This is a genomic window from Cypionkella sinensis (genome assembly GCF_042646385.1).
In the GTDB taxonomy this organism is placed as follows: Bacteria; Pseudomonadota; Alphaproteobacteria; order Rhodobacterales; family Rhodobacteraceae; genus Cypionkella; species Cypionkella sinensis.
In genome coordinates this window covers 1,679,063-1,734,140 of record NZ_JBHRTO010000001.1, presented here as the reverse complement: position 1 = coordinate 1,734,140, position 55,078 = coordinate 1,679,063, and the positions used below count along the sequence as shown (strand labels likewise).

General features: G+C 61.6%; 53 protein-coding genes (2 of these 53 cut by a window edge). 31 read left to right on the top strand and 22 right to left on the bottom strand.

The genetic code is table 11. The annotated features are described in order from the left end of the window. Positions 1 to 885, top strand: the 3' portion of a protein-coding gene (gene murA / locus ACFOGH_RS08675) for a UDP-N-acetylglucosamine 1-carboxyvinyltransferase (RefSeq protein ID WP_380072674.1). The gene continues 384 nt to the left of window position 1, outside the view; the window shows 885 of its 1,269 coding nt (coding positions 385–1,269); its start codon lies off the left edge, out of view; its stop codon occupies positions 883 to 885. Continuing rightward, complete coding sequence (locus ACFOGH_RS08670; RefSeq protein ID WP_380072673.1) at positions 882 to 1,358, top strand: DUF2948 family protein; 477 nt, start codon at positions 882 to 884, stop codon at positions 1,356 to 1,358. Before murA ends, ACFOGH_RS08670 begins: the two co-directional genes overlap by 4 nt. A 127-nt stretch (positions 1,359 to 1,485) precedes the next feature. On the opposite strand, the gene ACFOGH_RS08665 is transcribed toward ACFOGH_RS08670, so the two are convergent. Beyond that, positions 1,486 to 1,662 carry a hypothetical protein gene (locus tag ACFOGH_RS08665; RefSeq protein ID WP_380072672.1) on the bottom strand — a complete coding sequence of 59 codons (177 nt, stop codon included), beginning with the start codon at positions 1,660 to 1,662 and terminating at the stop codon, positions 1,486 to 1,488. A 500-nt stretch (positions 1,663 to 2,162) separates the two neighbouring features. Between ACFOGH_RS08665 and ACFOGH_RS08660 the strand changes: the two genes are divergently transcribed. The 8 genes from ACFOGH_RS08660 to ACFOGH_RS08625 all read left to right on the top strand — a co-directional run bounded on the left by ACFOGH_RS08660 (position 2,163) and on the right by ACFOGH_RS08625 (position 9,116). Then, complete coding sequence (locus ACFOGH_RS08660; protein ID WP_380072671.1) at positions 2,163 to 3,443, top strand: ABC transporter substrate-binding protein; 1,281 nt, start codon at positions 2,163 to 2,165, stop codon at positions 3,441 to 3,443. Between the two features lie 236 nt (positions 3,444 to 3,679). Continuing rightward, complete coding sequence (locus tag ACFOGH_RS08655; RefSeq protein ID WP_380072670.1) at positions 3,680 to 4,522, top strand: carbohydrate ABC transporter permease; 843 nt, start codon at positions 3,680 to 3,682, stop codon at positions 4,520 to 4,522. Beyond that, positions 4,519 to 5,352: a carbohydrate ABC transporter permease gene (locus ACFOGH_RS08650; RefSeq protein WP_380072669.1), complete on the top strand. Its 834-nt coding sequence runs from the start codon at positions 4,519 to 4,521 to the stop codon at positions 5,350 to 5,352. The genes ACFOGH_RS08655 and ACFOGH_RS08650 overlap by 4 nt, the downstream gene beginning before the upstream one ends. 4 nt (positions 5,353 to 5,356) lie before the next feature. Next, the gene (locus ACFOGH_RS08645) at positions 5,357 to 6,358 is read left to right on the top strand and encodes an ABC transporter ATP-binding protein (RefSeq protein WP_380072668.1); all 1,002 of its coding nucleotides are present in this window, start codon (positions 5,357 to 5,359) and stop codon (positions 6,356 to 6,358) included. Between the two features lie 62 nt (positions 6,359 to 6,420). Further along, a complete protein-coding gene (locus ACFOGH_RS08640; protein WP_380072667.1) occupies positions 6,421 to 7,206 on the top strand; it encodes a ThuA domain-containing protein in 786 nt (261 codons plus the stop codon). Beyond that, a complete protein-coding gene (locus ACFOGH_RS08635) occupies positions 7,206 to 8,264 on the top strand; it encodes a Gfo/Idh/MocA family protein (protein WP_380072666.1) in 1,059 nt (352 codons plus the stop codon). Before ACFOGH_RS08640 ends, ACFOGH_RS08635 begins: the two co-directional genes overlap by 1 nt. 116 nt (positions 8,265 to 8,380) lie before the next feature. After that, positions 8,381 to 8,557 carry a CTP synthetase gene (locus ACFOGH_RS08630; protein ID WP_380072665.1) on the top strand — a complete coding sequence of 59 codons (177 nt, stop codon included), beginning with the start codon at positions 8,381 to 8,383 and terminating at the stop codon, positions 8,555 to 8,557. A 70-nt stretch (positions 8,558 to 8,627) separates the two neighbouring features. Further along, complete coding sequence (locus ACFOGH_RS08625) at positions 8,628 to 9,116, top strand: cytochrome b (protein ID WP_380072664.1); 489 nt, start codon at positions 8,628 to 8,630, stop codon at positions 9,114 to 9,116. Here the strand turns inward: ACFOGH_RS08625 and ACFOGH_RS08620 are convergent. Beyond that, positions 9,113 to 9,883, bottom strand: coding sequence for an alpha/beta fold hydrolase (locus ACFOGH_RS08620; RefSeq protein ID WP_380072663.1), 771 nt, complete (start codon positions 9,881 to 9,883; stop codon positions 9,113 to 9,115). The genes ACFOGH_RS08625 and ACFOGH_RS08620 overlap by 4 nt on opposite strands. Before the next feature lie 94 nt (positions 9,884 to 9,977). Between ACFOGH_RS08620 and ACFOGH_RS08615 the strand changes: the two genes are divergently transcribed. After that, positions 9,978 to 10,349: a hypothetical protein gene (locus ACFOGH_RS08615; protein WP_380072662.1), complete on the top strand. Its 372-nt coding sequence runs from the start codon at positions 9,978 to 9,980 to the stop codon at positions 10,347 to 10,349. On the opposite strand, the gene ACFOGH_RS08610 is transcribed toward ACFOGH_RS08615, so the two are convergent. Next, positions 10,342 to 11,199 (bottom strand): DUF817 domain-containing protein, encoded by an 858-nt coding sequence (locus ACFOGH_RS08610; RefSeq protein ID WP_380072661.1) that lies wholly within the window; start codon positions 11,197 to 11,199, stop codon positions 10,342 to 10,344. The genes ACFOGH_RS08615 and ACFOGH_RS08610 overlap by 8 nt on opposite strands. A gap of 84 nt (positions 11,200 to 11,283) precedes the next feature. Continuing rightward, positions 11,284 to 12,576 (bottom strand): serine hydroxymethyltransferase, encoded by a 1,293-nt coding sequence (gene glyA / locus ACFOGH_RS08605; protein ID WP_380072660.1) that lies wholly within the window; start codon positions 12,574 to 12,576, stop codon positions 11,284 to 11,286. A gap of 220 nt (positions 12,577 to 12,796) precedes the next feature. Between glyA and ACFOGH_RS08600 the strand changes: the two genes are divergently transcribed. Then, the gene (locus tag ACFOGH_RS08600) at positions 12,797 to 13,561 is read left to right on the top strand and encodes an NAD kinase (protein ID WP_380072659.1); all 765 of its coding nucleotides are present in this window, start codon (positions 12,797 to 12,799) and stop codon (positions 13,559 to 13,561) included. 108 nt (positions 13,562 to 13,669) lie between these two features. On the opposite strand, the gene ACFOGH_RS08595 is transcribed toward ACFOGH_RS08600, so the two are convergent. From ACFOGH_RS08595 to ACFOGH_RS08580, 4 genes are all read right to left on the bottom strand, one after another. Then, positions 13,670 to 15,115, bottom strand: coding sequence for a sigma-54-dependent transcriptional regulator (locus tag ACFOGH_RS08595; RefSeq protein ID WP_380072658.1), 1,446 nt, complete (start codon positions 15,113 to 15,115; stop codon positions 13,670 to 13,672). A gap of 8 nt (positions 15,116 to 15,123) precedes the next feature. Then, on the bottom strand, positions 15,124 to 16,635 hold the full coding sequence (locus ACFOGH_RS08590) for a response regulator (protein ID WP_380072657.1): 1,512 nt from the start codon (positions 16,633 to 16,635) through the stop codon (positions 15,124 to 15,126). A gap of 48 nt (positions 16,636 to 16,683) precedes the next feature. After that, positions 16,684 to 18,576, bottom strand: a complete 1,893-nt coding sequence (locus ACFOGH_RS08585; RefSeq protein WP_380072656.1) for a propionyl-CoA synthetase — start codon at positions 18,574 to 18,576, stop codon at positions 16,684 to 16,686. A gap of 429 nt (positions 18,577 to 19,005) precedes the next feature. Next, positions 19,006 to 21,285: an NADP-dependent malic enzyme gene (locus ACFOGH_RS08580; RefSeq protein WP_380072655.1), complete on the bottom strand. Its 2,280-nt coding sequence runs from the start codon at positions 21,283 to 21,285 to the stop codon at positions 19,006 to 19,008. Positions 21,286 to 21,343: 58 nt separating this feature from the next. On the opposite strand from ACFOGH_RS08580, the gene ACFOGH_RS08575 reads away from it, so the two are divergent. The 8 genes from ACFOGH_RS08575 (at position 21,344) to ACFOGH_RS08540 (ending at position 28,545) form a co-directional block, all read left to right on the top strand. After that, positions 21,344 to 21,538 carry a hypothetical protein gene (locus ACFOGH_RS08575; RefSeq protein ID WP_380072654.1) on the top strand — a complete coding sequence of 65 codons (195 nt, stop codon included), beginning with the start codon at positions 21,344 to 21,346 and terminating at the stop codon, positions 21,536 to 21,538. Then, a complete protein-coding gene (locus ACFOGH_RS08570) occupies positions 21,538 to 22,608 on the top strand; it encodes a cupin domain-containing protein (RefSeq protein ID WP_380072653.1) in 1,071 nt (356 codons plus the stop codon). The genes ACFOGH_RS08575 and ACFOGH_RS08570 overlap by 1 nt, the downstream gene beginning before the upstream one ends. Positions 22,609 to 22,723: 115 nt before the next feature. Then, positions 22,724 to 23,116 carry a cytidine deaminase gene (locus ACFOGH_RS08565; RefSeq protein ID WP_380072652.1) on the top strand — a complete coding sequence of 131 codons (393 nt, stop codon included), beginning with the start codon at positions 22,724 to 22,726 and terminating at the stop codon, positions 23,114 to 23,116. Next, the gene (locus ACFOGH_RS08560; RefSeq protein WP_380072651.1) at positions 23,116 to 24,423 is read left to right on the top strand and encodes a thymidine phosphorylase; all 1,308 of its coding nucleotides are present in this window, start codon (positions 23,116 to 23,118) and stop codon (positions 24,421 to 24,423) included. The genes ACFOGH_RS08565 and ACFOGH_RS08560 overlap by 1 nt, the downstream gene beginning before the upstream one ends. Next, on the top strand, positions 24,424 to 25,620 hold the full coding sequence (locus ACFOGH_RS08555; RefSeq protein WP_380072650.1) for a phosphopentomutase: 1,197 nt from the start codon (positions 24,424 to 24,426) through the stop codon (positions 25,618 to 25,620). 52 nt (positions 25,621 to 25,672) lie between these two features. Further along, a complete protein-coding gene (locus ACFOGH_RS08550) occupies positions 25,673 to 26,668 on the top strand; it encodes an adenosine deaminase (RefSeq protein WP_380072649.1) in 996 nt (331 codons plus the stop codon). Continuing rightward, a complete protein-coding gene (gene upp, locus ACFOGH_RS08545) occupies positions 26,661 to 27,293 on the top strand; it encodes a uracil phosphoribosyltransferase (RefSeq protein WP_380072648.1) in 633 nt (210 codons plus the stop codon). The genes ACFOGH_RS08550 and upp overlap by 8 nt, the downstream gene beginning before the upstream one ends. A 67-nt stretch (positions 27,294 to 27,360) precedes the next feature. Next, complete coding sequence (locus tag ACFOGH_RS08540; RefSeq protein WP_380072647.1) at positions 27,361 to 28,545, top strand: SPOR domain-containing protein; 1,185 nt, start codon at positions 27,361 to 27,363, stop codon at positions 28,543 to 28,545. A gap of 193 nt (positions 28,546 to 28,738) precedes the next feature. Here ACFOGH_RS08540 and ACFOGH_RS08535 read toward each other — a convergent pair whose 3' ends face one another. Beyond that, positions 28,739 to 29,755, bottom strand: a complete 1,017-nt coding sequence (locus ACFOGH_RS08535; protein ID WP_380072646.1) for a hypothetical protein — start codon at positions 29,753 to 29,755, stop codon at positions 28,739 to 28,741. A 64-nt stretch (positions 29,756 to 29,819) separates the two neighbouring features. After that, positions 29,820 to 31,445, bottom strand: coding sequence for an AMP-binding protein (locus ACFOGH_RS08530; protein WP_380072645.1), 1,626 nt, complete (start codon positions 31,443 to 31,445; stop codon positions 29,820 to 29,822). A gap of 100 nt (positions 31,446 to 31,545) precedes the next feature. Between ACFOGH_RS08530 and ACFOGH_RS08525 the strand changes: the two genes are divergently transcribed. Then, a complete protein-coding gene (locus tag ACFOGH_RS08525; RefSeq protein ID WP_380072644.1) occupies positions 31,546 to 32,466 on the top strand; it encodes a DMT family transporter in 921 nt (306 codons plus the stop codon). Between the two features lie 287 nt (positions 32,467 to 32,753). Here ACFOGH_RS08525 and ACFOGH_RS08520 read toward each other — a convergent pair whose 3' ends face one another. Continuing rightward, the gene (locus ACFOGH_RS08520) at positions 32,754 to 33,332 is read right to left on the bottom strand and encodes a thymidine kinase (RefSeq protein ID WP_380072643.1); all 579 of its coding nucleotides are present in this window, start codon (positions 33,330 to 33,332) and stop codon (positions 32,754 to 32,756) included. A gap of 418 nt (positions 33,333 to 33,750) precedes the next feature. Between ACFOGH_RS08520 and ACFOGH_RS08515 the strand changes: the two genes are divergently transcribed. Next, positions 33,751 to 34,203 (top strand): hypothetical protein, encoded by a 453-nt coding sequence (locus ACFOGH_RS08515; protein WP_380072642.1) that lies wholly within the window; start codon positions 33,751 to 33,753, stop codon positions 34,201 to 34,203. A 349-nt stretch (positions 34,204 to 34,552) separates the two neighbouring features. Here ACFOGH_RS08515 and ACFOGH_RS08510 read toward each other — a convergent pair whose 3' ends face one another. From ACFOGH_RS08510 to ACFOGH_RS08500, 3 genes are all read right to left on the bottom strand, one after another. Beyond that, the gene (locus ACFOGH_RS08510) at positions 34,553 to 35,914 is read right to left on the bottom strand and encodes a DEAD/DEAH box helicase (protein WP_380072641.1); all 1,362 of its coding nucleotides are present in this window, start codon (positions 35,912 to 35,914) and stop codon (positions 34,553 to 34,555) included. A 1,278-nt stretch (positions 35,915 to 37,192) separates the two neighbouring features. After that, positions 37,193 to 40,522 carry a carbamoyl-phosphate synthase large subunit gene (gene carB / locus ACFOGH_RS08505; RefSeq protein ID WP_380072640.1) on the bottom strand — a complete coding sequence of 1,110 codons (3,330 nt, stop codon included), beginning with the start codon at positions 40,520 to 40,522 and terminating at the stop codon, positions 37,193 to 37,195. 210 nt (positions 40,523 to 40,732) lie between these two features. After that, complete coding sequence (locus ACFOGH_RS08500; RefSeq protein WP_380072639.1) at positions 40,733 to 42,319, bottom strand: amino acid permease; 1,587 nt, start codon at positions 42,317 to 42,319, stop codon at positions 40,733 to 40,735. 279 nt (positions 42,320 to 42,598) lie between these two features. Here ACFOGH_RS08500 and ACFOGH_RS08495 point away from each other — a divergent pair, with 279 nt between their 5' ends. Both ACFOGH_RS08495 and ACFOGH_RS08490 read left to right on the top strand, forming a co-directional pair. Then, positions 42,599 to 43,744 (top strand): aminodeoxychorismate synthase component I, encoded by a 1,146-nt coding sequence (locus ACFOGH_RS08495; protein WP_380072638.1) that lies wholly within the window; start codon positions 42,599 to 42,601, stop codon positions 43,742 to 43,744. Then, complete coding sequence (locus ACFOGH_RS08490; RefSeq protein WP_380072637.1) at positions 43,702 to 44,328, top strand: aminotransferase class IV; 627 nt, start codon at positions 43,702 to 43,704, stop codon at positions 44,326 to 44,328. Before ACFOGH_RS08495 ends, ACFOGH_RS08490 begins: the two co-directional genes overlap by 43 nt. A gap of 156 nt (positions 44,329 to 44,484) precedes the next feature. On the opposite strand, the gene ACFOGH_RS08485 is transcribed toward ACFOGH_RS08490, so the two are convergent. After that, positions 44,485 to 45,222, bottom strand: a complete 738-nt coding sequence (locus ACFOGH_RS08485; RefSeq protein WP_380072636.1) for a M48 family metalloprotease — start codon at positions 45,220 to 45,222, stop codon at positions 44,485 to 44,487. A 70-nt stretch (positions 45,223 to 45,292) separates the two neighbouring features. Here ACFOGH_RS08485 and ACFOGH_RS08480 point away from each other — a divergent pair, with 70 nt between their 5' ends. Beyond that, positions 45,293 to 45,640 (top strand): hypothetical protein, encoded by a 348-nt coding sequence (locus ACFOGH_RS08480; RefSeq protein WP_380072635.1) that lies wholly within the window; start codon positions 45,293 to 45,295, stop codon positions 45,638 to 45,640. Between the two features lie 312 nt (positions 45,641 to 45,952). Here ACFOGH_RS08480 and ACFOGH_RS08475 read toward each other — a convergent pair whose 3' ends face one another. Then, positions 45,953 to 46,207, bottom strand: coding sequence for a DUF167 domain-containing protein (locus tag ACFOGH_RS08475; protein ID WP_380072634.1), 255 nt, complete (start codon positions 46,205 to 46,207; stop codon positions 45,953 to 45,955). 89 nt (positions 46,208 to 46,296) lie between these two features. Here ACFOGH_RS08475 and ACFOGH_RS08470 point away from each other — a divergent pair, with 89 nt between their 5' ends. Next, positions 46,297 to 46,860, top strand: a complete 564-nt coding sequence (locus tag ACFOGH_RS08470; protein WP_380072633.1) for a nitroreductase family protein — start codon at positions 46,297 to 46,299, stop codon at positions 46,858 to 46,860. 40 nt (positions 46,861 to 46,900) lie between these two features. Further along, positions 46,901 to 47,587, top strand: a complete 687-nt coding sequence (locus ACFOGH_RS08465; protein WP_380073983.1) for an EI24 domain-containing protein — start codon at positions 46,901 to 46,903, stop codon at positions 47,585 to 47,587. On the opposite strand, the gene ACFOGH_RS08460 is transcribed toward ACFOGH_RS08465, so the two are convergent. After that, positions 47,581 to 47,856, bottom strand: a complete 276-nt coding sequence (locus ACFOGH_RS08460) for a DUF1467 family protein (RefSeq protein ID WP_380072632.1) — start codon at positions 47,854 to 47,856, stop codon at positions 47,581 to 47,583. The genes ACFOGH_RS08465 and ACFOGH_RS08460 overlap by 7 nt on opposite strands. Continuing rightward, positions 47,853 to 48,257, bottom strand: coding sequence for a methylmalonyl-CoA epimerase (gene mce, locus ACFOGH_RS08455; RefSeq protein WP_380072631.1), 405 nt, complete (start codon positions 48,255 to 48,257; stop codon positions 47,853 to 47,855). The genes ACFOGH_RS08460 and mce overlap by 4 nt, the downstream gene beginning before the upstream one ends. A gap of 178 nt (positions 48,258 to 48,435) precedes the next feature. On the opposite strand from mce, the gene ACFOGH_RS08450 reads away from it, so the two are divergent. Beyond that, entirely contained in the window at positions 48,436 to 49,191 is a 756-nt protein-coding gene (locus ACFOGH_RS08450; RefSeq protein WP_380072630.1) for a response regulator, read from the top strand. A gap of 109 nt (positions 49,192 to 49,300) precedes the next feature. Then, a complete protein-coding gene (locus ACFOGH_RS08445) occupies positions 49,301 to 49,468 on the top strand; it encodes a hypothetical protein (RefSeq protein WP_380072629.1) in 168 nt (55 codons plus the stop codon). Between the two features lie 10 nt (positions 49,469 to 49,478). Here the strand turns inward: ACFOGH_RS08445 and ACFOGH_RS08440 are convergent, their stop codons facing one another. The 3 genes from ACFOGH_RS08440 to aspS form a co-directional block, all read right to left on the bottom strand. Next, positions 49,479 to 50,702 (bottom strand): DUF1501 domain-containing protein, encoded by a 1,224-nt coding sequence (locus ACFOGH_RS08440; protein ID WP_380072628.1) that lies wholly within the window; start codon positions 50,700 to 50,702, stop codon positions 49,479 to 49,481. A gap of 8 nt (positions 50,703 to 50,710) precedes the next feature. Next, on the bottom strand, positions 50,711 to 51,982 hold the full coding sequence (locus ACFOGH_RS08435; RefSeq protein ID WP_380073982.1) for a DUF1800 domain-containing protein: 1,272 nt from the start codon (positions 51,980 to 51,982) through the stop codon (positions 50,711 to 50,713). 285 nt (positions 51,983 to 52,267) lie between these two features. Beyond that, entirely contained in the window at positions 52,268 to 54,046 is a 1,779-nt protein-coding gene (gene aspS / locus ACFOGH_RS08430; protein ID WP_380072627.1) for an aspartate--tRNA ligase, read from the bottom strand. Positions 54,047 to 54,190: 144 nt separating this feature from the next. Here aspS and ACFOGH_RS08425 point away from each other — a divergent pair, with 144 nt between their 5' ends. Further along, positions 54,191 to 54,550, top strand: coding sequence for a YigZ family protein (locus tag ACFOGH_RS08425; RefSeq protein WP_380072626.1), 360 nt, complete (start codon positions 54,191 to 54,193; stop codon positions 54,548 to 54,550). Positions 54,551 to 54,588: 38 nt separating this feature from the next. Next, a complete protein-coding gene (locus ACFOGH_RS08420) occupies positions 54,589 to 54,951 on the top strand; it encodes a diacylglycerol kinase (protein ID WP_380072625.1) in 363 nt (120 codons plus the stop codon). 56 nt (positions 54,952 to 55,007) lie between these two features. Here ACFOGH_RS08420 and ACFOGH_RS08415 read toward each other — a convergent pair whose 3' ends face one another. Beyond that, positions 55,008 to 55,078, bottom strand: partial view of a hypothetical protein gene (locus ACFOGH_RS08415; RefSeq protein ID WP_380072624.1) — the 3' end only. Its footprint extends 1,489 nt past the window's final position; 71 of the gene's 1,560 nt are visible here — the last part of the coding sequence; the start codon falls outside the window, past its right edge; the stop codon is at positions 55,008 to 55,010.

Genomic DNA, 55,078 nt, shown 5'->3' with positions numbered 1-55,078 from the left:
CTGAAAGCGCTTGAAGCGATGGGGGCGGAGCTTGATCTGCGCGACGGTTATGTGCATGCCAAGGCACCGGGGGGGCGGTTGCGTGGGGCGGTGGTAGAGTTTCCGTTTGTCTCAGTGGGCGCTACGGAAAACGCGCTGCTGGCGGCGACTTTGGCCAAGGGCACCACGGTGCTGAAAAACGCCGCGCGCGAGCCGGAGATTGTTGACCTTGCGGTCTGTCTGCGCCGGATGGGTGCGCAGATTGAGGGCGAGGGCACCAGCACGATCACCATTCAGGGCGTCGACCGGCTGGGCGGGGCGACGCATCCGGTGGTGACGGATCGGATCGAACTTGGCACCTACATGCTGCTGCCCGCGATCTGCGGCGGCGAGGTGGAGTGCTTGGGCGGCAAGATGGATCTTGTCGGGGCTTTTGCCGAAAAGCTGGATGCGGCGGGCGTTTCGGTGGTGGAAACCGAGCGCGGGCTGAAGGTGACGCGCAAGAATGGCCGGGTGAAGGCGGTGGATGTGGTGACAGAGCCGTTCCCCGGCTTCCCGACCGATTTGCAGGCGCAGATGATGGCACTGCTTTGCACGGCGGATGGCACTTCGGTGCTGGAGGAGAAGATTTTCGAGAACCGCTTCATGCATGCGCCGGAACTGGTGCGGATGGGCGCGAAGATTGATGTGCATGGCGGCCATGCCACTGTCACCGGCGTTGAAAAGCTGCGCGGGGCGCGGGTCATGGCGACGGATTTGCGCGCTTCGGTCTCGTTGATTTTGGCGGGGCTGGCGGCGGAGGGTGAAACCGTGGTCAGCCGGGTGTATCATCTGGACCGCGGCTATGAGCGGGTTGAGGAAAAGCTGCGCGGTGTTGGCGCGCAGATCGAGCGGATCAAGGCATGAGCGACGCGCGTTTTGAAGACGGGGCCGAGCAACCGCTGCGGCTGATCGCGCAGGATGCCGAAGGGCTGGCGGTGATCGCGGCCCTGCTACAAGACGCGGTGTTTCCGATCACCGAGATGTCGCTGGTGCGGCACAAGCGGCGGTTTGCGTTGATGCTGAACCGTTTCCGCTGGGAAGACCGCGATGCGGCGGCGCAGGCTGGCCGCAAGTATGAGCGCGTGCAAAGCCTGCTGGTGTTCGAGGATGTGCTGGCGGTGCGCAGTCAGGGCATTGATCGCAGCGACAAGGATATGATCCTGTCGCTGCTGGACATCAGCTTTACGCCGGGTGCGGATGGCACCGGGCTGGTGACGCTGGTTCTGGCAGGTGACGGCGCGATTGGGCTGGACGTTGAGGCGCTGGATGCGACGCTGCGGGATGTGACGCGGCCCTATCTGGCCCCGTCGGGCAAGGTGCCGCAACACGACCTTTAGCAGCTTTCCCAGATGGGAATGACCTGTGCCTCGAACCTGCTGTGACGCCATATGTTGTGTGCCGACACAACATCCAGCCGCCAATTTGGCGGTTTTGGTGCTTGTGACGCGGGCGATCTTGGCGCGATCAGTCTTTCGGGCCGTTGGTGTTGATCACCACAGAGTTCTTTGTGTTAGGCGTCGCCACGCTGGGCTTGGCCTTTTCCTTTTTGGGCTTTTTGACGTTCTTGCCGGGTTTGCTCATGCCTTTGGCCATCTGATCATCCTTGACGCTGCGACCATCCGGTTGGCCTGATGCCATCATGCGCCTTTGCGGATGCAAACCCAAGCGCATTCGCAAGCCCCGGCACGATTGAACTGCGGGCACCGCAGAATGACGATACGATTTTGCCAGGTTTCAGAAAATTCACATCGCTTTCAGTCGATGGGTTTGGTTTTGCCCCTGATCGGTGCCAGTGGATTGAGGCGTTGGATTTGGTTGATCGGAAACGGCCGCCTGTTTAGAATATATAAAAACGGCAGATACTTAGATGGATATTTGCGCGGGTTCCCGCTGCATTGCCGCAGGTGGATGCGGCATTGCAGCAACGGCAAGTTGTAGAATGTGCGATGAATCCGTTACGGCTGAACCTTTTCCAATCCAAAAATTTGAAAGCGCTTTGAGGCGAGAATCGTTGACGAAATAGCCAATTTGCCGCTATGGCTTTGGCCAACGCTTCGGGAGGCCAGCTTTGATCGGTTGGAAAAGCGGCGTTTGACAGGGAAGCGCCGATCCGGCGCAATCAAACAATAGGGAGGAAATCCATGACCTTTGGATTGAAGAACCGCATCATGCGGTCTGCTGCGGCTATCGCTGTGATGGCGGCTGTCGGCACGCCGGTTATGGCGGAAGAAATCTTTTACGTGTCCGGCTCGGTCGGCAAAGCGGTTGAGAATTTCAAGAATCTGGTCAAGCCGTGGGAAGAAGCCACCGGCAACACCGTCACCATCGTGCCGATGCCTGCATCGACCTCGGATCAGTTCGGCCAGTATCGGCTGTGGCTGGCAGCGGGTGCGACCGATATCGACCTGTACCAGACCGATGTGATCTGGGCACCGCAACTGGCGGATCACTTTGTGGATCTGACCGAAGCAGCCAAAGATCTGGCGCCAACGCATTTCCCGTCGATCATTGAATCGCAGACCGTGGCGGGCAAACTGGTGGCCTTGCCGATCTTCACCGATGCGCCGGCGCTGTATTACCGCAAGGACCTGCTTGAGAAATACGGCGTGGCCGTGCCGAAAACCTGGGACGAGCTGACGGCGGCTGCGGCCAAGATTCAGGAAGGTGAGCGCGCGGCAGGCAAGGCAGATTTCTGGGGCTATGTCTGGCAGGGCAACGCCTATGAAGGGCTGACCTGCGATGCGCTGGAATGGGTGAAATCCTTCGGCGGCGGTCAGATCGTTGAGGCTGATGGCAGCATCTCGATCAACAACGAAAAGGCCGTGAAGGCGCTGGAGACCGCGAAGGGCTGGGTCGGCACGATCTCGCCTCAGGGTGTGTTGGCCTATGGCGAGGAAGAATCGCGTGGCGTCTGGCAGACCGGCAACGCGGCCTTCATGCGCAACTGGCCCTATGCCTACACGCTGGGCAATGGCGACGACTCGGCGGTCAAGGGGCTGTTTGACGTGACCACGCTGCCGGTTGGCGCAGAGGGCGACACCTCGGCTGCGACTTTGGGCGGCTGGAATGTGGCAGTGTCGAAGTATTCCAAGCATCAGGATGTGGCGATCAGTCTGGCGCTGTATCTGGCTGGCCCTGAGGCGCAGAAGGCGCGTGCGATTTCGGAATCGGCGCTGCCGACCATCGTGTCGCTGTATGACGATGCCGATATTGCGGCGGCGCAGCCGATCATCCCGCAGTGGAAGAACGTGTTCTTGAATGCTGTGCCGCGTCCGTCGGCGCCGACTTTGGGCAAGTATAACGAAGTGTCGTCGAAATTCTGGTCGGCTGTGCATGAAACGCTGTCGGGCAATGGCTCGGCTGCCGATAACCTTGCCGGGTTGGAAGCTGATCTGACCGACCTGAAAGGCGACGCCTGGTAATCCTCCCGTTACGGGTGTGCCTTTAGGATGGGCGGCGGCTGAGCAAATCGCCAACCGCCGCCCATTTTACACGCGGCCCTTGTGATGGGTCGGTTTGAGGGGGGAAATTCATGACAGTTTCAAAGACGGCCATAGGCCGGGAAAGTGGTCTGAGCCTGCAGCAGCAGCGCATCAGAGCCGCGAAATGGTTTCTGGCGCCCATGTTGATTGCGCTGTTTTGCGTAGCGGCCTGGCCCTTGCTGAGAACGATCTGGTTCTCGTTCACCGATACGTCGCTGAACAATCTTTATGGCGGCAAGTTCATCGGATTTGACAATTATTTCAAGATGCAGACGCTTTCGACCGGGACGGTGCGCTACAAGGGCACGCTTGTGGACCCGGCCTGGTGGAACGCGGTGTGGAATACGGTGCGGTTCTCGCTGGTGTCGGTGATCTGCGAGACCGCGCTGGGGTTGATCGTGGCGCTGGTGCTGAACGCAGAGTTCAAAGGGCGCGGTTTTGTGCGCGCAGCCATCCTGATCCCGTGGGCGATCCCGACGATTGTTTCGGCAAAGATGTGGGCCTGGATGCTGAACGATCAATACGGCATCCTGAATGATATGGCGCTTAACCTGGGGCTGATTTCCAGCAAGATCGCCTGGACGGCGAATGCCGACACCGCGATGTATGCGGTGCTGATGGTGGATATCTGGAAAACCACGCCGTTCATGGCGCTGCTGTGTCTGGCGGGCCTGCAAATGGTGCCGCGCGATATTTATGAGGCGGCGAAGATTGACGGCATCAATCCGGTGAAGGTGTTCTTCAAGATCACCCTGCCGCTGATCCGTCCGGCGCTGATGGTGGCGGTGATCTTCCGCATGCTGGATGCGCTACGGATTTTCGATCTGATCTACGTTTTGACGCCCAATTCGGCGGCCACGAAAACCATGTCGGTGATCAGCCGCGAGAACCTGATCGAGTTCGACAAGTTTGCGTATGGCTCGGCGCAGTCGACGCTGCTGTTCGCCATTCTGGCGATTTTCGTGTCGCTCTACATCTGGCTGGGCAAGGTTGACCTGAGCGGGGAGGGGGGCAAATGACCGCGAACAAGCTGCTGAAAAACGTAGGGTTCTACGCGCTGGTGGTGGTGATCGTGATCTTCTCGATCTTCCCGTTCTACTACGCGATTGTGACATCCTTTGCGACAGGAACGGCGCTGTTTGAAGCCAATTACTTCCCGAAAGCCTTTGACTGGGCCAACTACAAAACCGTGCTGGGCGGGGCGACCTTCCCGCGCAACATCCTGAACTCGGTGTTCGTGGCGACAACGACGGTGGTGTTGGCGCTGTTTCTGGCGGTTACGGCCTCTTATGCGCTGGCACGGGTGCGGTTCCGGGGCCGGGGGCTGTTGCTGATGACAATCCTTGCGGTGTCGATGTTTCCGCAGATCGCCGTGCTGGCAGGGCTGTTCGAGTTGATCACCTATCTGGGTCTGTTCAACTCTCCCTTCGCGCTGATCCTGTCTTACACGATCTTCACGCTGCCGTTCACGGTCTGGGTGCTGACGACCTTCATGCGGGATTTGCCGATCGAGATTGAGGAAGCCGCGATTGTCGATGGTGCGACGCCGTGGATCATCATCACCAAGGTGTTCTTGCCGCTGCTGTGGCCTGCCTTGGTGACGACGGGGCTGCTGGCTTTCATCGGGGCGTGGAATGAATTCCTGTTTGCGCTGACCTTCACCTCGTCTGAATCCACGCGCACGGTGCCGGTGGCGATTGCACTGCTTTCGGGCGCATCGCAGCAGGAAATTCCGTGGGGGCCGATCATGGCCGCATCCGTCATCGTGACGGTCCCGCTGATCATCCTTGTTCTTATCTTCCAACGCAAAATCGTCGCGGGTCTGACCGCAGGCGGCGTGAAGGGCTGAAAAAATGGCAAAAATCGAACTGAAGAATGTGAAGAAGTCCTACGGCGCGGTGGATGTGATCAAGGGCATCGACCTGACGATCGAAAAGGGCGAGTTCATGGTGTTTGTCGGCCCGTCGGGCTGCGGCAAATCCACCTTGTTGCGGCTGATTTCGGGGCTGGAGGAGATTTCCTCGGGCGATATGTTGTTCGACTCGGAGCGGGTCAACAACGTGCTGCCCAGCCAGCGCGGCATTGCGATGGTGTTCCAGTCTTATGCGCTTTATCCGCATATGACGGTCTATGACAACATGGCCTTCGGTATGAAACTGGCGAAGGCCAGCCCCGAGGATATGAAAAAGCGCGTGCTGGAGGCTGCAAAGCTTTTGCAGATTGATCACCTGCTGGACCGCCTGCCCAAGCAGCTTTCTGGCGGTCAGCGTCAGCGCGTTGCCATTGGCCGCGCGATTGTGCGCGACCCGCGGGTGTTCCTGTTTGACGAACCTTTGTCGAACCTTGATGCCGCCTTGCGGGTGCAGACGCGGCTGGAGATTGCCAAGCTGCACCATTCAATGTCGGATGTGACGATGATTTACGTCACGCACGATCAGGTTGAGGCGATGACCTTGGCCGACCGGATCGCCGTGCTGCGTGATGGCCGGTTGGAGCAGGTGGGCTCGCCTGCCGAATTGTATGAACGGCCCAATTCGATCTTTGTCGCGGGCTTTATCGGCAGCCCGAAGATGAATTTCATGACCGGCAAATTCGCCGCCGATCATGGCTGCACCACGCTTGGAATCCGATCAGAGCATATCGACGTGGTCGAGGGCGGCATCTGGACGGGTCAGATCGTACATGCCGAGGATCTGGGCAGCGACAATTATCTGTTTGTCGAAGTGGGCAGCGACGAGCCTTTGATCGTGCGGCGTGAGGGTAAGCTGGCGATGAAGGTGGGCGATACGGTGTCGTTGTCGCCGAAGGCAGGCCAGTTGCACCGCTTTGATCAGAACGGCAAGCCGATCCGCTGATGATTTGAAAACCATTGGCCACGCCTGCGTCTGGGCGTGGCAGCTTAAAGAAGGAGCATGCCATGAGCATCCGCGTCACCGTTTGGGGCGAAAACGTCCATGAACAGAAAAACAAAGTTGTGTCAGGGATTTATCCGTTGACGATGCATGGCACGATTGCCGCCGCGCTGAACAAGGAAGCGGGAATCTCGGCCTCGACCGTGACCTTGCAGGATGCCGAGCATGGCATGACGGCAGAAAAGCTGGCCGAGACCGATGTGCTGATCTGGTGGGGCCATGCGGCGCATGGCGATGTGGACGACGCGATTGTCGAGCGGGTCTGCAATGCGGTCTGGGGCGGGATGGGGATTATCTTCCTGCATTCGGCGCATTTCGCCAAGCCGTTCAAGCGGCTGATGGGGGCACCGTGCAATCTGACCTGGCGCGAGGCGGGCGAGCGTGAGCGGCTGTGGGTGACAAGCCGTCAGCATCCGATTGCCGCAGGTCTGCCGGACCATTTCGAGTTGGAAAACGAGGAAATGTATGGCGAGCCGTTTGGCGTGCCGGAACCCTTGGAAACCGTGTTCGTGTCGTGGTTTGCTGGCGGCGAGGTGTTCCGCTCGGGCCTGACTTACAAGCGCGGGGCGGGGAATATCTTTTACTTCCGTCCGGGGCATGAGACCTATCCGACCTATCACGACGCCAATGTGCAGCGGGTGATCGCGAATGCGGTGAAATGGGCGTATAACCCCAACCAGCGCATTGCTGATCCGAATGACGCGCCGAACACGCCGGTCGATAAAGCGCTGGAGCCGATTGTCGAGCGCGGGCCGCGCCTGCACCATGATGGCGAGGCGGGGTATCGGTGATGTTGGCGCCGGTTCGCGTTCTGATCCTTGGCACGGGTGGCATGGCGAATAACCATGCCGACAGCTTCAAGGCAATTGAGGGGGTGACGGTGGTTGGCGGGATCGACACCCGCCCGGCGCAGTTGCAGGATTTCTGCGACCGTCATGGCATCGCAGGCCGGTTCGCTTCGATTGACGAGGCGATTGCCTGGGGGGAGTTTGACGCTGTCACCAACGTAACCCCGGATGCGGCGCATTACGCCACCACCCTGCCGTTCCTGGCGGCAGGCAAGCATGTGCTGTGCGAAAAACCCCTTGCTACATCCGAGGCGCAGGCCGATGCGATGGCCGAAGCCGCGGCATCGGCGGGCGTGGTGAATATGGTGAACCTCAGCTATCGCAACGTCGCGGCGCTGCAAAAGGCCGCCGCAATGGTGCGTGAAGGCGCAATTGGAACGGTGCGGCATTTTGAGGCGAGTTATCTGCAAAGCTGGCTGACCCAACCGGCTTGGGGCCATTGGGACCGCGAAAGCCAATGGCTGTGGCGGCTTTCCACCAAGCACGGATCAAAGGGCGTGCTGGGGGATGTCGGCATCCATATCCTTGATTTCGCGACATTTATCGCCGGGCAATCGGCGGTCGAAGTCTCGTGCCGTTTGGCGACCTTCCACAAGGCGCCGGGCGATCAGATTGGGGAATATCCGCTGGATGCCAATGACTCTGCCACGATGCAGATCGTGCTGGAAAACGGCGCTTTGGGCACGGTGGCTGCGACGCGGTTTGCGAGCGGCCATCTGAACGATCTGCGGTTGCGGATTTACGGCGACAAGGGCGGGCTGGAAGTCTGCTGGGAGAACAACACCAGTTCCTTGCGCGCCTGTCTTGGCGATGATCTGCAAGCGGCGCGGTGGCACGATGTCGAGGCACCCGTGCTGGCGACAATCTATCAGCGCTTTATTGCCGCCATTCGTGGCGAGGGCGTGGCCGATCCTGATTTTGCGCGGGGGGCGGCGTTGCAGCGCCTGCTCGACCGTGCAGAGCAATCGGCGGGCAAGGCGGGGGTCAGCCTAAAGGTCTGATCCGGTTTGTCTGCCGTAAGCCGAGGCACCCCCAGTGCCTCGGCTTGATCTTTATCAAGGCATGGCAAAGCATTTGCGCGCAGGCTGTTGGGGTAAACCCGGCAAGGAGTCTGATCATGACGCGCCTGATGATGTTGCTGTTCTCGATGGTGGCGACCACGCTGATGGGGGTGGGCGTGATCATCGCTCTGACCACCGGCTTTGGCACGCTGAAGCCGATCATGCTGGCGGCAGCGGTTGGGTTTGTCTTGGCGCTGCCGGTGTCGTGGCTGATTGCCAGAAAACTTGCCTGATCCGCGACGGATTGCCATGCTGCCAGCGTATCAGGGATGACGGGTTTGAACAGGTTTGAAAGGACATCGCATGGCACTGCGCAAAGGGTATTCGGCAACGCAAATCGCACTGCATTGGCTGGTCGCAGTACTGATCTTGTTTCAACTGATTTTTGGTGAGGCGATGGGCACCGCTTGGCGGGCGGTGCGGCGCGATATGGTGCCAGATATGACGGTGGCCGTTTGGGCCCATATCATTGCCGGTATCGCGGTTCTGATCTTTGCCCTGTGGCGCTTGAACCTGCGGGCGTCGCGTGGCGTGCCTGAGGCCCCGCCAGATAGGCCGCTGATGATGAATGCGGCCAAGTGGGGCCATTGGGCGCTTTATGCGGTGATGCTGCTGGCTCCGATCACGGGGTTGGTGGCGTGGTATGGTGGCGTGGCTGAGGCCGCTGAAGTGCACGAGTTGTTCAAGCCGGTGATCATCGTGCTGGTGGCGGGGCATGTGCTGGCGGCGCTGTATCACCAGTTCATTCGCAAGGACGGCTTGCTGCTGCGGATGAAGCGCCCGATGGATTAGGCGTTCAGAAACACCTGCACCGCTTGTTCAAACTCGCGCGGGCGCTCGGCGTGCAGCCAGTGGCCCGCGCCAGGCAGTTTGGCGAAATGCGATTTCGGAAACAGGCTGCGGATGGTGTCGCGGTATTCTGGCTTGACGTAATGCGACAACGCCCCGGTCAGGAACAGCGTTGGCCCGTCAAACTGGCCAGTTGTGCCGGGCCAGCCGACAATCTGCGGCATCTCGGCCTCTAGCACGTCGAGGTTCAGCCGCCAGACCGGGGGCTGTGCCTTCAGGTCGAGCGATTGCAGGAAAAACGCGCGCAGGGCGGGGTCCGCGACGGTCTCGGAAAGCCGCCGGTCTGCCTCGCTGCGGGAGGTGAGGCCATTCAGATCCAGCGCGCGCATGGCGGTGATATACTGGGTTTGATCATGGCCATAGGCGACGGGAGCGATGTCGGCCACCACCAGCTTGCGGATCAGTTCTGGACGAGTGAGCGCCAGTTGCATCGCGGCCTTGCCGCCCATCGAATGGCCAACCACATCCATCGGCGCGCCAAGTGTTGTGATCACCTCGGCCAGATCGCCCGCCATATCGGCATAGCTGTGCGTGGCTGCGCGCGGGCTTTGGCCGTGGTTGCGCATGTCCACCGCATGAACGGTGCGCCCTACGGCGAGGTGACGCGCAATCACCCCCCAGTTGCGGGCAGAGCCGTAAAGCCCATGCACGATCAACAGATCGGGCTGCGTGGTGGCGGTGGCGGCGGAGTAGGTGGTTGTGGCAAGCATGTTGCGTTCATAGCGCGGACATATTGTTTCGGCCAGAGCGGTTGAAGCTCTGCTGCGGCGACGGTAAGGTCCGGCCAACGAAAGGGATGCACGCATGACCGGAGTGCCCATTCAACAGATGGCCGACCGCGTGGCCGGTTTGATGGAGCAGCGCCTGCGGGTGCGTGGCACTGGCTTGGCCGAAAAGCTGCGCAAGGGCGGGCGGTTGTTGCCGCGCCGGGTGCGCACGGCGGCCGAAGGGCTGCAAGCGGCGGCGGTGATCGCGCAGAATCCGAAGCTTTGGGCGCAGATTGATCAGGAATCGGTGGCGCAGGCCTATGACATCTGCGTGCGGCATCTGAATGGTGTCGATAGCAAAGACCGCCGCAAGGGCGCGCTGGTTTCGGTTGCGGGATCGGTCGCGTTCTCGGTTCTGGTGGTGGCGGGCCTGCTGTTTGCCGTTCTGCTGTGGCGCGGGTTTATCTAGGCGTGTTCATCTGGCTGGGGCGCAGAGCGGCGCGGCTGACCAGAGTGACCGTGGCAAAGGCCACATAAAGCAGCAGATACCATGATCCGATCTTGGCAAAGCTGACCAAATGGTCGGGGCGTTGGCCTGCGTATAGCCATGTTCCCGTGGCGGTGCCGATATTCTCGGCGACCCAAAGCGCCAGCGACGAGAGGAAGGCTGCGAGGGGTAGCGGCATCCACCAATCGCGATGTGAGATGCGAAAGGTGATCCTTGTGCGGGCGTAGATCAGCAGGGTGGCGGCGAACAGGGCCAGACGGATGTCGGGCAGGAAATGGTGGGCGAAGAAATTGACATAGATCGCCGCCGCCAGTGCAAAGGTCAGCCACAGCGGCGGGTAGGGCGCGAAACGCATGTCGAAAATGCGGATCACGCGGGCCATATAGCTGCCGACGCTTGCATACATAAAGCCAGAAAACAGCGGCACGCCTGCCAGTTTGAACAGGCCGGGTTCGGGGTAAGCCCATGATCCGGCATGGGTTTTGAACAACTCCATCGCGGTGCCGGTGATGTGGAACAAGAGGATGACGCGGGCTTCCTCCCATGTTTCCAGTTTGAACCACAGGAATGCGGCTTGCGTGGCCAGCGCGAACAGGAACAGCGCGTCATAGCGCTGCAGGGGCCAATCCGGCTGCCAGATGGTCTTCGTCGCGATGATGGCGAGCAGCAAGAGCCCGCCGAACAGGCTGGCCCAGCCTTGTTTCAGCACGAACATCACGAATTCGGCCAGTGCAAACGGCAACCGCGCCCGCGCCCAATCGCCAAGGCGGCGTTCTAGGCGGGGGGTGGAGCGGTTTGGCTGGTGCGTCATGGCAATCGGTTCACTTGCAAAAACGAGTCTCGGCAAAGCAAAAGGGCGCAGGTTGCCCTGCGCCCTTTCGGTCGTTCTCAGGCCTTACAGCCCCGGATACATCGGGAACTTTTCGCACAAAGCCTCAACCTTGGCTTTCACCGCGGCCTCAACCTCGCCGTTGCCGTCTTCACCGTTGGCGGCCAGACCATCGACGACTTCGACGATCCATTTGCCGATCTGGCGGAATTCAGTTTCGCCAAAGCCGCGGGTGGTGCCTGCGGGGGTGCCGAGGCGGACGCCCGAGGTCACGGTCGGTTTTTCCGGGTCGAACGGGATGCCGTTCTTGTTGCAGGTGATGTTGGCGCGGCCCAGGGCTTTCTCGGTGGCGTTGCCTTTGACGCCTTTCGGGCGCAGGTCGACCAGCATGACATGGGTGTCGGTGCCGCCGGTGACGATGTCGATGCCACCTTTCATCAACTCATCCGCGAGGGCTTGGGCGTTCTTGATCACTTGGCCAGCATAGGCCTTGAATTCGGGGCGCAGTGCCTCGCCAAAGGCCACGGCTTTGGCGGCGATGACATGCATCAGCGGGCCGCCTTGGATGCCGGGGAAAATCGCCGAGTTTACTTTCTTGGCGATGTCTTCGTTGTTGGTCAGGATCATGCCGCCGCGCGGGCCGCGCAGGGTTTTGTGGGTCGTGGTGGTCGCCACATCGGCATAGGGGAAGGGCGAGGGGTGATGGCCACCGGCCACCAGGCCCGCAAAGTGGGCCATATCGACCATCAGATAGGCACCAACCTTGTCGGCCACGGCGCGGAACTTGGCAAAGTCGATCTGGCGCGGCACGGCAGAGCCACCGGCGATGATCAGCTTGGGCTGGTGTTCGATGGCCAAGGCTTCCATCTGATCATAGTCGATGCGGCTGTCTTGCTGGCGCACGCCGTATTGCACGGCGTTGAACCATTTGCCCGACTGGTTCGGGGCCGCGCCATGGGTCAGGTGGCCACCCGAAGCTAGGTTCATCCCCAGAATGGTGTCGCCGGGTTTCAGCAGGGCGTTGAACACGCCTTGGTTGGCCTGAGAGCCCGAGTTCGGTTGCACGTTGATGAAATCGCAGCCGAACAACTGCTTGGCGCGGTCGATGGCAAGGTTTTCCGCCACATCAACCCATTCGCAGCCGCCATAATAGCGCTTGCCCGGATAGCCCTCGGCGTATTTGTTGGTCATCACCGAGCCTTGCGCTTCCATCACCGCGCGCGACACAATGTTTTCCGAGGCGATCAGCTCGATCTCGTGGCGCTGACGGCCCAGTTCCTTGGTGATCGCGCCGAACAGGTCGGGGTCACGAGAGGACAGGCTTTCGGTGAAGAATCCGGTATCGCGATGGTCGGTCATGGCGTCTCCTGCGGTGAAGGGCATTTGCAGCGGTTCTAGGCGATGGCTGGGAGAGGGGGAAGGCAATAAACGACAGAGAAGGCGTCGGTTACGCCGTCTTGTTCACTATAGGAAACTTGTTACCGCTATCGCAAGCATCGCTTGTGGTGCAAGCGCGGGCAGGGGTTGAGTTTGGCGGCTGCACAGGCAAGGTTGCGGCTTGGGCTATAAGGATTCTGGCGTGCCGTTCAAAAACATCGCCTTTGTGGCCAGCACGACCCCTGCCGCGCAAGAGGCCCTTGCGGAACTGGTGGCGCTGCACGGGCAGGTTCAGATTGCGGCGGCGGATGTGGTGGTCGCGCTGGGCGGCGATGGGTTCATGTTGCAGACGCTGCATGAAACCCAGCCGCTGGGATTGCCGGTTTACGGGATGAATTGCGGCACTGTGGGGTTTCTGATGAACACCTTCTCGGCTGATCTGCTGCCTAAACGGCTGGCGGTGGCGGAGGAGGCGGTGATTCATCCGCTGGCGATGACGGCGGTGTCGGTGGATGGCTCGGTCACGCAGGCTTTGGCGATCAATGAGGTGTCGCTGCTGCGGGCGGGGCCGCAGGCGGCGAAGGTGCGGATCTCGGTCGATGGGGTGGTGCGGTTGCAGGAGCTGGTCTGCGACGGGGTGCTGGTGGCGACGCCTGCGGGATCGACGGCCTATAATTATTCTGCCCATGGGCCGATCTTGCCGATTGGATCGGATGTGCTGGCCTTGACCCCGATGGCAGCGTTTCGGCCCCGGCGGTGGCGGGGGGCGTTGCTGCCGAAATCGGTGGTGGTGCGGTTTGATATTCTGGAGCCGGAAAAACGCCCGGTGCGGGCCGATGCCGACAGCCGCCCGGTCACGGATGTGGTGTCGGTGGAAATCCGGTCGGAGCCGTCGATCCGGCACCGGATTTTGTTCGATCCGGGGCATGGGTTGGAAGAACGGCTGATCGTCGAGCAGTTTGCCTGAAGGCTGCGGTCCCGCGTTGGCGCTGGTATAAGGTGGATTGAAAACAGTGACTTGGTTGTTGTCATTCATCATGCGCCAACGCTTTCCGGTGCCGAAATTGGCTTGGGGTTAGCGCTGCGCCCAGCCTTCGATCTTGCGGTAAAGGGTGGAGGGCGACAGTTCCAGCACGCGGGCGGCTTTGGGGACCGAGCCGTTGTGGCGGGCAAGGGTGGCTTCGATCACCATGCGCTCGACCTCGGCCAAGGGGCGGCCCAGCAGCGCATCCAGCACCAGCGGCGCGTCTTGCGGCACCTGCGGGGAAGGCGCGACAGGTGGCGGGATCGCAGCTGCCTCGGCCTGTTGCGGGAGGCTGGCGGGCAGCATGTCAGCGGTCAGCAGGCCGCCTTCATGCAGCACGGCGACGTTGCGGATCACGTTCAGCAGTTGGCGCACATTACCGGGCCACGGCAGGCGGCGGAACAGCGCGCGCACTTCGGGGGCCAGCCCGTCAAACTGCTTGCCTTCTTCCTGCGCAAAGCGGGCAAGGGCTGTTTCGGCGATCTCGATCACATCATTGCCGCGTTCACGCAGGGGGGGCATGTGGATCGGCACCACGAACAGGCGGTAGAACAGATCCTCGCGGAACTGGCCGCGCCGCACGGCATCCATCGGGTCGCGGTTGGTGGCGCAGACGATACGGACGTTAACCTTTTTGGGGCGAGTCGCCCCGACGGGCACGACGGTAGAGGTTTGCAGGAAGCGCAGCAGTTTGGTTTGCAGCGCAGGCGCCATCTCGCAGACTTCATCGAGAAACAGCGTGCCGCCGTCTGCGGCTGTGGCCGCCCCCGGTTTGTCGGAAATCGCCCCGGTGAAGCTGCCTTTCATATGGCCGAACACTTCGGATTCCAGCAAATCCTGCGGGATCGCGCCGCAGTTTAGCGCGATGAACGGGCCTGCGGCGCGCGGGCTGTTGCCATGCACCGCCAGAGCGCACAATTCCTTACCAGTGCCGCTTTCGCCGGTGATGAACACAGTGGCCATCGAGCGTGCCACCGAGACGATGGTCGCATGGATATGCGCCATCGCATCGGACGAGCCGATAAAGCCGCTGCCGATCGGGGCGGGCGGGACGGTGGGGTTGACCGGAATTGCGGCGGGGGCCACGGCTGTGACCGGGGCAGGCTTTGGTGGCGGAGCGGTTTGAGCTGTCTTGTGGGCATTGGCCACAACATTCAGCAAGCGCGCCTCGTCAAAAGGTTTGACCAGAAATTCATGCGCGCCCGCCCGCATCGCTTCAACTGCCTTGTTGATCGAGCCATGCGCGGTCATCACCACAACATGCAGGCTGGGATTCAGTTGCAGCATCTCGCGCATCAGATCAAGGCCGTCGCGGTCGGGCAGCACGAGATCGAGCAGGATCACCTGCGGCGCGGCCTCGCGCATCAGTTCCAAGCCTTCGGCGGCGGTGCCTGCGGTGACGACGCCGTGGCCGGATTTGGTAAGTGCTGCGCGATACAGCAGTTGCAGCGAGGGCGTATCCTCGATCAACAGAATAGGCGGCAGGGGTGGGGTCACGTCTGCTCCTAAGCCGGGTCGCGCGGGGAGGGATTCGAGATGGGGGGCGGCGAGATCTTCTGATCAATGAAATGAATCAGCATGTCGAGTTGTTCAAGGGTCTGCGGCAACAGCCGCTGCAAAGCTTCGGCATCGGGCACGGGTTGATGCGCCAGAGCGTTCATGGATTGCGCCAGTTGATGCAGCAGATTGGCCCCGGCGGTGCCCGCCAGCGCAATCATCACATGGGTCTGGCGGCGGACCTCCAGCCAATCGGGGCCTTGGGCTGCGGCGAGCAGGCCACGTTCGGCGGCGCGCAGGTCTTTTTGCAAATGATCCAGCAATTCGGCGGCCATTTTCGGCCCGGCCATGTCCAGCAGGTCCTGGAATTGTGCGGGTTCGATCTGGGCTGGGCTGGGCTCTTGACCGGGCTTGCGCTGCAACACCTGCAAAAGCGCATCGCAAAGCGTGCTGGCATCGAGTACCGGCTTGCACAAGAGGCCATCTGCCCCTGCGCTTCGGATCGCGGCCTTGTTGGCGCGCATCTGGTAAGCGGTGACGGCAAGGATTGGCAGTTGCGCCAAGGCGCCGGGTTGGCTGCGGATATGGCGGATCACCTCGAGCCCGCTGGTATGGGGCATTTCGATGTCAATCAGCAAAGCATCGAAGCGGGCTTGGCCAAGGTGCTTGAGCACTTGCAGCCCGTCAGCGGCCTCAGTCACCTGTGCGCCTTGGCTGGCGAGATATTGGACCATCAGCAGCCGCCCGGTTTCGCTATCATCGGCGATCAGCACACGCCGGCCTTGCAGGGTGCCGGTTTTGGCCGGGATCACCGCAGGCGGCGGCGCTGTCGGCATCTGCGGCAAGGGCAGCAGCACCACCACTTCCGCCCCGCCTGCGGCATGATTGGCGGCGCTGATCTGGCCGCCCATCTGGGTGACGATCTGCCAGACGATGTGCAGCCCCATGCCCGAGCCGGGTTTTTCGGCAGAGGTTTTGTCGTGGTTGTCACAGGCGTAAAGCCGCGCCAGCGTGGCGGGGGCAAAGCCCTTGCCCTGATCCTGCACGGTGATCTGCATGTGATGGCTGGCGGTGATCTGCAATATACAGGTGATCGTGCCTGCATCGGCGTAGTGCAGTGCATTGTTCAGCAGGTTTGCCAGAATACGCTCCAACCCCGCCGGATCAAACGGCAGTTGCGCGGGCAGGCCGTTGGCGTGCAGATGAAACGCCAGCCCCTTTTCGGCGGCGCGCGCGGTCCATCGCAGGCGCAAGCTGTGCAGCAGATGTTCGGTGTGCAGCGCGACGGGCAGCGCAGATGGGTGCAACGGCGTTTGTGTCAGCAGGGCCAGCGCCTGTTCCAGCAGCAAAGCCAGTGCTTCGCTGGCGGCTTGGGTGCGCGCGAGATGGCCGCGCGGGGCGGGGGGCAGCAGGTCAGGCTCGATCAGCCGCAGACCACCGATCACCTCGGACAGGGTCGCACGCAGATCGTGGCCCAAAAGGGCAACGGTCTGTGCATCAGGAGGTGCCGCGTTGTGCATGGCGCCAAGGTAAGCGCTGCGACAGCTTTGTCTAGGGGGCCTTGGGCCTCACGGCTGGGCATAGCCGATGGTTTGCAGGGCGGAGCGGATTTCATCCAAACTGGACGGATCGTCGATGGTCGAGGGCATTTTCCATTCCGTGCCATCGGCGATTTTCACCATGGTGCCGCGCAGGATCTTGCCGGATCGGGTTTTCGGCAACCGATCCACCACCACCGCGCGTTTGAAATCGGCAACCGGGCCGATCTTGTCGCGCATCAGTTGCACACATTCCTTGATGATGGCTTGCGGATCGCGGGTGCAGCCCTTGTTCAGGCACAGAAAACCAACCGGGCTTTGGCCCTTCAGCGCATCGGCCACGCCAACCACCGCACATTCGGCAACGTCTTTGTGGTTGGCCAGCACCTCCTCCATCGCGCCGGTCGAAAGCCTGTGGCCTGCGACGTTGATCACATCATCGGTGCGCGCCATGATGTAGAGATAGCCATCTTCATCGACATAGCCCGCATCGCCGGTCTCGTAATAGCCGGGGAAATGCGACAGGTAGCTTTTGACAAAGCGATCTTCGGCGTTCCACAGCGTCGGCAGGGTGCCGGGCGGCAGCGGCAGTTTCACGGTGATCGCGCCCAAGGTGCCGGGGGGCACCGGATGGCCGCCTTCATCCAGGATTTGCACATCAAACCCCGGCATCGCCACGGTGGGAGAGCCGATCTTCACCGGCAAAGCCTCGATCCCCAAAGGGTTGGCGGCGATGGCATAGCCGGTTTCGGTTTGCCACCAGTGATCAATCACCCGGATATTCAGATGGTTCTGCGCCCAATGGATCGTATCGGGGTCGGCACGTTCGCCCGCCAGATACAGCGCCTTCATGCTCCGCAGATCGTAGGCAGAGGGCAGGGTGCCGTCAGGATCTTCGCGCTTGATGGCGCGCAGCGCGGTGGGGGCGGTGAAGAACGCCTTCACCTTATGCTCGGCAATCACCCGCCAGAACGTGCCCGCATCCGGGGTGCCCACGGGCTTGCCTTCGAACACCACGGTGGTGCAGCCGGCAATCAGCGGCGCGTAGCAGATGTAGGAATGACCCACTACCCAGCCGACATCGGACGCCGCCCAGAACACATCGCCCGGACCGCAATCATAGATCGCGCGCATCGTCCAGTTCAGCGCCACCAGATGGCCCGCCGTGGGGCGCACGACCCCTTTCGGCGCACCCGTGGTGCCCGAGGTATAGAGGATATAGGCCGGATGATTGCCCGCCACGGCGACACATTCGGCGGGTTCGGTGCCGTATTGAAAGCTGTGCCAAGCGACATCCCGGCCGGGAATCAGGGCTGCAACCTCTTGTTCGCGTTGCAGGATCACGCAGAAATCGGGCTTGTGGCTGGCCTGTTCGATCGCCGCATCCAGCAGCGGTTTGTAGTGGATGACCCGGGAAGGCTCGATGCCGCAACTGGCGGCGATAATGGCTTTGGGGGTGCAGTCGTCGATCCGCACCGCCAGTTCTGCCGCTGCAAAGCCGCCGAACACAACCGAATGGATCGCCCCCAGCCGGGCGCAGGCCAGCATCGCCTCTAGCGCTTCGGGCACCATCGGCATGTAGATGATCACGCGGTCGCCCTTTTCGACGCCCTTGGCGCGCAGGGCCCCGGCGAGAGAGGCCACGCGGGTTTGCAATTCGGCATAGGTGATGGCGTGTTTGGTGCGTGTGACCGGGCTGTCGTGGATGATCGCCAGTTGATCGCCGCGCCCGGCGAGAACGTGGCGGTCTACCGCGTTCCAGCAGGTGTTGACGCTGGCATCGGTGAACCATTCATACAGCGGCGCGCGGCTGGGGTTAAGGGCTTTGGAGGGCGGCTTCACCCAATCAATCTTTGACGCTGCATCCATCCAGAAGGCTTCCGGGTCGGCTTGCCAGCCTGCATAGATCTCACGGTATACCATTGTATGCCTCCTCCAAAGCTGCGGCTGTCTTAGGCAAGCCCGCTTGAGTCGCGCAAGGATCGTGACGCGCTTGCGAGATAAAGTTTGCATATATTGCGCGAGGATGGGCGCAAATTTTTGCAAACTAGTGTGGTTTGTAGGGGTTCTGAGCGATTTGACGCGGGGTTTGCAAAGTTTTCAGGGGCGGGAATAGGCATCATGATGCAACGGCAGTTGGCCTTGCCCGATTTGGCCAGTGCCAAATCGGGCCGCGCCTGCGTGCCCCCGGCAGGCGCGATTTCGCGCCCGCCAGTCAGGCGCGCCCCGATTTCCACAGCGACGGCTTGCGGCTTCACGCCCCTTGCTCGACGGCCTTCAGCCTTACGAGCAACGAACCAGAAAACTCTGCCCCGCAGAGTTTTCTTTCGGTTCGAAGTAACGCGTCGTCGCCTAGCCGTAATGCGCCACCGGAGTGCCTGCGATGGCCGACATGTTCAGCAGGCCGCGCGCGGTGATCGACGGCGTGGCGATATGGGCGCGGTTGCCCATGCCCATCAGAATCGGGCCGACCTCAAGCCCGCCTGCCTTCAGTTTCAACATGTTACGCGCGGTGGAGGCTGCGTCAGAATAGGCGAAAACCAGCACATTGGCGGGGCCTTGCATCCGCGAACCGGGGAAGATGCGGGCGCGCAGTTCGGGGTCCAAGGCGGCGTCGGCGTTCATCTCGCCTTCGTAGGTGAAATCCACCTCGCGGGCGTCAAGGATTTCCAGCGCGTCGCGCATCCGACGCCCCGAGTCGCTGTCAAGGTTGCCAAAGCTGGAATGGCTGCACAGCGCCACTTTCGGCTCGACCCCAAAGCGCTTGGCGTGACGCACCGCACCGATCACGGTTTCGGCGATTTGCGCGGCCGAAGGCACGGCGTTGATCTGGGTGTCGGCGATGAACAGTGGGCCATCCTCGAGGATCATCAGCGACAGGGCGGCGCGGGGATGCAGGCCATCGCGAGCTAGGATTTGCCGCACATAGCCCAGATGCCACAGATATTGGCCGAAGGTGCCGCAGATCATGCTGTCGGCATCGCCACGATGCACGGCGATGCCGGCGATGGCGGTGGTGTTGGTGCGCATCACGGCGCGCGCAATATCTGGGGTGACGCCCTGACGCGCCATCAACTCGTGGTAGGAGCCCCAGTAGTCGCGATAGCGGTGGTCGCTTTCGGGGTTGATGATTTCAAAGTCCTTGTCGGGGCGGATCGGCAGGCCCGCGCGCTCGCAGCGGGTCGCGATGACATCGGGACGGCCGATCAGAATCGGCTTGTCGGTCATCTCTTCCAGCATCGCATTGGCGGCGCGCAGCACGCGCTCATCCTCGCCCTCGGCAAAGATGATGCGGCGGCTGACGGTGGCGGCGGCCTCAAACACCGGGCGCATGATCAGTGCCGATTTGAACACCGAGCCGTTCAGCTTTTCGCGGTAGGCATCCAGATCGGTGATCGGACGCGTGGCGACGCCGGTTTCCATCGCGGCCTTGGCAACGGCGCTGGCGACCACGCCGATCAGACGCGGGTCGAAGGGTTTCGGGATCAGATAATCGGCGCCGAAGGTCAGCTTTTCAGTGCTGTAGGCGGCGGCGGCCTCGGCGCTGGTGGTGGCGCGGGCCAGCGCTGCGATGCCGTCAATGCAAGCCAGTTGCATCGCGTCATTGATCACGGTGGCGCCAACGTCCAGAGCACCCCGAAAGATGAACGGGAAGCACAGCACGTTGTTGACCTGATTGGGAAAATCGCTGCGCCCGGTCGCCATGATCGCATCGGGGGCGACGGCGCGGACGGCGTCGGGCATGATCTCGGGGTTGGGGTTGGCGAGGGCGAAGATGATCGGGCGCGGGGCCATTTTGGCGACCATCTCCGGCGTCAGCACGCCGGGACCAGACAGGCCAAGGAACAGATCGGCACCTTGGATCACTTCGGCCAAGCTGGCAGCAGTCGTGCCTTGGGCGTAAGCGGCCTTCTGCTCGGTCATCTGCTCGTTGCGGTCCTTGTAGACAAGACCCGCCAAATCGCAGAGCCAGACGTTTTCACGTTTGACGCCCAGTTTCAGCAGCATGTTCAGGCAGGCGATTCCCGCGGCCCCCCCGCCGGTGGAAACCACCTTGATATCGGCGAAATTCTTGCCCGCCACGTGCAGCGCATTGGTTGCGGCAGCCCCAACAACGATGGCGGTGCCATGTTGATCATCGTGGAAAACCGGGATTTTCATCCGCTCACGGCATAATTGTTCAACGATGAAACAATCGGGGGCCTTGATGTCTTCAAGGTTGATCGCACCAAAGGTCGGCTCTAGCGCGCAGACGATATCGGCCAGCTTGTAGGGATCGGGTTCGTTCAGCTCGATGTCGAAACAGTCGATGTTGGCGAATTTCTTGAACAGAACCGCCTTGCCTTCCATCACCGGCTTGGAGGCCAAAGCGCCAATGTTTCCAAGGCCCAAGACGGCGGTGCCATTGGTGACAACTGCGACCAGATTACCGCGCGCGGTGTAGCGCGAGGCGGTGGCAGGATCGGCCTTGATCTCAAGACAAGCCTCGGCCACGCCCGGCGAATAGGCGCGGGATAGGTCACGCCCGTTGGCAAGTGGCTTGGTCGCGCGGATTTCCAGCTTTCCGGGTTTCGGAAACTCGTGATAATCCAGTGCCGCTTGCCGCGCGTTGTCGTGCCGTGCCTCTTCCATCCGAACCTCCCGCAGATTTATAGTTTACCCTTAAACGGCTTTTTATCTGACGCCAACTATGGCTTTTTCACATGACCTTTCCTTGCCGATTTGGCAGGGTTTGGTCGCAGCAATGCTGGCAGGTTTACCCAATGCAACGCGTATCGCAAAGGCAAAGCGAATTGGTGATAGCTCGTATCACAAGAAATCGCTTGATCTGAAAGCTTCAGGTTTGAAACATATTGGCAGAGAGTCCGATGAGGGGAAAAGTTGATGTCTGATATTCGCGCTGAAATCGTGTTGCCAACCACAGACCTGCGCAAGGATTTGCCGTTCTTCACCAAGACCTTGGGGATGCGGATGGATATGATCTATCCGGCGGATAATCCAGCAGTGGCGGTGATTTCGGGCCATGGCTTGCGGCTGCGGCTGGATGCCGACAGCAAGGCCGCCCCCGGCTTGCTGCGGATTCTGACCGATGATCCGATTGCGGATGGCGCGAAGGCACTGACCTCGCCCGGCGGCACCAGCGTCGAAATTGACGAGCTGAACCCGCCGCTGATCCTGCCGAAAACCGAACATGCCTTTGTGGTGCGTCGTTTGGCCGATCAAGCGCCTTGGGTGATTGGCCGCGCCGGTATGGAATACCGCGATCTGATCCCGACACGGCTGGGCGGGGCGATGATTGCCAGCCACATCCGGGTGCCGGATGGCCCGGTGCCGGATATGGTGCATTACCATAAGGTCGGATTTCAACTGATCTTCTGCGTCGCAGGCTGGGTGGACGTTCTTTATGAAGATCAAGGCGGTATCCTGCGGATCGAGGCGGGCGACTGCTTTATCCAACCCCCCACCATCCGCCATAAAGTGCTGCATTCCGAGGGCGTGCAGGTGGTGGAAATCGGCGTTCCGGCCGAGCATGTCACCGAGATTGACCACAATATGACGCTGCCGAATGGCACGGTGAACCGCGAACGCGAATGGGACGGCCAGCGCTTTGTGCATAACATCGGCAGCACCGGGGCCTTCGCGCCGTTCCGTATTCCGGGGTTTGAGGCGCGCGACACCACGATCAACGCCAATACCAAGGGCGTGGCAAGCGTGATGGTGGCGCGGCCTGTAGGCGTGGCACCTTGGACGAAACATCAGGGCGACATTCTGTTCAGCTTTGTGATGAGCGGCGAGATGACTTTGGAGGGTGAGGGCAAAGACCCCTACCGGCTGTCGCCCGGCGATGCCTTTGTGATCCCGCCGGGGATGGCGACGCGCTATTGGGAATGTTCCAGCGACCTGCAACTGCTGGAAGTCTCGCTGCCGGGCAATCCAAAGACTGAGGTCCTCTGACATCCTCTGCGCTCAAATATCCTGGGGGTGCGGGGGCTAGCCCCCGCGCACGCTTGCCATTTGACGCGAAGCGGCACAGACTCTGACCAAAGGATCAGAAAACCGGAGTCCGCTGATGTCGCTGTTAAACGCCGCAACCGAAGTACGCCTGCGCGCCTATGCGCCCTATTCGCGCTTCAAGGTAGGTGCAGCCATCCGCTCGGTTGAGGGCAATCTGCATGTCGGCTGCAATGTCGAGAATGTCGCCTACCCCGAAGGCACCTGTGCCGAAGCCGGGGCGATTGCGGCGATGATCGCGGCGGGGGATACCCGGATTGCCGAGATTGCCGTGATCGCCGACAGCCCGGAACCCGTGCCCTGCTGCGGTGGCTGCCGTCAGAAAATCGCAGAATTTGCCGATCAGGGCGTGCGCGTAACCCTTTACACCACCGACGGAAAATCGAAGGTGTTGAGCGTGGCCGAGCTGCTGCCCGGGGTGTTCTCGGCGGCGCATATGGACAAGATCTGATGGATGCCCGCGCCATCATTGTGCGTCTGCGCGATGGCGAGGTGCCCTCGGCGGCGGAGTTGCAGTGGTTTGCGCAGGGGCTGGCCTCGGGTGCGGTCAGCGATGCGCAGGCCGGGGCGTTTGCGATGGCGGTGCTGCTGAAGGGGCTTGGTGATCAGGGCCGCGTGGCGCTGACGCGGGCCATGCGCGACACTGGGCATGTGCTGGAATGGGATATGCCTGGGCCGGTGCTGGACAAGCATTCCACCGGCGGGATCGGCGATTGCGTGTCGCTGATGCTGGCCCCGGCACTGGCGGCCTGTGGGGCCTATGTGCCGATGATCTCGGGCCGGGGATTGGGCCATACTGGCGGCACGCTGGACAAGCTGGAGGCTATTCCCGGCTTCAAGACCGGGCTGAGCGAGGATCAGTTGCGGCGGCAGTTGCGTGATACGCGCTGCGCGATCGTCTCGGCCAGCGCCGAAATCGCGCCTGCGGATCGCCGACTTTATGCGGTGCGCGATGTGACGGGAACGGTCGAGTCGATTGATCTGATCACCGCCTCTATCCTGTCGAAAAAGCTGGCGGCGGGGCTGGAAGCGCTTGTTCTGGATGTGAAATGCGGCTCTGGCGCGTTCATGAAAACAGTGGCCGAGGCTGAGGATTTGGCGCGGGCTTTGGTGGCCACCGCGCAGGGGGCGGGCTGTATGACGGCTGCGCTGATCACCGATATGAGTCAGCCTTTGGCCACGGCGGCGGGCAATGCGCTGGAGGTGATTGAGGTGATGGAGACGTTAACCGGCACATCCGTCAACGCGGCGCTGTGGGACATCACCATGGCGCTGGGCGGTGAGGCTTTGGCCTTGGGCGGGCTGGCGGCGGACCCTGCCGATGGCGCGGGGCGGATCGAGCAGGCGTTGGAATCGGGCGCGGCGGCGGAATGGTTTGGCCGCATGGTGGCAGCCCAAGGTGGGCCGCTGGATTTTGTCGAACGCTGGCCGGATCGCTTGCCTGCGGCGACGGTGATCCGCGAGGTGCCCAGCGTGCAGCCCGGATTTGTCACCACGATTGACGGGCAGGCTTTGGGGCTGGCCGTGGTGGGTCTGGGTGGCGGGCGGCAGCGCGAGGGCGACAAGCTGAACCTGTCGGTCGGGCTGTCGGATCTGGCGGGCATCGGCGAGGATATCGGCGCGGGCGATCCGCTCTGCATGGTGCATGCGGCGACGGAAGCTGCGGCAGAGGAAGCCATTTTGCGGGTGCAGGCGGCTTACCGGATGGGCCCTGTGGCCCCCGCCGACCCGGATTTGATCATCAAAAGGATTGCCTGAATGGCGCGCGCGTTTTTGATCGTGATGGATTCCGTCGGCTGTGGTGGTGCGCCGGATGCGGGCGATTTCGGCGATAAGGGCGCGAATACGCTGGGCCATATCGCCGAAGCCTGTGCTGCGGGGCGGGCAGAACAGGGGCGGTCTGGCCCGCTGCGGATGCCCAATCTGGATGCTTTGGGTCTGGGGGCGGCGATCAAATTGGCCTCGGGGCTGGATGCGCCTGGCTTGGGCGCGGTGCCCATGGGTCGCTGGGGGGCTGCGACAGAAGTGTCGCGCGGCAAGGATACGCCCTCGGGGCACTGGGAATTGGCGGGCGTGCCAGTGCCGTGGGATTGGACCTATTTTCCCGACAAGATCCCGGCGTTTTCCGATGATCTGGTGGCGCTGGTGTGCAAGCTGGCGGGGACCGAGGGGATTTTGGGCAACTGCCATGCCTCTGGCGTCCCGATCATCGAGCAGCATTGCGCCGAACACCTGCGCACCGGCTGGCCGATTTGCTATACCTCGGCGGATAGCGTGTTCCAGATCGCCGCGCATGAGGAGGCGTTCGGCTTGGAGCGGCTGTTGAAACTTTGTCAGGATCTGGCGCCGCACCTGCACGCGATGAAGGTGGGCCGGGTGATCGCGCGGCCGTTTACGGGCACGCCGGGGGCATTCAAGCGCACGGCGAACCGGCATGATTACGCGATGGACCCGCCCGCGCCGACGCTGCTGGAATGGGTGCAGGGCGCGGGGCGCAGCACCCATGCGATAGGCAAGATCGGCGATATCTTCTCGATGAAGGGCATCGGCAAGCTGTGGAAGGGTAAGGGCGACCTTGACCTTTTCGATCATCTGGATCGGCTTGCAGGCGAGGCGGAGGACGGTTCTTTGACCTTTGCGAACTTTGTCGAGTTTGACACGCTTTACGGCCATCCGCGCGATGTGGCGGGCTATGCCCGCGCGCTGGAATGGTTTGATAGCCGCGTCGGGGCACTTTTGCAGCTGCTGCGCCCCGGCGATCTGGCGATTTTCACCGCTGATCATGGCAATGATCCAACCTGGACGGGCACAGAACACACGCGCGAGCGGGTGCCGGTTTTGTGCGCAGGAGTCGGTGTGGGTGAGATCGGCTTGCGGGCGTTTGCCGATGTGGGGGCCAGCGTGGCGGCGCATCTGGGGGTTGCGGCGCAGGGCGTCGGGCGGTCGTTTCTGTGAAAAGGGCGAGGGGCTAGCCCCTCGCGCTCCCCAGGATATTTAAGCAGAGAGGATGAACAATTTGAATCAAATGCCGAAGGTTGAGTTGCATCTGCATCTGGAAGGCGGCGCGCCGCCTGCGTTCATCAAAGGGCTCGCGCGGGAAAAGAGCATTGATATTGCGGGGATATTCAATGAGGACGGTTCTTATCGCTTCGCGGATTTCTGGGATTTTCTGAAGGTCTATGAGGCGGCTTGCACCACGCTGACCGGGCCGCAGGAGTTTTATCGGCTGACCCTCGCAGTGTTGGAAGAAAGTGCGGCGAGTGGGGTGGTTTACAGCGAGACCTTCCTTTCCCCCGATTTCTGCGGTGGCGGCGATCTGGGCGCGTGGCGGGAATATCTGCACGCGATTGAGGAAGCGGCGGCCAAGGCCGAGGCGGATTTCGGCATCACGTTGCGCGGGATTGTCACGCCGATCCGGCATTTCGGCCCCGAAAAGGCCCGCGTGGTGGCACGCTGTGCGGCAGAGACGGCGGGGCGGTTCATCACCGGCTTTGGCATTGGCGGCGATGAAAAGTCAGGCGCATTGAAGGATTTCTCATGGTCGTTCGATATGGCGCGTGAGGCGGGGTTGCGCATCACCGCCCATGCGGGCGAGTGGAAAGGGCCGGATGAGGTGCGCGCGGCGATCAACGATCTGGGGGCCGAGCGGGTTGGGCATGGCGTGCGGGCGATTGAAGATATGGCGCTGGTCGAGGAGATCGCCGAGCGCGGCATCGTGCTGGAGCTTTGTCCGGGCTCAAACGTGGCTTTGGGGATTTACCCCAGTTTCCGCGCGCATCCGATTGGCGAGATGTATGATCGCGGCGTGAAGGTGACGATCAATACCGACGATCCGCCGTTCTTCCACACCACGATGGCGCGCGAATACGAGATGCTGCATCAGGCGTTTGACTGGGACGAGGGCGTTTTTGCCAAGATCGCCCGCACCGCGCTTGACGCCGCGTTTTGTGACGCCGATACGAAAACCCGGATATTGAAAACTTTGGAGCAGGCCCATGGCTGAACATCTGACTGTCGTCTCGCACCCTTTGGTGCAGCATAAGCTGACGCTTATGCGCGAGAAGGACACTTCGACCGCATCTTTCCGCAAGCTGTTGCGCGAGATCAGCCTGCTGTTGGCCTATGAGGTGACACGGGAATTGCCGATGACGACCAAGGCCATTGAGACCCCGATCGAGGCGATGGATGCGCCGACGATTGATGGCAAGAAGCTTGCGCTGATCTCGATCCTTCGGGCGGGCAATGGCCTGCTGGACGGTATTCTGGAACTGATCCCGGCGGCGCGGGTGGGGTTTGTTGGATTGTACCGCGACCCGGAAACACTCCAGCCGGTGCAATACTACTGCAAGCTGCCCGATCATCTGGAAGAGCGGGTGTCGATTGTGGTCGATCCGATGTTGGCGACGGGCAATTCCTCGGCCGCGGCGATTACGCTTTTGAAACAATCGGGCGCGAAGAATATCCGCTTTTTGTGCCTGCTTGCAGCACCCGAGGGCATCGCCCGGATGAAAGAAGCGCATCCGGATGTGCCGATTGTCACAGCGGCAGTAGACCGTCAGTTGAACGACCATGGATATATTGTCCCAGGGCTAGGGGATGCGGGCGACCGGATGTTTGGCACTAAATAAAGCTTAGCCCCCTTTACTCGGAAACAATCCTGACGCATTCTTTCCCCAAAACCTCTTGGGGGGCGTCATGCTGTTGAAAATTGTATCGGTCGCGGTTTGCGCGGCTGTGGTGAGTCCGATTGTCGCTTCTGCGCAGACACTGGCGCAGATTGGGCAGCCTTCTGAGCTGCCTCCGGCAAGCTTCAAGGGCGCGCAATATGTCGATAGCCGGGGCTGTGTGTTCATGAACGCCAGCTATGCGGGGGCGCCGCGGTGGGTGGCGCGGGTGGATCGCAAGCATAAGGTGCTGTGTGGTTATCCGCCGACGTTTGGACCGAAGCCGCCGATTGAAGTCGCCGAAGATGTCGCGCCCGTGGCGCCTGTAGTGGTGAAGCCTGCCAAGGGCAATGCGCCGATGGCGACGGTGGCGAGTGCGATGATGCCTGAGGCGGTGGTGGTGAAGCCGGTGCCGAAAGAGCCGCTTAATCATAACCCACAGGGTTTGGTTGCGAATTTGCCAACGCCTGCCCAGACTTATGAGCGGGCGGCGACGGTGGTTGGGCCTGCGCCGGGCAAGATCGGCTGCTACACCTCGGCCCCGGTTGCGGAAGTGGTGCGGTTGCGCAATGGCGGCACGGCGGTGGTTTGCACGCGGGGCGACGGATCTTTGACCGGATGGCGGCCGCCGATTTATCCGCGCAATGCGGGTGTGGGTGCGGCCTTGCGGGATCCGGTTCAGGTGACGCGGGCGGATAATGCCGGTGTGGGGCAGGTGGCGGCTGCGGCACCTTCCTATGCCTCGGCCCGAGTGCCGGATGTGGTGGTGCCGAAGGGCTACAAACTGGCATGGGAAGATGATCGTCTGAACCCGATGCGCGGCGTTGGCACGGCTGAGGGGCAGGCGGCGCAGGATCAGTTGTGGACCCGCAAGGTGCCGTCGAAGCTGATTGTCGATGTGCAGAAGGCCAAAACCCGCAAATACAAACCTGCCACCGAAGTGACGGTTTCGTCGAAAGGCCAGGCAGAGGTTGCGCCGAAAGCGGCGCGGGGTGGGGCTTGGGTGCAGATTGGCACCTTTGGCGTGCCCGCCAATGCGGCAGGGGCTGCGGCGCAGTTGCAGGCTTTGGGGCTGCCGGTGGCAAAGTCGAAGCTGAACCGCGGTGGCAAGGCATTGCAGATCGTGATGGCGGGGCCGTTTGGGTCGGGTGCTGATGCGCAGGCCGCGTTGCGGATGGTGCGCGGGGCCGGGTTTGGCGACGCCTATATCCGCTGAGCCTATATCCGCTGAGAGTGTCGGCCAGATTTTTGAAAGCCCCTCGGTTCGCGCCGGGGGGCTTTTTCGCTCCGGGGTTTTCCCATCTGGGAATGACTTGTGGAAAATGCTGCGAAATTGAGCGAAAACCACTACATATTGTGGTTGGTGCGCACGTCAGGCGCGTTTGATCGTGAAAACGCTGCGCGGCGATTCAGCCCTGACAGATGTTCTGCAAGGCTTGCCAGTGCGGTTCTGACAGCACCTCTGGCTGGCTTCCGGCGGGGAAGGGATCGGCCTCAATCAGCGACAGGGTGGTTTCGCCGGTTTTGTCCAGCGCATAGGCATAGGGCTGCGAGGTGATCTTGGCGGCGGTGAAGGCGGCAAGTTTGGCCTCATCCGAGAGGGTGATCGCGGGCGGGGTCAGCAGGGTTTGGCCGTAGCCATCCAGCGCGTCGGCGGCAATCTCGCCGCTGGCCAGCAGGCGCACGGTGGCGACCAGTCCGGCCTTTTCCAGCAAGGGCTGCATCGGGTCTGCCACGGCGGCCTGCCCGGTGGCGGTGATGATATAGCCCGCGATGACATCGGGCGTGCTGGCTTGCACCAGCTTTTCCGGCAGGATCAGCAGATCGCCGGGCAGGGCGAGCGGGGCTTGCAGCGCATCGCGCACCACCAGCACATGCGGTGGATGGGTGGGGTTGATGCGCAGGCCCAAGGCGACTGAGGCGGCGGTGCCGTCTTTGCCGGTGCAGGGCGATCCGGTGACACGGGTCAGGTCTTGCAGCGCCAGTTTGCCCAATTCGCTGCGCGTCGCGGGGGGCAGCATGGCGGCGGTATAGTCGATCAGCTTACCCGGCAGCCAGAACACCGCAAGCGAGCCGATCACCGCGCCAAATCCGCCCAAAAGCACGCCGCGCAGGCGGCCGGGTTTGGGGCGGCGGCGTTCCAGTGCGGTGCGCACGGTGTCCAGCGCCGCCATCATGTCACGGTCGTCCACCTCAAGCGTTTCGGGGTCATCCTCGCCGGGGCTGTAAAGCGCGGGCAGTTTGCCGGGGTTCAGTCGGGTGAGGGCGGGGAGCGACCATTGCGCCAGCGCCATTTCGGTCTTGGGATCGGACAGCACAAGAGTGGCTTCGCGCAGGCCAACGACAACCTCGCGCAGTTGCGCCGAAGGGGTTTCGCGCCAGAGCCCCGGGCTTTCCAGCCGCAGGTATTTGCGAAGGGCCGTCATGGCGCAGTGGTGTCTTTTCCTGTTGTCATGGGGTGACGATAACCGCTTGTTTTGCAGGCCACAATCACGCGTCCATCAGTTTCGCCACTGCGCGCAGCTCAAACTTCTGGATTTTGCCGGTTGAGGTCTTGGGAAGTTCGGCAAACACCACATGCTTCGGGGTTTTGAAGCCGGCAAGGCGGGCGCGGCAATGCGCGATCAGCTCGGCCTCGGTGGTTTGCGCGCCGGGTTTCAACTCGACAAAGGCGCAGGGCACCTCGCCCCATTTGGCATCTGGTTTGGCGACAACGGCGCAGAGTGAGACGGCAGGGTGGTGCATCAGGGCGCCTTCAACCTCGACGGAACTGACGTTTTCGCCGCCCGAGATGATGATGTCTTTGGCGCGGTCGGTGATTTTCAGATAGCCGTCGGGGTGCTGGAAGGCGATGTCGCCCGAGCGGAACCAGCCGCCCTTGAACGCCTCGGCGGTGGCCTCGGGGTTCTTGTAGTAGCCCTTCATCACCATATTGCCGCGCATGGCGATCTCGCCTAAGTGGGCTGCGTCGCGGGGGACGGGGTTGCCGTGGGTGTCGTGGACTTCGGCCCCTTCCAGCATGGCCATAGTGACGCCGGTGCGGGCCTTGAGGGCGGCGCGGTCATCGCCGGTGGCGGTGTTCCATTCGGTTTGCCACAGGCATTCGGTGGCGGGGCCGTAGGTTTCGGTCAGGCCGTAGACTTGGGTGACGTTGAAGCCGAGGGGCTCGAACGCGGCGAGGGTGGCGGCGGGGGGCGGTGCGCCTGCGGTGAACACCTCGACCGTGTGGGAGAAGGCGCGGCGATCAGTGGGGGCGCAGTTGATCACGGTGTTCAGCACGATCGGTGCGCCGCCGAAATGGGTGACGCCTTCGTCGGCGATGGCGTCATAGATGGCGCGGGCGGTGATGTCGCGGCAGCAGACAATGGTGCCGCCCAGCATCGGGATCATCCATGGGTGGCACCAGGCGTTGCAGTGAAACAGCGGCACGATGGTGAGGTAGGTGGGGAACAGTTGCATCCGCCATGCCAGCGCATTGCCCGTGGTGGCAAGATAGGCACCGCGATGGTGGTAGACCACGCCCTTGGGGCGGCCGGTGGTGCCAGAAGTGTAGTTGATCGCAAGGCTTTCCCATTCATCCTCGGGCATGATCCAGGGGTGCTGGGGGTCGCCTGTGCTGATGAAGGATTCGTAAGTGGTGTAGCGGTTTGAGGCGGTGAAGCCGTGGTCGACGACCTCGATGATCTGCGGGGCCGGGGTGGTCATCTGGGCGATGGCGGCCTCGGCCAGCGGCAAAAAGGCGGTGTCGCAGAGCAGCAGTTTCGCGCCTGCGTGGCCGAAGATATAGGCGACGGTGTCAGCCTCCAGCCTTGTGTTGATGGCGTTCAGCACGGCACCTGCGGCGGGGACGCCGAAATGCGCCTCAACCTGCGCGGGGATGTTGGGGAGCAGGGTCGCCACCACATCGCCGGGTTGGATGCCGGATTGGGTCAGGGCATGGGCGAGTTGGCTGACGCGGGCGGCGTAATCAGCGTAGGTCAAGCGGGTGGATTTCCACACGAGTGCTGTGCGGTGGGCAAACACATCCGACGCGCGGCGCAGGTGCGACAGTGGCGTGAGCGGTGCATAGTTTGCCCGCGTCTTGCCCAAACCGGATTCGTCTGCCAGCCAGCCCATGATGTTCCCTCCCCGAAACCTTGTGCGAGATGTCGCTTTCTGACGTGCAGAGTGGAAGGCTTCAAGGCAGTTGGAAAGCTGGAAATCGAAGGATCATGCGATGTCAGCGACCAAAGACCATACTTTAGCCGCCGCCGCCCTGATCTTTACCTATGCGATGATCATCGGCTTTACCGATAATTATGTGAAGGTGATCGCGGCCGAGGCTGGGCTGTGGCAGTTTCACTTCACCCGGACCGCGATGGCGATGGTGTTGCTGGCGGGTTTGGCGGCGGTGTTGGGGTTGCGGCTGCGCCCGGTCAATCTGCGGGCGGTGCTGGCGCGATCGAGCATTCACGGGCTGGCGATGGTGATCTATTTTGGCGCGCTTGCGTTTTTGCCGGTGGCTTTGGTGGCTGCAGGGCTGTTCACCGCGCCGATCTTTGTGCTGCTGATTTCGCGCTTTGCCTACGGCCATGCGATTGGCCCGGTGCGGATTGTCGCGGTGGCGGTGGGGTTTATCGGCGTCATTCTGGTGCTGGGGCCAGAGGCGATGTCTGGGGCGTCGCTTGCCGCGCTTTTGCCGGTGATTGCCGGGGCGATGTATGCGATGGGCAATATCGCCACCCGCGAATGGTGCCCGGAGGAGAGCGCCGAAACCCTGCTGGCCGGGTTCTTTCTGGCCTTGGGGGTGATTGGCGCGGTGGGGATGGCGGTGCTGGCGCTTTGGCCGATTGCGGTGCCGCTGGGCAGCGACGGGTTCTTGCAGCGGGGGGCGGTCTGGGCCTCTGGCGCGTTCTATTTCTGGACGTTTGTGCAGGCGGCGGGGTCGTTGTTGGGGGTCGGCATGATGATCCGCGCCTATCAGATCACCGAGGCCAGCCGGGCATCGGTGTTGGAATACATCATCCTGCCGGCCTCGGCTTTCTGGTCTTACCTGATCTGGGGCGAGACGCTGACGCCGCTTGCGGTGTTCGGCATGGCGCTGATCGTGGCCGCGGGGGCGATGATCGCGCTGCGGGCGAAGGTGCAAGAGGCTTAGGGCGGAAGGAAATGCGATCTTGGACAATTTGGCGAAGGCCATCGCCTTCGCCATGCGGTTCAAGTTCCGCTGAAACCGCCGGGCCCCAAAGGCCCGGCCAGCGCCCGACCCGCCGATGGCGGGCGCTTCTCGCCCGCCGGGTCGGGCACTGGCCTTCTGGCGTGATTGCTGAACGGAATACGGGGTGAAGCCGCGCACGCGGGCGGGAAAACGCGATGCGTTTTCTGTTTCCGCCCGGAAGGTGCGATGGCCTTCGCCAGATTGTTCCAGACGAATGTCGGTTCGGCCTAACCGCCCACAGCCTCGCGCCAATGCCTGCGGCAGAGGCTGACGTAGGTTTCATTGCCGCCGATTTGCACCTGCTCGCCATCCTTCAGCGCGCGGCCATCGGGGCCACGGCGGATCACCATGGTCGCCTTCTTGCCGCAGTGGCAAATCGTGCGGACTTCGCGCATTTCATCCGCCCAAGCCAGCAAGGCCGCCGAGCCGGGGAAAAGATTACCCTGAAAATCCACCCGCAGCCCGTAGCACATCACCGGCACGCCCAGGTCATCCACCGCACGGGCGAGTTGCCAGACTTGCGGCTTGGTCAGGAATTGTGATTCGTCAATAAAAACGCAAGCGATCTTGTCTTTCGCAAAACGATCTTTGAGCTTTTCGAACATATCGTCGTCAGGGCCGAAGGTATCTGCGGGCTCACCAATGCCGATGCGGCTGGCGATGCGGCCCATGCCTGCGCGGTTGTCGAATTGTGCGGTGATCAGATAGGTCTGCATCCCGCCTTCGCGATAGTTATGCGCGGCTTGCAACAGCAGGGTCGATTTGCCCGCGTTCATGGTGGAGTAGTTGAAGTAAAGCTTGGCCATGCGCTGCTCTAACGCATGGCCAAGGGGGCTGGCAACCCCGCCGCAATGGGCTGCGGATTGCCGCGAAACACTGATACTCGAACCAACCAGAACACTGGCAACAACAACACTGGCACCAACAACACAAACCTTGGGTGGGGCCAGCCAGGCCGCCCGAAATTTTTACGCACGATCAAGCGAACCTGACCGCAAACCATGTGTTAGGTCCGCCGTGCGACCGTGACACATGCCCCAGTTTGCCCTGATGGACCTATGCACGGCGGAACCCCACCCACACCAACGCTGGGGGCGCTGGCCACTCACTACAGTTCCAGTTGCCCGGAACACCTTTATGAATGACAAAAGCTTAGGACGGGATTAATGGGAAAAGACAAAATGAATTCCCCGGATACGTCTTTCGGGGAGCGTGAGGCGCATTATGAGTACTGAAACCTACCTGAAAAAGCACACCGAGGCTTTGGTCAAAGATGTTGGCATCGAGGCGGCCTGCGAGCTGACCGGCAAGTCGAAAGCGACGCTGGGGCGCTACTATTCTGACTCGGGCGAACATGACGACCGTTTCATGCCGATTGACGTGGTGGCACAGCTGGAATCTGCGGCAAGGTTCCCGCATGTGACCTCGGCGCTGGCCGATCTGCGCGGCATCACGCTGAGCTATGATCCCGAAAAGCGCAACTCGGATGGCAAGGGCGTGAATGGTGATGTGGTGGCACTGGCGCAGCGCTTTGCCATGCTGATGGCCGAATACAACACTGCGATTGGCGATGGGGTGATTTCGGTGAACGAAGCCAAACGGATGCTGCGGGAAACCCTGGCCATTCAACAGGTTCTGCTGGAGATGAAGCTTAATCTGGAAGAGGAAGTTAGCTAAGGCTTTGGCAGTAGGAATGAAAAGCGCCCGGATGATCTCCGGGCGTTTTTCATTTTGTCGGTTGGTTTGGGGTATGGTGGGGCAACGGTCAAAGTGCAGATTCTGGCGAAGGCCACCACCTTCGCCATGCGGTGCAAGTGCCGCTGACACCGCCGGGCCTTAAAGGCCCGGCCAGCGCCCGACCCGCCGATGGCGGGCGCTTCTCGCCCGCCGGGTCGGGCACTGGCCTTCTACGGTGCGTGCTGAACCGAGTACGGGTTCATGCCTCCCACGCGGGCGGGGAAACGCAATGCGTCTCCTGTTTTCGCCCGGATTTGGCGACACGCAATCGTGTGAACGTTGGTCGGCCTTAGCGCGGCGTGCGGTTGCCCGCAGCGCGCGGCTTGGCCGCACCCTCGCTGCGGCGGGGCGCAAAATTGCCGCCTGCGGGCTTCGGCTTGCCCTGCGGTTTGGCACCGGGTTTGCCGGGGGCCGCGCGCTGGATCGGCTGGCTGCCGGCCTTCTGGCCGCCACGGCCTTGCCCCGGACGCTGACCGCGGTTCTGGCCGGGTTTCGGTGCCGCTGCCACCACATCGGCGGCCCAAGGCGCACCGCCCAAGACCGGGATGGTCTTTTTCAGCAGCTTTTCAACGGCTTGCAACTCACCCATCTCGGCAGGTGCGCAGAAGGAAATCGAGGTGCCTTCCTTGCCCGCCCGCGCGGTGCGGCCGATGCGATGCACGTAGTTTTCCGGCACATTCGGCATGTCGTAGTTATAAACATAGCGCACGCCCGGAATGTCGATACCGCGCGCGGCCACATCGGTGGCCACCAGCACATCCAATTCAGCATTGCGGAATTCGGTCAGCGTGCGGTCGCGCTGGTTCTGGCTTTTGTTGCCGTGGATCGAGCCTGCCTTGAAGCCCCACGCCACCAACAGCTTCATCAGCTTTTCCGAACCATGCTTGGTGCGGCCAAACACCAGAGCCTGCTCGCCTGGATGTTTCAGCAGATATTCCTTCAGAACCAAGGCCTTGTCGCCATTCGGCAGATAATGCACGCCTTGATCAATCCGCTCGACCGGCTTGCCCGGAGGGGCGACCTGCACCTTGATCGGGTTTTGCAGATAGGTCTCGGCGAGTTCCTCAATATCCTTCGGCATGGTGGCCGAGAACAGCAGGGTCTGGCGTTTCAGCGGGATATGCTTGGCGATTTTGCGCAAAGAATGGATGAAACCCATGTCAAGCATGTGGTCGGCCTCGTCCAGCACCAGATAGCCGGTGGCGTGCAGCGAGACATCGCCACGCTCCAACAGATCAATCAGGCGGCCGGGGGTGGCGACAAGGATATCAGCGCCCCGTTTCAGCTTTTCGGCCTGTTTGAACAGGCTGGCGCCGCCGACGACCATGGCGACCTTGACGGCGGTGCCTTTGGTGAAAATCTCAAGGTTATCCGCGATTTGGCTGACGAGTTCTCGTGTGGGGGCCAGGATCAGCGCGCGCACGGTTTTCGGGGCGGGCGGATGGCCCAGATCAAGGATGCGGTGCAGCAAGGGCAAGCCAAACGCGGCGGTCTTACCGGTGCCGGTCTGCGCCAGACCCATCAAGTCTTTGCCCGCCATGATATGCGGGATCGCCTGCACCTGAATAGGCGACGGCATCTTGAGGGTGGTTTTTTCCAATGCTTTCAGAATGCTGTCCGAAAGCCCGAGGTCTGCGAAAGTGGTGGTCATAACAGTCTTTCCGGCGGCCCAAAGCCGCCCGTCCACCCCATTGGGGCGGCAGTGGGAAGCGACACCCCCTCGCATCAGGCCCGTGCCCGATACCGTGACTGCCGCGGAACCCCTGCGTGCGGTGGGAACCAGTCTCCATGGCCTTACACATGCTCACGCGGCACGGGCACTATGGATGAGAGGGGAAATGGGGGATTTGTGGGGGGAAGTCAAGGGGGGAGGGGGTGCGCATCATTCCGCGCACCCCCAAGAGCTTACTTCTCTTTGCGAACGCCCTTGAAGGGATCCTTGCTAGAAGTCTTTACGTCCATGAAGCGGCCAGTGTTCGTGTCCCGTTTCACGTAGTGCCCGGAAGGCGTTTGTGTTTGGGAGCGATCTTTGACTGCGCCGTTGCGTTTGCCGTCGCCAGTTGGGGGATTGGTAGCCATTTTGTAAGTCCCTAGCTGGTATGGCAGGCGTTACAGCAAGTATAGCAACCGTTGATCCGTGCCCAAGTCGGGTGATTGCGTTTGGCTTGCGATACTGCTTGAGAACAGCCGTCGAAGTTCCCGAGATACTCTCGGTTTTTTTCGGAGGGCAAGTATGCGCAGTTCCCTGTGTGAACTTCGTAATCGCCGTTCGATTGTTGGTTCGTGTTCAAATAATAGTTAGCCATTTTCCCGCTCCATTTGGTGGGAAGTGAGTTGATGGCGGCTCGAACCTGTGCGATAATCAAATTGCAAGTGAGATCTGCGCAAGTTTTTGCCGCCGATTTTTCGGGAATGCCAGCCGCTTTGGTTGGCATTTCTCGTTTAGCCACTATCCATTGCGACCCCCCTGTAAATACTAGACAAGCAAAATTTGGCTTAAGAGCCTAACTGCTAGTCATTATGATAACCTAAGGGGTAGAATGACGCGCAAGCCGTAGCTGTGTCAAGCGTCCAGAGCACGAAATATGGTGTATATACCCCAAAAAAAGTGCTTGACCTAATAATTGCCCTAATCTGCGAGGGAGGTCAAGGCTATTTTTCAAACTAGATCAAGATTTTTAAACATTATATAGCGGGTATAGTCGTTGATCCGTCAAGATGTGGTGTATCAGGCGAAAAGGTTATGTATGTGGCCGAAAATTTTTCAACAACACACAACATTGTTTGTCCACAGGGTTATCCACTGAATAGCTTAAGTGTGGATGCGGTTTCGCATGTTGTCACTCCGGCCTGCGCAAGCGTGCGCGGGCTTTCGGGACTGAAAACGCTCCACTGGAGCGTTTTCGCGGCGCGAGAGCGCCGCCGTCCCTCACCCCTGCAATGTCCTCACCCCATAGCCCTCGCCCCGGGCCTGCATCGCCTGCACCACCGCAATCGCGGCGGCAGCGGTGGTGAAATACGGGATCTTGTCCATCAGCGCGACGCGGCGGATGTCGCGGCTGTCGGTGACGGCTTGGGCACCTTCGGTGGTGTTCATCACCATCGCTATGTCGTTGTTTTTCAAGCGATCCACGATGTTCGGGCGACCTTCATATACCTTGTTCACCAGCGTCGCCTTGATGCCTTGCGCGTTCAGCCAGCCTGCGGTGCCGCGGGTGGCGACGATCTCAAACCCAAGCGCCACCAGATCGCGCATCGCAGTGGCGAAGGCGGCGGTTTTGTCCATATCCTTGATCGAGACAAAGGCGCGGCCAGCGTCGGGCAGGGCAACGCCCGCGCCCATTTGCGCCTTGAGGAAGGCCAAGGCGAAGGTGCGATCCCAGCCCATCACCTCGCCGGTGGAGCGCATTTCCGGCCCCAGAACCGGATCAACGCCGGGGAAGCGGGCAAAGGGCAGGACGGCTTCTTTCACGCTAAACCAAGGGGTTATCGGATCGGCAAGGGTGAAGGGGTTCGCCAGCGGCAGGGGCGTATCCGGCCCCACGCCCTGCGCATAAGCCGCGCGCATCGGGAAGTTCGACATCGGCTCGCCTGCCATCAGGCGGGCAGCGATGGCGGCAATCGCGCTATCGGTGGCCTTGGCGACGAAGGGCACGGTGCGGCTGGCGCGCGGATTGACCTCGAGCACGAAAATCACGCCGTCTTTGATGGCAAACTGCACGTTCATCAGGCCGACCACGTTCAGGGCAAGCGCCATGGCGATGGTCTGCTTTTTCAACTCGGCAATGGTTTCCGCCGACAGCGAATGCGGCGGCAAACAGCAGGCCGAATCGCCCGAATGCACGCCTGCCTCTTCAATATGTTCCATGATTCCAGCGACATGCACGTCTTTACCGTCGCTTAACGCATCTACGTCAACCTCGATGGCACCGGAGAGGTAACTGTCGAGCAGCACCGGGCTGTCCCCCGAAACCTGCACGGCGGTGGCAATGTAGCGGTCCAACTGGGCGTCGTCGCGGATGATTTCCATCGCGCGGCCGCCCAAAACGAAGGAGGGGCGAATGACCAAAGGATAGCCGACGTCTTTGGCGACAGCGAAAGCCTCATCCCGGCTGCGCGCCGTGCCGTTGTGTGGCTGTTTCAGGCCCAGCTTGTGCAGAAGCTGCTGGAAACGCTCACGATCTTCGGCAAGGTCAATGGCGTCTGGCGTGGTGCCCAAGATCGGGATGCCTTCGGCGTGCAGTGCATTGGCCAGTTTCAGCGGGGTTTGGCCGCCGAATTGCACGATCACGCCGTGGAGGGTGCCGTTTTCCTGCTCGACCCGCAGGATTTCGAGGACGTGTTCCAAGGTGAGCGGCTCGAAATACAAACGGTCCGAGGTGTCATAGTCGGTCGAAACGGTTTCCGGGTTGCAGTTGACCATGATGGTCTCATAGCCCGCCGCCGTCAGCGCATAGCAGGCGTGGCAGCAGCAATAGTCAAACTCGATGCCTTGGCCGATGCGGTTCGGGCCACCGCCGAGGATAACGACTTTTTTGGCAGCGGAGGGCCGGGCCTCGCATTCCACATCGCCCATCGCGGGGGCTTCGTAGGTGGAATACATATAGGGGGTCTGGGCCTCGAACTCGGCGGCGCAGGTGTCGATGCGTTTGAAGACGGCATTGACGCCAAGGTTGCGGCGGGCACGGCGCACTTGTGCCTCATCCCGGCCGGTCAGTTTGGCGAGGCGGGCGTCGGTGAAGCCCATCATCTTCAGCTTGCGGATGCCTGCGGCATCGAGCGGCAGGCCCTTGGCGCGGACGACCGCCTCGGCCTCGATGATTTCGCGGATGCGGGCGAGGAACCATGGGTCGAAGGACGTGATCGCGTTTATCTCGTCGTCGGTGAGGCCGTGGCGCATCGCTTGGGCAATGACGCGCAGGCGGTCGGGGGTGGCTTTTGACAGTACGAGCGTGATGGCGGCACGGTCTGGCGCGCCGGGGATGGCGATTTCGTCGAAGCCTGACAGGCCGGTTTCCAAAGACGCCAGCGCCTTTTGCATGGATTCGTGGATGGTGCGGCCAATCGCCATGACTTCGCCGACCGATTTCATCGCGGTGGTGAGGTTGGGTTCGGAGCCGGGGAATTTCTCAAACGCGAAGCGCGGGATTTTGGTGACAACATAGTCGATCGAGGGTTCAAACGACGCGGGCGTGACTTTGGTGATGTCGTTGTCCAACTCGTCCAGCGTGTAGCCGACGGCGAGTTTGGCGGCGACTTTGGCGATGGGGAAGCCGGTGGCTTTTGATGCCAGCGCCGAGGAACGCGAGACGCGCGGGTTCATCTCGATCACCACCATGCGGCCATCGGCGGGGTTGATCGCCCATTGCACGTTCGATCCGCCGGTCTCCACCCCGATTTCGCGCAGCACGGCAATCGAGCCGTTGCGCATGATCTGATATTCCTTGTCGGTCAGCGTCAGGGCAGGGGCCACGGTGATGCTGTCGCCGGTATGCACCCCCATCGGGTCAATGTTCTCGATGGCGCAGATGATGATGGCGTTGTCGGCAGTGTCGCGCACCACCTCCATCTCATATTCCTTCCAACCGAGCAGCGATTCGTCGATCAGGATTTGCGCCATCGGGCTGGCTTCAAGGCCCGAGCGGCAGATTGCTTCGTAGTCGTCGCGGTTATAGGCCACGCCGCCGCCGGTGCCGCCGAGGGTGAAGGCGGGGCGGATGATGGCGGGCAGGCCGACATATTCGATGGCGGTCATACACTCGGCCAGACCCGCGGCGATGTCATACTTGCCAGAGGCGAGTTTCGGGGCGGCGATGATGGTGGCTTTGGGGTTTTCAAGGCCGATGCGATCCATCGCTTCGCGGAACAACTTGCGATCTTCTGCCATTTCGATGGCCGGGCGCTTGGCCCCGATCAGCTCGACGTTGAACTTTTCCAACACGCCGAGGTCAGCCAGTGCCAAGGCGGTGTTCAGGCCGGTTTGCCCGCCCATGGTCGGCAGCAGGGCATCGGGGCGCTCTTTTTCGATGATCTTGGCGACGACTTCGGGCGTGATCGGCTCGATATAGGTGGCGTCCGCCAGGCCGGGGTCGGTCATGATGGTGGCGGGGTTCGAGTTGACCAGGATCACCCGGTAACCTTCTTCGCGCAGCGCCTTACAGGCTTGGGCGCCGGAGTAGTCGAACTCGCAGGCCTGACCGATGACGATGGGACCGGCTCCGATAATCATGATGGATTTGATATCGGTTCTTTTCGGCATGGCGGCCCCCATAAGCAAAACTTTGCGGGTTATAGCCAGCACGCGCCGGGGCGCAAGGGGCATTTGGCGCTTGGCTGAACCTTGGGCCGAGGCGGCGGATTTTTTGAAAAATCCGGGCCGATTTCTGTCGCAGAAATCGGTTGCGCGGTGGTTGGCATGCGAAACGGCGCCAGAGTTTCCTCTGGCGCCGTTTGCCTTCGTTTGCGTGGTTTAGCGGGTTTGACCCACGGCAGCTTCGGCGGCGGCGATGGCGGCCTTGCGGGCTGCGATCTTCTCGCCTGTCGGCGGGCCTTCAAAGCGGCGGTTTTCCACGGTGACCCACAGGATCAGTGCCAAGGCAATGAAGCCGAGCACGACGTAAAGCACACGCTCGTTCGGTGGGGCGACGGCGATGAACAGGATCACCCCCATGCCGACCACGGACAAAATCGTGACAAGCTTGTAGAGGCCTGCGGACATTGCCCAAGGGCCGGGGTTCGGCCATTTCGGCGTGCCATAGGCGAACAAGCCAGCCACCAGCGGCACGGTGAAAGACAGGAACAGGAACACCAGCGTCGAGTTCACCACGATGACATAGATCGAGGTTTCGCCAACCTTGATCGACATCGCCAGCACCACGTAGAGGATGCAGAGCGCGGTCGCCGTCCAGATCGCGTTCACCGGGGTGCGGAATTTCGGTGACACGGTGGCAAGCGCTTTCGAGCCAATCGGCATACCGTCATCACGCGAGAACGCGAACAGCATCCGGCTGGCCGAGGTCACGGTGGCCAGACCGCACAGCAGTTGGGCGATGAAGATGCCAAGGTAGATCACAGTTTTGAGCCCGGCAGGCAGGATTGCATCCATGGTCTGGAAGAACATGCCGAAGCCTTGCGTGGCGGCAACGCCCAGATCCGGGATTGCCAAGGTGATGGCGCAGATCATCACCCAACCGACCAGCGACGACCAGAACACTGCCGAGACGATGCCTTGGGGCACAGACATTGCGGCATTCTTGGTTTCTTCTGACGTGTGCGCCGAGGCGTCATAGCCGGTGATGGTGTAGACCGGAAGCAGCAGGCACAGCAGGAACAGATAGCCCATGTTATCCGATTGCGGGAACACGTTGCCGCCCGCTTCGCCCGAGTAGTTGGTGAAGGTCCACAGCCGCGAGATGTCGATGGCGGGGGCGAACCACAGGCAGGCGATCACCAGAACGGCGGTGGTCGCAAAGATGAGATAGCCGGAAATGTCGGTCAGGAAGGTGGTGGCCTTGATGCCGACATGGTTGAAGATCGCCTGAATGATGGTGATTACGGCCACGAACACCACGATCTCCATATCCGAGCTGGGCCATGGCGTGACCGCACCGTCAGCGCCGGTGGTGCCGAACAGCGATCCGAACGTGCCCTGGAAGAAATAGGCGGTGCCGATGTTGATGGCCCCCAGCACGGTGATCAGGCCCAGCAGGTTCAGCCAGGCGGTCAGCCAGCCAAGGAAGCGGCCGCCAAGGATCGAGGACCAGTGGTAAAGCCCGCCCGCTGTCGGGAAGGCCGAGGCGATCTGCGCCATTGCCAGCGCGAACATGCCCGACAGCGCGCAGCCGACGATCCAGCCGATGCCTGCACCAGCACCGCCGACCGAGGAAATCGCTTGGGCGAAAGAGTTGATCCCGCCCGACAGAATACAGATGATCGAGAAGGAAATCGCAAAGTTAGAGAATTTGGACATCGAGCGCGAAAGCTCTTGTGCGTAGCCCATGCCATGCAGGACTTTCATGTCCTCATGCTGGGCTTTGTCGTCGTAGTTTTCAGCCATTGTTACCCTCCGAACCGTTGGTTGGTCGTTGTTATTGTTGTTATCGGTGCGACGTTGTGCCGCCCCTGCGTGCAGGGAAGCGCGGATTTTACAGTCTGGCAAGCACTGAATAGAAGTTTACAAAAATCAGCACTGTTGCGACGGCTTCGCTGCTTGTCCCGGACATTTTCGCGTCGCAAATGCGCAAAAGACGGGCGGGCCAGCACTGGATTTGCGGGCGGGGCTGGCCTAGGTGTTGGGGCTGACCGGGTGGTTGGCAAAGGGACAAGGGGCGCGGGCGTGATCCTGATCGAAGACGGACCATTCGGGCAGCCCGCGCTGTTTGACGGCGCGGAGGCGCTGGTTGTTGCGCATAGGGCGGATGAGGTTGCCCCGGCCCTGGCGCGTCTGGATGCGGCGCGCGAGGCTGGCAAATGGGTGGCGGGCTATATCGGCTATGAGGCGGGCTATGCGCTGGAACCCAAGTTGGCGGGCCTGATGCCTGCGCCGGATGCGGCACGGCCGTTGCTGGTGTTTGGCATCTATGCGGCCCCCGGTGATGCGGGCGCGGTGTTGGCCGCGGCGGCCGCTCAGGCGCGGGGGGTGGAGGTCGCCCCGCTGGAGCCTGTGATCAGCCGGGCGGAGTATGGTGCGGCGATGGGCCGGGTGATGGGCTATATCGCGGCGGGCGATTGCTATCAGATCAACCTGACCTTTCCGCTGCGCACGCAGTTGCTGCAAGGCTCGGCCCTTGGGCTGTACGGTGCGCTGCGGGCGCGGCAGGCGGTGGGGCATGGTGCTTATCTGGATATGGGCGTGGGGCCAGTATTGGTGTCGCGCAGCCCCGAGTTGTTTTTGCGCACCAATGCCGCTGGACGGATCGAGGCGCGCCCGATGAAGGGCACAGCGCCGCGCGATGCCGATCCGGTGCGGGATGCGGAACTTGCCGAGGCGCTGCGGGCTTCGGCCAAGGATCAGGCGGAAAACCTGATGATCGTTGATCTGTTGCGCAATGATATCAGCCGGGTGGCCAGGGTGGGGTCGGTGAAGGTGCCGGAGCTGTTTGCGGTGGAGCATTACGCCACCGTGCATCAGATGGTGTCGCGCATTGTTGGGCAGCTTGAGGCCGCGCCCAGTATTGCGGGGCTGATGCCTGCGCTGTTTCCGTGCGGGTCGATCACCGGCGCGCCGAAAATCCGGGCGATGCAGATCATCCACGAGGTTGAGGCGTTTGCGCGCGGCGTTTATTGCGGCGCGATTGGCTGGATGGCACCGGATGGGGCCTCGGCGTTTAATGTGGCGATCCGCACGCTCTCGGTGTTTGGCGAAGGCGCGATAGAATTGAACGTCGGCGGCGGTGTGGTGCAGGACAGCACCGCCGATGGTGAGTGGGAGGAGGCGTTGTGGAAAGCACGCTACTTGCAGGGGCTGGTGCGCCCGATCTGAAACTGATCGAGACTTTGGGCTGGGATGGCCGGCGGCTGGTGCGGTTGCCGTTGCATCTGGCGCGGCTGGCACGCTCGGCTGCGGCTTTGGGCTGGGGGTGTGATCTGGCGGTGGTTGAGGCGGCGCTGCGGGCGGCAGTGCCAGAGGCTGCGGCGCGGATGCGGCTGACCTTGGATGCGCGCGGGGCTGTTGAGGTGCAGGCGGCGGTTTTGCCATCGGCCAAGGCGGAATGGCGGGTGGGGTTGGCGGCAGAGCGGCTGACCTCGGGCGATGTCTGGCTTTCGGTGAAATCGACGCGGCGGGAAGCGTATGATGCGGCGCGGGCCGGTTTGGCTGCGGGGCTGGATGAGGTGATCTTGTGCAATGAGCGCGGCGAGGTCTGCGACGGCTCGATCACCACAGTGTTCTTTGACCGCGGGCACGGGCTGCGGACGCCACCGCTGGCCTGCGGTCTGTTGCCGGGGGTGCTGCGGGCCGAGATGGCGGTGGCAGAGGAGGTCTTGCTGGCGCGTGATTTGCCGCTGGTCAGGCTGTGGCTGGGAAATTCCTTGCGCGGGTTGATCCCGGCGGTCTGGGTGAGTTGATCGCGCGCGGCGCCCGCCGGGCCGGGCGTTGACCTCAGCGGGTATCTCGCTGACCTGACTTTAGACGCAAACCATCCGCGCGGGCGGGAAAACGCGATGCGTTTTCTGTTTCCGCCCGGACTTGGCCGCGCCCAAGCGGGTGAATGTCGATCTATTCTACACGCCGCGCAGTTTGGCGACGACGGCGGCGACCAGCGCCTTGCGTTGGCGATTGGCGGGGTGAGTGCCAAGGAATTGATCGCCGGGGTCGGGCAGGCGATCAAAAAAGCCGGTGCCGCGCACGGGATCATATCCGGCGTGGAAGGCGATTTCAGCGCCGACGGCATCGGCCTGAAGTTCGTAGTCCTTTGAGAATTGCCGGGTTGCAAGGCCTGCGCCGAGTTTCTGGGCCTGCTGCACCTCGTCCTGCCCCGCACCAGAGGCGGCGGCGAGAATGCCTGCCATCATCGCGCCGGAAAGTGCGGTCTTTTCTTGCTTGGGGATGTGGCCGAGGATGTGATGCGCAGCCTCGTGGCCCAACACGAAGGCAATCTCATCAGCGTTGCGGGCGTCGGCGATCAGCGCCAGCGAGAAGGCGATGATCGGGCGGCCTGCTTTATCCACGGTTTGAAAGGCGTTGGCGGGTTGGTGGGGGCGGTCGTCGATCACGATCTGAAAATCGCAACGCTGGGCGATGTGCTGGGCGCGGCAATACGCCTCGGCCACGGGTTCGACGCGCTGCACCACGGTCAGAAAATTGATCGCGGCGGCGCGGGATTCCAATGCGCCCCCGGTGGCACTGGGCTGGGTCAGAACCTGTGCTGCGCTGTCGGTCTGGCTGATCGGGGTCGCCCCCGGTTGCACGCATCCTGCCAGCAGAAGTGCTGTCAAAATCCATCCTGCTTGCCGTGTCATGCCCTGTGCCTTCGTCGCTGCGCTGATACAGCCCATATCAAACCCGCCGCAGTTTGATAGCCCCGTGCGCGTGATCGGGTTGCACTTTCGCTTGAACGTGGCGCGGATGCTTGACCCTGCCGGGAATGAAGGCTCATCTGGGCAGCAGTTGATCCGGCAGAGGAGCTTTGCGATGTTCACCATCGAACATGAATTCGACGCCACGGTGATCACTTTGGTGGATGAGGGCGAGCCGGACAGCCCGCTTCAGGAAGATATCACCATTGAGGCCTATGCCGAATGTGTGGTGCTGCGGCAGTTGGATGTGATGACCGAGGAAGAGGTTTCGATCACGCTTTCCATCGGCCAGTTGCGCGATCTGGCGGCGGCGCTGGATTTGCCGGAAGGCAGCTACCGGATTGAGCCTAAGCCGCGCTAAAACGTGTCAGGCTATGATGGGCCACATGCGCTGTAGAGGCGACCGACATTCACGCGCTTTTGTGCGGCTAGCTCCGGGCGGAGACAGAAAACGCATCGCGTTTTCCCGCCCGTGCGCGCGGTTTCACCCTGTAATCGGTGCCGCAACAAACCCACTGAGGCCAGTGCCCGACCCGGCGGGCGAGAAGCGCCCGCCATCGGCGGGTCGGGCGCTGGCCGGGCCTTTGAGGCCCGGCGGTTTCAGCGGACACCTTTACCGCATGGCGAAGGCAAAGGCCTTCGCCAGATAGTCAACGATGCATGTCGATCAGCCTTAATCCAGCCGGAACACCTTGTCGCGCGAAATGGCCCCGCGCAGCAGGGTCAGCCGGGATTTGGCGACGCCAAGCGCATGGGCGAGGGTTTCGGCCACGGCGGCGGTGGCGCGGCCGTCTTCGGGGGCGGCGGTGACGGTAATCTTGATCACACCACCCTCGCGTGTGATGCTGTTGCGGCGGGCGCGCGGGGTGACTTTGCAGGTAAATTCTGCCCCCGGAACCGCTTGTTCTGACCACGCGCCTTTTTGCATGGCGACAGAGTGCAGAAGCGGTGGCCAAAGGACAAGCCCACTTGACGCGGCAGGGCCTGAGCGCCACCTGTGACGCAAAGGAGCTTTTCATGACTCAAGACGCGTTTCATTTCCTGCAATCCCGGCAATCACAACCGGCCAAGTTGTTCAAAGGCCCGGTGCCGGATCGTGCCGAGCTGTTGGAGATTTTGACCGCAGCCACCCGCGTGCCCGATCATGGCAAGCTGGAGCCGTGGCGGTTGGTGGTGCTGGACAAGCCTGCGATGCAGCGTTTGGCCGATCTGGCCGAGGCGCGGGCGCAGGAGCTGGGTGGGGATGCCGAAAAGATTGCCAAGGGGCGCGGGCAGTTTGATCTGGGGCAGTTGGCGGTTGTGGTGATCTCGTCGCCGAAACCATCCGAGAAGATCCCGGTATGGGAGCAGGTTCTGTCGGCGGGCGCGCTGTGTCTGGGCGTGGTCAATGCCGCTTTGGCCAAGGGCTGGGGGGCGAACTGGCTGTCGGGCTGGCCCTCGCATGATGCCGAATTTGCGGCGCAAGCGTTTGGCTGTGTGGGGGACGAGCGGGTGGCGGGGATCGTGCATATCGGCACGGTTGTGACGCCGATGGCCGACCGTCCGCGCCCTGATCTGGCGAAACTGATCACTTGGGCCTGAGTGGTTTCAGGCCGTGTTGGGCAGGTAAGGAGCGCAGATGATTTTCAGTGATTTCGCCAAGGCGCTGGGTCAGCTTGGCGACGGGCGCTTCATGCGGGTGATGCTGTTGGGGATTGCACTGGCCGCCGCGCTGCTGACGGGCGCCTATGCTGGCCTGCTGTGGGTGATTGAAACCTTTACGCCGGGTAGCATCAACATCCCGTTCGTGGGGCCGGTGGGCGGATTGGACACTTTGCTGAGCTGGGGCTCGGTGCTGTTGATGATCGTGCTGTCGATTTTCCTGATGATTCCGGTGGCCTCGGCGTTTACCGGCCTGTTCCTTGAGGATGTGGCGCAGGCGGTGGAGGACCGGCATTATCCCGGTTTGCCGCCTGTGGCGCGGCAGAGATTTGGCGATGTCGCCATTGATACCGCCAATTTCATCGGGTTGCTGTTGGCGCTGAACACGGTGGCGCTGTTGCTATATCCGTTTGCGGGGCCGTTCAGCCCGCTGATCTTCTGGGGGATGAACGGCTATCTGCTGGGGCGGGAATATTTCACGCTGGTTGCCACCCGCCGACTGGGCCGCGATGGGGCGCGCGCGATGCGCAAGGCTTATGGCTTGCGCATCTGGGCGGCGGGGGTGCTGATGGCCGCGCCGCTATCTATCCCGCTGATCAATCTTGCTGTGCCGGTGCTTGGCGTGGCGACCTTCACCCATATGTTTCACCGGCTGAGCCGTCAGTAGCGGTTGGCCCAAAGCCCGAATACGTCAAGATCGGCGATGCCCCAGCGGCCCGAGGTGATCAGCAGATACAAGACCGCAAAGATCGCCAGCGCGATCACGGTGGTCAGCTTGGCTTTCGGTTTGATCATGGCTTCGGTGGGCGCCGAGCGCGGGGTGCCGGGTTCAACCGCGCCCGCCTGCGCCTGACTCTTGAAGCGCATCGGCAGCACGCAGAAAAACACCATGAACCAGGTGACAGAAAACAGCACCAGTGCGGCAGTGATGGTCATGTTTGCTCCAATTCTACCAGACAGCCGTTGAAATCTTTCGGGTGCAAGAACAGCACGGGTTTGCCATGCGCGCCGATCTTCGGCTCTCCTGATCCCAGAACCCGCGCGCCGCTGTCCTGAAGATGGTCGCGCGCTGCCAGAATGTCATCCACTTCGTAGCAGATGTGATGGATGCCGCCTGCGGGGTTTTTATCGAGAAAACCCTTGATCGGGCTGGCGTCGCCCAAAGGATAGAGCAGTTCGATCTTGGTATTGGGCAGTTCGATGAAAATCACGGTGACGCCGTGGTCGGGTTCATCCTGCGGGGCACCGACTTTTGCGCCCAAAGTGTTGCGGTATTGATCTGCGGCGGCGGTCAAATCCGGCACGGCAATGGCGACATGGTTCAGGCGGCCAATCATCGGCAAGGCTCCTTGCTTGGGCGGTTGCGGGTGTTATGGCGGCAGGGGGACGGCGGGGCAAGGGGAAGTGCTGTCGCAGGGCGCGGGCGAAAAAATCGGCGGGGCGGGGCGGGCGTTTACGCTTTGTGAACCAAAGTCGTGGAAGGATGCGGCTGTAGCCATCAGCCACAGGTGCGCCATGCCCCATTCGCCCGCCCCAGAGACGCCGCATGATCCACCCTTGCCGCCGGGATTTGCCTTGCCCAGCCTGACTGCCACTGCGGATTTGCCGCTGCATGGGGTGACGATTCTGGTGGTGGAAGACAGCCGCTATGCCTGCGAGGCGTTGCGGTTGATGAGCCAGCGCGCGGGCGCACGGTTGCGGCGCGCCGATACGCTGGCGGCGGCGCGGGCGCATTTGCGGGTGTATCGCCCGGATGTGGTGATCATCGACCTTGGCCTGCCGGATGGCCGGGGCGAGGCGCTGATCCGCGAGTTGGCGATGGCGCGGCAAAGGCCGCTGGCGGTGCTGGGCACATCGGGCAACCCGGAAGGGCGCGGATCGGCGCTGGCTGCGGGGGCGGAAGGGTTTCTCGACAAGCCGCTGGAAAGCTTCGTGCGGTTTTGCACCCTGCTGCGGCAGTTTTTGCCCGGCCTTGCACCTGCCGAGGTGGAAGATGCCGCCATCTGCCCCGACCCGTTGGCGCTTCAGGATGATCTGTCGCGCGCCGCAGTCGCGCTGTCTGCTGATCCGGATGCAGACGGGCGACGCTATTTGACGGGGTTTGTCATGGGGGTGGCGCATCATGCGCATGACGCGGCCCTGGCACGGGCGGCAAGTGCGGCAGTGGTGCCGCAGGCGGGCGGGTTGGAGCAGTTGCGCGGCCTGCTCGACAAGCGGTTGACGGTGACGAACACGGCCGCAACCTTTGCCCCCAAACCCGAGTCGGTATGATCCCGCATGGCCCCGCAATCACCATGGCTTTGACCGATATCCAGCATGGTTTCGCCCCAATCAATGCGCAAAACGCAGCTATCCTTCACGGCACGAAAGGCCACGCACCATGTCTGCCAAACAGCGTTTCCTGCGCGACGAATCGGGCGCCGTGTTTGCGGAGTGGGTGGTGATGACCGCTGTTGTCGTAACGGTCTGCCTTGTGGCACTGACGGCGTGGCGCGGCGAAGCCATGCGCGCCGATACTGAGGTTTCCGCGCTGGTTTCCGGCGTCTAAACCGCGCAGGCTATAGCAGGATACGCGGGTCTTTCCCCATTTGCAGGCCGGGAAACACGGTGTTTTCCAGAATATTCTGATCAATGCCATAAAGCCCATGGATCGTATGCGCGGCCCAAGCGCGCACGTCTGTGGTGGGCATCAGATCGCGGCCCTCATAGAGATTGGCGTCGGAAAGCCCCGGCCAATCGCCATAAATCTTGCCACCATTCAGCGCGCCACCCGCCATCACCATGACGCCGCCGGTGCCGTGATCGGTGCCAGCGGTGCCATTTTCGCGCGCGGTGCGGCCAAACTCGGTCATCGCGAGCAGCACAGTCTTATCCCAGACATTCGCACCAAGGCCGGTTTGCAGCCGCAGAATCGCATATTGCAGGCGGGCCAGAGATTTCGACAAACCGCCCGCCTGACCGCGATGGGTGTCCCATCCGCTCATCGAAAAGGCGGCGATGCGGGCGTCTTGCCGCAGCTTTCCGGCGGCATAATCCACCAGTTGCTCGACATCCTGCACCTTCAGGCCCGCCATTTGCGATGGGTCTGCGGCCATCATTTCCATGTCGCTATTGCCCGCATCGGCCAGCTCCATCGCCTCTTGCGAGGCCGCGTGGAACAGCGGATCGGATTCGTACACCCGATCAAACAGCAAACGGGCCTGCGGCGTCAGCATAAGCGTCGTTTCCGGCGACCAGTTGCGCACCTCGGCCGGGCCTTCCAGCAGGGGCATGGCGACTTGGCCGATGGAATAGGCGGTTTCCGATGTCAGGCCTTTTTGGGTTTGCAGCAGGCGGTTCAGCCAGCCGTCCTTGACCTGATTAAGCGGCACATCCATGCCAGTGCCAGCCTCGAGCATATCCTGGCCGACGAAATGGCTGCGCTTGTTGCGGTAGGGGGTCGAGGTGGCATGGACGAAGCCCAGTTGCCCCTTGTTCCACAGCGGCATCAGATCGCCCATCGCGGGATGCAGGCGGAAAAAACCATCCAAGTCAGAGGCTTGCGGGTTCAACAGTGTGGGGCGCAGGGCTGCATAATCCGCGTCGCCCTGCGGTTGCACGACATCCAAGCCATCCATTGCGCCGCGCAGGATGATCACGATCAGGCGGTGATCGCCCAAGGGGCGCCCGCCGTTCGCCCCGGCCATCGTTACCGTCGTAAGCATGGGATGCGCTGCCACCGAACAACCCAGCACACCACCCAAGCCGCGCAGAAAACCCCGTCTGTCCAAAGACCCTGTCATGGCGTCCCTCATCTGCGGTTGAATTCGGCGGAGGCCAGCACCAGCCCGACACCCTGTGTGACATCCTCGGCGCGAGCTGCGCCCCAAAGCAGCGCCTCACTGGCGCGGTCGGCAAGACTGGAATGCGCCAAGGCAACCGGATCGGGCAGAGGATCTGCCAGACGCGGCGGCACGCGCATCGACCAAGTGATGCGCCGCGCCAAGCCCTGCGGCGTGATCCATTCCTCGGCAGCTTCTTCAAAGCCGTTAGGACCAGAGGGGCGCTTGAACGGCTGGCCCATTCCGATCATCGCACTCATCAGGTCGGAGCGGAATTTCTTATAGGGCATTTGCTGCAGTTGTTGCCCTGTGATTCCTAGCGCCCGCAGCGAAGCGACTAGAAAATCAAAGGGTTGCCGCGCCTTTTCTGTCGTTTCCGTCCAAGCGCTGGGGTGGTTCAGCAGTGCCGTGTAGGTTGCCATCAGATCGCCACCCGAGCCGTTGTAGGCGTCGGCAATAGCCTGGACAAGATCAGCGCTGGGGGTGTCAGAAACGAAATGCACAGCCAGTTTGCGCGCCAGATGCTGGCCTGTCGCAGGTTGAAGTGCCAGATCGCGCAGGGCCGCGCGGACGTTCTGGATACCGCCAACATCATAGGTTTTACCCAGCAAGACCCTTGGACCGGGTTCGGCCCGGCGCGGCTGGAACTCCATGACCAGATCGGGGCTAAGCGTCAGTCCGGCAAGGATTTTCGCCATCTCTGTCACATCAGTCTGCGTGTAATTCGCGCCCACACCCAAGCTATGCAGCTCGATCACCTCGCGCGCGAGATTCTCATTCAAACCTTTGCCTTGATTCTTGCCCAATCGCGAATTGGGTCCGATCGAACTGGATTGATCCAGATAGCTGAGCATCGCCGGATGCAGCGTCGCGGCGGTCAACAGATCGGCGAACGTTCCAGTCATATGTGGACGTAGCGCCTCATCGACGATGCTGTAGGGGAACAGCGCCTCGACCTGTCGTTTTGAAATAACTGAGAAATGATCAGCCCAAAAGGTGGTAAGACGCTCTCGAAAGCCATCGGCACTGTCGAGCGCGCGGGCAAAGGTAGTTTTCGCGGCGTTTTGCGCGGCATCGTTGAAGCCCTGCAGAAGCTCGTCGCGACGCGGCTTTTCGGAGTCGTCTTTTTTCCCTGCTTTTTGGATCTCGCGTAACTCGCGAAGGTTGGGGATCAGATCCGCAGAAGCAACAGTTGGCCATGTCTGCGCGGCAACATCTGGTCCTGCCAATAGCGCCAGCATGGTTTCTGGAGAATCCGGTGCCCCCTTGGGCATCGGAAGGCCGTAGCCGAAGCGGATCGCGGCAAGGGTCCTGCGCTTTGACATCGTGCTCTAGCTCCGGATTCATGCAAACGCGATCTGCCTATGCGGTAACATAAGCAAGCGATGCTGGATTACAAACGTCTGGGTTTCAAATAAATGAGATCGCCAGCACGAAGATCGCGGCGCCGGCAGACCACAGCGGAACATTGCCAGCTGTTAAGCGGACGGATGACCCGCGCGGGCGGGCCATCCTTGGGGTTTGGCTTACTCTTTCGCCGCCACGCGCAGCGACAGTTCGCGCATCTGGGCATTGGTGGGTTCAGATGGTGCACCCATCAGCATGTCTTCTGCGCGTTGGTTCATCGGGAACATGATGACTTCGCGGATATTCGGCTCATCCGCCAAGAGCATCACGATGCGGTCGATGCCCGCGGCGCAACCGCCGTGGGGCGGGGCGCCGTATTTGAAGGCTTTGACCATGCCGCCAAAGCGTTTTTCGACTTCGGAATTCGGATAGCCTGCCAGTTCAAACGCCTTGAACATGATTTCGGGTTTGTGGTTGCGGATGCCGCCCGAGATCAGCTCATAGCCGTTGCAGGCAAGATCGTATTGATAAGCATAGACTTTCAGCGGATCGCCGTTCAGTGCATCCAGCCCGCCTTGTGGCATCGAGAACGGGTTGTGGCTGAAATCAATCTTGCCGTCGTCGGTTTTCTCATACATCGGGAAATCGACGATCCAGGCGAATTTGAAGCAATTCTGCTCGGTCAGGCCCAGTTCGCGGCCGATTTCGTTGCGGGCGCGGCCCGCGATGGCTTCGAAGTTTTCCGCCTTGCCGCCGAGGAAGAACGCGGCGTCACCTTTGTTCAGGCCAAGCTGGACGCGAATGGCTTCGGTGCGCTCGGGGCCGATGTTTTTCGCCAAGGGGCCTGCGGCTTCCATGCCGGAGCCGTCCTCAGCCTCGCGCCAGAAGATATAACCCATGCCCGGCAGGCCTTCCTTCTGGGCGAAGGCATTCATGCGGTCGCAGAATTTGCGGCTGCCGCCAGTGGGGGCGGGAATGGCGCGGACTTCGTTGCCTTCCTGCTCCAGCAATTTGGCGAAGATCGCAAAGCCGGAACCGGCGAAATGCTCAGACACGTCCTGCATCTTGATCGGGTTGCGCAGGTCGGGTTTATCGCTGCCATACCATTTGAGGCTGTCGCGGTAAGCGATCTTGGTCCAGTCGGAATAGACCTTTTTGCCCGGTGCGAATTCTTCGAAGATGCCCTGCACCACGGGTTGGACGGCGGCGAACACGTCTTCCTGCTCGACAAAAGACATTTCAATATCAAGCTGATAGAAGTCGGTGGGCGAGCGATCAGCGCGCGGGTCTTCATCGCGGAAGCAAGGGGCGATCTGGAAATAGCGGTCAAAGCCCGCCACCATGATCAACTGCTTGAACTGCTGCGGCGCTTGCGGCAGGGCGTAGAATTTGCCCGGATGCAGGCGCGAAGGCACCAAAAAGTCGCGCGCGCCTTCCGGGGAAGAGGCGGTGATGATCGGGGTTTGGAATTCGTTAAAGCCCTGATCCCACATGCGTTTGCGCATCGAGCGCACCACGTTCGAGCGCAGCATCATGTTGCGGTGCAGTTTCTCGCGGCGCAGGTCGAGGAAACGGTAGGTCAGACGGGTTTCCTCGGGGTATTCGATCTCGCCGAACACCGGCAGGGGCAGTTCTTCGGCGGCACCCAGCACAGTGAGGGCGGTGGCGTAAACCTCGACCTCACCCGTGGGCAGTTTCGGATTGACCAAGGCAGCATCGCGGCCCTTCACGCGGCCATCAATCTGCACCACCCATTCGGCGCGAACCTTGTCCATATCGGCGAAGGCCGGGCTGTCGCTGTCGGCGATGACTTGGGTGATCCCGTAATGGTCGCGCAGGTCGATGAACAACACGCCGCCATGATCGCGCACCCGATGCACCCAGCCCGACAGGCGGACGTTATTGCCAACATCGGCGGCTTTGAGATCGTTGCAAGTGTGGCTGCGATAGGCGTGCATGGACTTCCCCTTCACGGAGGTTACATCGGTTTTGCCCGATACACTCTGCCGCATGGATGAAGTCAAGCCCAAGGCATTGCGCTTTGCATTTCATCTTGGCTCAAATACTCCCGCCGGAGGCTTCGACAGGGGGGAAGGGACATCATGTTGCAGATTGTCGATGTGTTGCGCGATCGCGGCTCGCGCTATGCGGTGTCTGGTGGGGTGGTGCAGGGGCGGGCCGGGATCGAGGATTTTCTGGCCGAACTGAAGCGCGCCAAGAAATTCGCCAAGGCCACGCATAACACCTGGGCCTGCGTGCTGTCGGATGGCGGGGCGGTGAAGAACGACGATGGCGAGGCGGGGGCGGCTGCGGTGATCCTGAAGATGCTGGAGCGCGCCGCATTGCATGATCATATCGTGGTGGTGACGCGCTGGTATGGCGGGGTGCATCTGGGCGGGGATCGGTTTGCGCATGTGGTGACTTCGGTGCGGGCCTATCTGGACGCGCTTGCCAAGGTCTGAGGCTTGCGCTTGGATGGCCGCCTTGAATGGGGGGAGCCATGCGGGACATTTTGCGCAGTGAAGGGCGGCGGTTTGCCAATACGGTGATCTGGTCATGGCACGGCTGGCGGGCGGCTTGGGCCAGTGAAAAGACCTTGCGACAGTGGAGCGTGGTCAACGTGCTGTCAGCCGGTTTGGCGTTTTCGATTGAGATGACGGCGGCCGAGCGTGGATTGATCCTGGCGCTGGGCTTGCTGGTGCTGGCGGCCGAGTTGATGAACACCGGGCTGGAGGAAGTGGTGGATTACATCTCAAAGGCCGAAGATCCGCGCGCCAAGAAGGCGAAGGATTGCGGCTCGGCTGCGGTGGCGTTGACGGCGATTGCGGGCGGAGTGGCGTGGGTGGTAATTCTGATCGGATAGGGCGATCAGGAATGTGGCTAATTTATGATCGAATAGAGCGATCAGTTGGGCGAATTTCAGAAATCGACCTTCTTTGGTGACAGATATTGTTCTTCAAAGTGCGGAAGGAACGTGTCTGGGCATGCGC

What these genes read in the sequence shown, in the direction of transcription:
- ACFOGH_RS08670 (WP_380072673.1), top strand. Translation starts at nt 882, where the DNA reads ATGAGCGACGCGCGTTTTGAAGACGGGGCCGAGCAACCGCTGCGGCTG.
- ACFOGH_RS08665 (WP_380072672.1), bottom strand. Translation starts at nt 1,662, where the DNA reads ATGATGGCATCAGGCCAACCGGATGGTCGCAGCGTCAAGGATGATCAG.
- ACFOGH_RS08660 (WP_380072671.1), top strand. Translation starts at nt 2,163, where the DNA reads ATGACCTTTGGATTGAAGAACCGCATCATGCGGTCTGCTGCGGCTATC.
- ACFOGH_RS08650 (WP_380072669.1), top strand. Translation starts at nt 4,519, where the DNA reads ATGACCGCGAACAAGCTGCTGAAAAACGTAGGGTTCTACGCGCTGGTG.
- ACFOGH_RS08645 (WP_380072668.1), top strand. Translation starts at nt 5,357, where the DNA reads ATGGCAAAAATCGAACTGAAGAATGTGAAGAAGTCCTACGGCGCGGTG.
- ACFOGH_RS08640 (WP_380072667.1), top strand. Translation starts at nt 6,421, where the DNA reads ATGAGCATCCGCGTCACCGTTTGGGGCGAAAACGTCCATGAACAGAAA.
- ACFOGH_RS08635 (WP_380072666.1), top strand. Translation starts at nt 7,206, where the DNA reads ATGTTGGCGCCGGTTCGCGTTCTGATCCTTGGCACGGGTGGCATGGCG.
- ACFOGH_RS08630 (WP_380072665.1), top strand. Translation starts at nt 8,381, where the DNA reads ATGACGCGCCTGATGATGTTGCTGTTCTCGATGGTGGCGACCACGCTG.
- ACFOGH_RS08625 (WP_380072664.1), top strand. Translation starts at nt 8,628, where the DNA reads ATGGCACTGCGCAAAGGGTATTCGGCAACGCAAATCGCACTGCATTGG.
- ACFOGH_RS08620 (WP_380072663.1), bottom strand. Translation starts at nt 9,883, where the DNA reads ATGCTTGCCACAACCACCTACTCCGCCGCCACCGCCACCACGCAGCCC.
- ACFOGH_RS08615 (WP_380072662.1), top strand. Translation starts at nt 9,978, where the DNA reads ATGACCGGAGTGCCCATTCAACAGATGGCCGACCGCGTGGCCGGTTTG.
- ACFOGH_RS08610 (WP_380072661.1), bottom strand. Translation starts at nt 11,199, where the DNA reads ATGACGCACCAGCCAAACCGCTCCACCCCCCGCCTAGAACGCCGCCTT.
- glyA (WP_380072660.1), bottom strand. Translation starts at nt 12,576, where the DNA reads ATGACCGACCATCGCGATACCGGATTCTTCACCGAAAGCCTGTCCTCT.
- ACFOGH_RS08590 (WP_380072657.1), bottom strand. Translation starts at nt 16,635, where the DNA reads ATGCACAACGCGGCACCTCCTGATGCACAGACCGTTGCCCTTTTGGGC.
- ACFOGH_RS08585 (WP_380072656.1), bottom strand. Translation starts at nt 18,576, where the DNA reads ATGGTATACCGTGAGATCTATGCAGGCTGGCAAGCCGACCCGGAAGCC.
- ACFOGH_RS08580 (WP_380072655.1), bottom strand. Translation starts at nt 21,285, where the DNA reads ATGGAAGAGGCACGGCACGACAACGCGCGGCAAGCGGCACTGGATTAT.
- ACFOGH_RS08575 (WP_380072654.1), top strand. Translation starts at nt 21,344, where the DNA reads ATGGCTTTTTCACATGACCTTTCCTTGCCGATTTGGCAGGGTTTGGTC.
- ACFOGH_RS08570 (WP_380072653.1), top strand. Translation starts at nt 21,538, where the DNA reads ATGTCTGATATTCGCGCTGAAATCGTGTTGCCAACCACAGACCTGCGC.
- ACFOGH_RS08565 (WP_380072652.1), top strand. Translation starts at nt 22,724, where the DNA reads ATGTCGCTGTTAAACGCCGCAACCGAAGTACGCCTGCGCGCCTATGCG.
- ACFOGH_RS08560 (WP_380072651.1), top strand. Translation starts at nt 23,116, where the DNA reads ATGGATGCCCGCGCCATCATTGTGCGTCTGCGCGATGGCGAGGTGCCC.
- ACFOGH_RS08555 (WP_380072650.1), top strand. Translation starts at nt 24,424, where the DNA reads ATGGCGCGCGCGTTTTTGATCGTGATGGATTCCGTCGGCTGTGGTGGT.
- ACFOGH_RS08550 (WP_380072649.1), top strand. Translation starts at nt 25,673, where the DNA reads ATGAACAATTTGAATCAAATGCCGAAGGTTGAGTTGCATCTGCATCTG.
- upp (WP_380072648.1), top strand. Translation starts at nt 26,661, where the DNA reads ATGGCTGAACATCTGACTGTCGTCTCGCACCCTTTGGTGCAGCATAAG.
- ACFOGH_RS08540 (WP_380072647.1), top strand. Translation starts at nt 27,361, where the DNA reads ATGCTGTTGAAAATTGTATCGGTCGCGGTTTGCGCGGCTGTGGTGAGT.
- ACFOGH_RS08535 (WP_380072646.1), bottom strand. Translation starts at nt 29,755, where the DNA reads ATGACGGCCCTTCGCAAATACCTGCGGCTGGAAAGCCCGGGGCTCTGG.
- ACFOGH_RS08530 (WP_380072645.1), bottom strand. Translation starts at nt 31,445, where the DNA reads ATGGGCTGGCTGGCAGACGAATCCGGTTTGGGCAAGACGCGGGCAAAC.
- ACFOGH_RS08525 (WP_380072644.1), top strand. Translation starts at nt 31,546, where the DNA reads ATGTCAGCGACCAAAGACCATACTTTAGCCGCCGCCGCCCTGATCTTT.
- ACFOGH_RS08520 (WP_380072643.1), bottom strand. Translation starts at nt 33,332, where the DNA reads ATGGCCAAGCTTTACTTCAACTACTCCACCATGAACGCGGGCAAATCG.
- ACFOGH_RS08515 (WP_380072642.1), top strand. Translation starts at nt 33,751, where the DNA reads ATGAGTACTGAAACCTACCTGAAAAAGCACACCGAGGCTTTGGTCAAA.
- ACFOGH_RS08510 (WP_380072641.1), bottom strand. Translation starts at nt 35,914, where the DNA reads ATGACCACCACTTTCGCAGACCTCGGGCTTTCGGACAGCATTCTGAAA.
- carB (WP_380072640.1), bottom strand. Translation starts at nt 40,522, where the DNA reads ATGCCGAAAAGAACCGATATCAAATCCATCATGATTATCGGAGCCGGT.
- ACFOGH_RS08500 (WP_380072639.1), bottom strand. Translation starts at nt 42,319, where the DNA reads ATGGCTGAAAACTACGACGACAAAGCCCAGCATGAGGACATGAAAGTC.
- ACFOGH_RS08485 (WP_380072636.1), bottom strand. Translation starts at nt 45,222, where the DNA reads ATGACACGGCAAGCAGGATGGATTTTGACAGCACTTCTGCTGGCAGGA.
- ACFOGH_RS08475 (WP_380072634.1), bottom strand. Translation starts at nt 46,207, where the DNA reads ATGCAAAAAGGCGCGTGGTCAGAACAAGCGGTTCCGGGGGCAGAATTT.
- ACFOGH_RS08470 (WP_380072633.1), top strand. Translation starts at nt 46,297, where the DNA reads ATGACTCAAGACGCGTTTCATTTCCTGCAATCCCGGCAATCACAACCG.
- ACFOGH_RS08460 (WP_380072632.1), bottom strand. Translation starts at nt 47,856, where the DNA reads ATGACCATCACTGCCGCACTGGTGCTGTTTTCTGTCACCTGGTTCATG.
- mce (WP_380072631.1), bottom strand. Translation starts at nt 48,257, where the DNA reads ATGATTGGCCGCCTGAACCATGTCGCCATTGCCGTGCCGGATTTGACC.
- ACFOGH_RS08450 (WP_380072630.1), top strand. Translation starts at nt 48,436, where the DNA reads ATGCCCCATTCGCCCGCCCCAGAGACGCCGCATGATCCACCCTTGCCG.
- ACFOGH_RS08445 (WP_380072629.1), top strand. Translation starts at nt 49,301, where the DNA reads ATGTCTGCCAAACAGCGTTTCCTGCGCGACGAATCGGGCGCCGTGTTT.
- ACFOGH_RS08440 (WP_380072628.1), bottom strand. Translation starts at nt 50,702, where the DNA reads ATGACAGGGTCTTTGGACAGACGGGGTTTTCTGCGCGGCTTGGGTGGT.
- ACFOGH_RS08435 (WP_380073982.1), bottom strand. Translation starts at nt 51,982, where the DNA reads ATGCTGGCGCTATTGGCAGGACCAGATGTTGCCGCGCAGACATGGCCA.
- aspS (WP_380072627.1), bottom strand. Translation starts at nt 54,046, where the DNA reads ATGCACGCCTATCGCAGCCACACTTGCAACGATCTCAAAGCCGCCGAT.
- ACFOGH_RS08425 (WP_380072626.1), top strand. Translation starts at nt 54,191, where the DNA reads ATGTTGCAGATTGTCGATGTGTTGCGCGATCGCGGCTCGCGCTATGCG.
- ACFOGH_RS08420 (WP_380072625.1), top strand. Translation starts at nt 54,589, where the DNA reads ATGCGGGACATTTTGCGCAGTGAAGGGCGGCGGTTTGCCAATACGGTG.